The organism is Pseudomonas sp. SH10-3B, assembly GCF_019891415.1.
Lineage (GTDB): Bacteria > Pseudomonadota > Gammaproteobacteria > Pseudomonadales > Pseudomonadaceae > Aquipseudomonas.
The window spans coordinates 115344-172284 of sequence record NZ_JAFLXD010000003.1 but is presented as its reverse complement, the minus strand read 5'-3'; the positions used below and the strand labels follow the sequence as shown (position 1 = coordinate 172284).

General features: G+C 62.5%; 50 protein-coding genes and 2 pseudogenes (2 of these 52 only partly in view). 25 read left to right on the top strand and 27 right to left on the bottom strand.

Annotated features, from left to right (window positions below):
- The 6 genes from J1G35_RS03870 to J1G35_RS03845 all read right to left on the bottom strand — a co-directional run.
- A protein-coding gene (locus tag J1G35_RS03870; protein ID WP_223013597.1) for an ABC transporter substrate-binding protein crosses the window boundary here: on the bottom strand, window positions 1-158 show its beginning. Its footprint begins 1045 nt before the window's first position; the window shows 158 of its 1203 coding nt (coding positions 1-158); its start codon is at window positions 156-158; its stop codon lies off the left edge, out of view.
- Between the two features lie 123 nt (window positions 159-281).
- Complete coding sequence (locus J1G35_RS03865; protein ID WP_115487043.1) at window positions 282-1052, bottom strand: FCD domain-containing protein; 771 nt, start codon at window positions 1050-1052, stop codon at window positions 282-284.
- Window positions 1053-1165: 113 nt separating this feature from the next.
- Window positions 1166-1909, bottom strand: coding sequence for an alpha/beta fold hydrolase (locus tag J1G35_RS03860; RefSeq protein ID WP_223013595.1), 744 nt, complete (start codon window positions 1907-1909; stop codon window positions 1166-1168).
- A gap of 108 nt (window positions 1910-2017) precedes the next feature.
- Window positions 2018-3430, bottom strand: coding sequence for an efflux transporter outer membrane subunit (locus tag J1G35_RS03855; RefSeq protein WP_223013593.1), 1413 nt, complete (start codon window positions 3428-3430; stop codon window positions 2018-2020).
- Entirely contained in the window at window positions 3423-5393 is a 1971-nt protein-coding gene (locus J1G35_RS03850) for a MacB family efflux pump subunit (protein WP_053138663.1), read from the bottom strand. The genes J1G35_RS03855 and J1G35_RS03850 overlap by 8 nt, the downstream gene beginning before the upstream one ends.
- 1 nt (window position 5394) lies before the next feature.
- Entirely contained in the window at window positions 5395-6564 is a 1170-nt protein-coding gene (locus tag J1G35_RS03845; protein WP_223013591.1) for an efflux RND transporter periplasmic adaptor subunit, read from the bottom strand.
- Between the two features lie 241 nt (window positions 6565-6805).
- On the opposite strand from J1G35_RS03845, the gene J1G35_RS03840 reads away from it, so the two are divergent.
- The 4 genes from J1G35_RS03840 (at window position 6806) to J1G35_RS03825 (ending at window position 10862) form a co-directional block, all read left to right on the top strand.
- A complete protein-coding gene (locus J1G35_RS03840) occupies window positions 6806-7288 on the top strand; it encodes a sigma-70 family RNA polymerase sigma factor (protein ID WP_262417127.1) in 483 nt (160 codons plus the stop codon).
- Between the two features lie 119 nt (window positions 7289-7407).
- Window positions 7408-8745, top strand: a complete 1338-nt coding sequence (locus tag J1G35_RS03835) for a SidA/IucD/PvdA family monooxygenase (RefSeq protein ID WP_223013587.1) — start codon at window positions 7408-7410, stop codon at window positions 8743-8745.
- Window positions 8746-8811: 66 nt separating this feature from the next.
- Entirely contained in the window at window positions 8812-10032 is a 1221-nt protein-coding gene (locus tag J1G35_RS03830; protein WP_027606175.1) for a putative DNA modification/repair radical SAM protein, read from the top strand.
- Window positions 10029-10862: a TIGR03915 family putative DNA repair protein gene (locus J1G35_RS03825; protein WP_053138654.1), complete on the top strand. Its 834-nt coding sequence runs from the start codon at window positions 10029-10031 to the stop codon at window positions 10860-10862. The genes J1G35_RS03830 and J1G35_RS03825 overlap by 4 nt, the downstream gene beginning before the upstream one ends.
- 133 nt (window positions 10863-10995) lie before the next feature.
- Here J1G35_RS03825 and J1G35_RS03820 read toward each other — a convergent pair whose 3' ends face one another.
- From J1G35_RS03820 to J1G35_RS03790, 7 genes are all read right to left on the bottom strand, one after another.
- Window positions 10996-11493 (bottom strand): Lrp/AsnC family transcriptional regulator, encoded by a 498-nt coding sequence (locus J1G35_RS03820; RefSeq protein WP_053138651.1) that lies wholly within the window; start codon window positions 11491-11493, stop codon window positions 10996-10998.
- Between the two features lie 5 nt (window positions 11494-11498).
- The gene (locus J1G35_RS03815; RefSeq protein WP_053138648.1) at window positions 11499-12329 is read right to left on the bottom strand and encodes an ATP-binding cassette domain-containing protein; all 831 of its coding nucleotides are present in this window, start codon (window positions 12327-12329) and stop codon (window positions 11499-11501) included.
- A 3-nt stretch (window positions 12330-12332) separates the two neighbouring features.
- Window positions 12333-13046: an ABC transporter permease gene (locus J1G35_RS03810; protein WP_223013585.1), complete on the bottom strand. Its 714-nt coding sequence runs from the start codon at window positions 13044-13046 to the stop codon at window positions 12333-12335.
- Window positions 13043-13744 (bottom strand): ABC transporter permease, encoded by a 702-nt coding sequence (locus tag J1G35_RS03805; RefSeq protein WP_053138642.1) that lies wholly within the window; start codon window positions 13742-13744, stop codon window positions 13043-13045. The genes J1G35_RS03810 and J1G35_RS03805 overlap by 4 nt, the downstream gene beginning before the upstream one ends.
- Before the next feature lie 138 nt (window positions 13745-13882).
- Window positions 13883-14662 carry an ABC transporter substrate-binding protein gene (locus tag J1G35_RS03800; protein WP_053138639.1) on the bottom strand — a complete coding sequence of 260 codons (780 nt, stop codon included), beginning with the start codon at window positions 14660-14662 and terminating at the stop codon, window positions 13883-13885.
- Window positions 14663-14919: 257 nt separating this feature from the next.
- Window positions 14920-15966 carry an ornithine cyclodeaminase gene (locus J1G35_RS03795; protein WP_053138636.1) on the bottom strand — a complete coding sequence of 349 codons (1047 nt, stop codon included), beginning with the start codon at window positions 15964-15966 and terminating at the stop codon, window positions 14920-14922.
- Window positions 15967-15977: 11 nt separating this feature from the next.
- Window positions 15978-16904 carry an arginine deiminase-related protein gene (locus J1G35_RS03790; protein ID WP_053138634.1) on the bottom strand — a complete coding sequence of 309 codons (927 nt, stop codon included), beginning with the start codon at window positions 16902-16904 and terminating at the stop codon, window positions 15978-15980.
- A 225-nt stretch (window positions 16905-17129) separates the two neighbouring features.
- Between J1G35_RS03790 and J1G35_RS03785 the strand changes: the two genes are divergently transcribed.
- Complete coding sequence (locus J1G35_RS03785) at window positions 17130-18023, top strand: GNAT family acetyltransferase (RefSeq protein WP_082341043.1); 894 nt, start codon at window positions 17130-17132, stop codon at window positions 18021-18023.
- Between the two features lie 128 nt (window positions 18024-18151).
- Here J1G35_RS03785 and J1G35_RS03780 read toward each other — a convergent pair whose 3' ends face one another.
- The 5 genes from J1G35_RS03780 to J1G35_RS03760 all read right to left on the bottom strand — a co-directional run bounded on the left by J1G35_RS03780 (window position 18152) and on the right by J1G35_RS03760 (window position 24310).
- Window positions 18152-19171 (bottom strand): branched-chain amino acid aminotransferase, encoded by a 1020-nt coding sequence (locus J1G35_RS03780; protein WP_053138631.1) that lies wholly within the window; start codon window positions 19169-19171, stop codon window positions 18152-18154.
- Between the two features lie 202 nt (window positions 19172-19373).
- Window positions 19374-20753 carry a dihydrolipoyl dehydrogenase gene (gene lpdA / locus J1G35_RS03775; protein WP_223013583.1) on the bottom strand — a complete coding sequence of 460 codons (1380 nt, stop codon included), beginning with the start codon at window positions 20751-20753 and terminating at the stop codon, window positions 19374-19376.
- Between the two features lie 4 nt (window positions 20754-20757).
- Entirely contained in the window at window positions 20758-22014 is a 1257-nt protein-coding gene (locus tag J1G35_RS03770; RefSeq protein WP_053138625.1) for a dihydrolipoamide acetyltransferase family protein, read from the bottom strand.
- Window positions 22015-23073 carry an alpha-ketoacid dehydrogenase subunit beta gene (locus J1G35_RS03765; protein WP_207042733.1) on the bottom strand — a complete coding sequence of 353 codons (1059 nt, stop codon included), beginning with the start codon at window positions 23071-23073 and terminating at the stop codon, window positions 22015-22017.
- Between the two features lies 1 nt (window position 23074).
- A complete protein-coding gene (locus tag J1G35_RS03760) occupies window positions 23075-24310 on the bottom strand; it encodes a 3-methyl-2-oxobutanoate dehydrogenase (2-methylpropanoyl-transferring) subunit alpha (protein WP_053138620.1) in 1236 nt (411 codons plus the stop codon).
- A gap of 195 nt (window positions 24311-24505) precedes the next feature.
- On the opposite strand from J1G35_RS03760, the gene J1G35_RS03755 reads away from it, so the two are divergent.
- Together J1G35_RS03755 and J1G35_RS03750 are read left to right on the top strand one after the other, a co-directional pair.
- Window positions 24506-24988 carry an Lrp/AsnC family transcriptional regulator gene (locus tag J1G35_RS03755; RefSeq protein WP_223013581.1) on the top strand — a complete coding sequence of 161 codons (483 nt, stop codon included), beginning with the start codon at window positions 24506-24508 and terminating at the stop codon, window positions 24986-24988.
- 173 nt (window positions 24989-25161) lie between these two features.
- Window positions 25162-26787, top strand: coding sequence for a methyl-accepting chemotaxis protein (locus J1G35_RS03750; RefSeq protein ID WP_223013579.1), 1626 nt, complete (start codon window positions 25162-25164; stop codon window positions 26785-26787).
- Window positions 26788-26845: 58 nt separating this feature from the next.
- Here the strand turns inward: J1G35_RS03750 and J1G35_RS03745 are convergent, their stop codons facing one another.
- A complete protein-coding gene (locus J1G35_RS03745; protein ID WP_223013578.1) occupies window positions 26846-27709 on the bottom strand; it encodes an MBL fold metallo-hydrolase in 864 nt (287 codons plus the stop codon).
- A 94-nt stretch (window positions 27710-27803) separates the two neighbouring features.
- On the opposite strand from J1G35_RS03745, the gene J1G35_RS03740 reads away from it, so the two are divergent.
- The 5 genes and pseudogenes from J1G35_RS03740 to J1G35_RS03720 all read left to right on the top strand — a co-directional run.
- On the top strand, window positions 27804-28139 hold the full coding sequence (locus tag J1G35_RS03740) for a metalloregulator ArsR/SmtB family transcription factor (RefSeq protein WP_017527038.1): 336 nt from the start codon (window positions 27804-27806) through the stop codon (window positions 28137-28139).
- 51 nt (window positions 28140-28190) lie between these two features.
- On the top strand, window positions 28191-29435 hold the full coding sequence (locus tag J1G35_RS03735; protein WP_053138608.1) for an FAD/NAD(P)-binding oxidoreductase: 1245 nt from the start codon (window positions 28191-28193) through the stop codon (window positions 29433-29435).
- The gene (locus J1G35_RS03730; protein ID WP_223013576.1) at window positions 29436-30242 is read left to right on the top strand and encodes a sulfite exporter TauE/SafE family protein; all 807 of its coding nucleotides are present in this window, start codon (window positions 29436-29438) and stop codon (window positions 30240-30242) included. It abuts the gene before it with no gap.
- A 139-nt stretch (window positions 30243-30381) separates the two neighbouring features.
- Window positions 30382-31527, top strand: coding sequence for a nitric oxide-sensing protein NosP (nosP, locus tag J1G35_RS03725; RefSeq protein ID WP_053138602.1), 1146 nt, complete (start codon window positions 30382-30384; stop codon window positions 31525-31527).
- Between the two features lie 256 nt (window positions 31528-31783).
- Window positions 31784-33412 (top strand): annotated as a pseudogene (locus J1G35_RS03720) (PAS domain-containing hybrid sensor histidine kinase/response regulator); the annotation flags it as partial.
- A gap of 305 nt (window positions 33413-33717) precedes the next feature.
- On the opposite strand, the gene J1G35_RS03715 reads toward J1G35_RS03720, so the two are convergent.
- The 6 genes from J1G35_RS03715 to J1G35_RS03690 all read right to left on the bottom strand — a co-directional run bounded on the left by J1G35_RS03715 (window position 33718) and on the right by J1G35_RS03690 (window position 38742).
- Window positions 33718-34383, bottom strand: coding sequence for a response regulator transcription factor (locus J1G35_RS03715; protein ID WP_010209341.1), 666 nt, complete (start codon window positions 34381-34383; stop codon window positions 33718-33720).
- Window positions 34384-34398: 15 nt separating this feature from the next.
- Entirely contained in the window at window positions 34399-34947 is a 549-nt protein-coding gene (locus J1G35_RS03710) for a PQQ-dependent catabolism-associated CXXCW motif protein (protein WP_223013572.1), read from the bottom strand.
- Between the two features lie 107 nt (window positions 34948-35054).
- Window positions 35055-35846, bottom strand: coding sequence for an ABC transporter permease (locus tag J1G35_RS03705; protein WP_223013570.1), 792 nt, complete (start codon window positions 35844-35846; stop codon window positions 35055-35057).
- A complete protein-coding gene (locus tag J1G35_RS03700) occupies window positions 35843-36583 on the bottom strand; it encodes an ABC transporter ATP-binding protein (RefSeq protein ID WP_053138581.1) in 741 nt (246 codons plus the stop codon). Before J1G35_RS03700 ends, J1G35_RS03705 begins: the two co-directional genes overlap by 4 nt.
- On the bottom strand, window positions 36580-37539 hold the full coding sequence (locus tag J1G35_RS03695) for a YVTN family beta-propeller repeat protein (protein ID WP_223013569.1): 960 nt from the start codon (window positions 37537-37539) through the stop codon (window positions 36580-36582). The genes J1G35_RS03700 and J1G35_RS03695 overlap by 4 nt, the downstream gene beginning before the upstream one ends.
- 30 nt (window positions 37540-37569) lie before the next feature.
- The gene (locus J1G35_RS03690; protein ID WP_223013567.1) at window positions 37570-38742 is read right to left on the bottom strand and encodes an ABC transporter substrate-binding protein; all 1173 of its coding nucleotides are present in this window, start codon (window positions 38740-38742) and stop codon (window positions 37570-37572) included.
- A 186-nt stretch (window positions 38743-38928) separates the two neighbouring features.
- Between J1G35_RS03690 and J1G35_RS03685 the strand changes: the two genes are divergently transcribed.
- Window positions 38929-40191, top strand: coding sequence for a sensor histidine kinase (locus tag J1G35_RS03685; RefSeq protein WP_223013698.1), 1263 nt, complete (start codon window positions 38929-38931; stop codon window positions 40189-40191).
- Entirely contained in the window at window positions 40188-40814 is a 627-nt protein-coding gene (locus J1G35_RS03680; protein WP_053138574.1) for a response regulator transcription factor, read from the top strand. Before J1G35_RS03685 ends, J1G35_RS03680 begins: the two co-directional genes overlap by 4 nt.
- Window positions 40815-40848: 34 nt before the next feature.
- Here J1G35_RS03680 and J1G35_RS03675 read toward each other — a convergent pair whose 3' ends face one another.
- Window positions 40849-41496 carry a pentapeptide repeat-containing protein gene (locus J1G35_RS03675; protein WP_223013565.1) on the bottom strand — a complete coding sequence of 216 codons (648 nt, stop codon included), beginning with the start codon at window positions 41494-41496 and terminating at the stop codon, window positions 40849-40851.
- 88 nt (window positions 41497-41584) lie between these two features.
- Complete coding sequence (gene exaA, locus J1G35_RS03670; protein ID WP_223013563.1) at window positions 41585-43477, bottom strand: quinoprotein ethanol dehydrogenase; 1893 nt, start codon at window positions 43475-43477, stop codon at window positions 41585-41587.
- Window positions 43478-43732: 255 nt separating this feature from the next.
- Here exaA and pedF point away from each other — a divergent pair, with 255 nt between their 5' ends.
- The 11 genes and pseudogenes from pedF to J1G35_RS03615 all read left to right on the top strand — a co-directional run.
- Window positions 43733-44194, top strand: a complete 462-nt coding sequence (gene pedF / locus J1G35_RS03665; RefSeq protein ID WP_027606205.1) for a cytochrome c-550 PedF — start codon at window positions 43733-43735, stop codon at window positions 44192-44194.
- 3 nt (window positions 44195-44197) lie between these two features.
- Entirely contained in the window at window positions 44198-45073 is an 876-nt protein-coding gene (locus J1G35_RS03660) for a transporter substrate-binding domain-containing protein (RefSeq protein WP_223013561.1), read from the top strand.
- A 9-nt stretch (window positions 45074-45082) separates the two neighbouring features.
- Complete coding sequence (locus J1G35_RS03655) at window positions 45083-45832, top strand: quinoprotein dehydrogenase-associated SoxYZ-like carrier (protein ID WP_092490238.1); 750 nt, start codon at window positions 45083-45085, stop codon at window positions 45830-45832.
- A pseudogene (locus tag J1G35_RS03650) lies at window positions 45831-46121 on the top strand (MBL fold metallo-hydrolase); the annotation flags it as partial. The gene J1G35_RS03655 and the pseudogene J1G35_RS03650, both read left to right, overlap by 2 nt.
- A 126-nt stretch (window positions 46122-46247) precedes the next feature.
- Complete coding sequence (locus J1G35_RS03645; RefSeq protein ID WP_065926993.1) at window positions 46248-48023, top strand: PQQ-dependent methanol/ethanol family dehydrogenase; 1776 nt, start codon at window positions 46248-46250, stop codon at window positions 48021-48023.
- Between the two features lie 121 nt (window positions 48024-48144).
- A complete protein-coding gene (locus J1G35_RS03640) occupies window positions 48145-49665 on the top strand; it encodes an aldehyde dehydrogenase family protein (protein ID WP_223013559.1) in 1521 nt (506 codons plus the stop codon).
- A 239-nt stretch (window positions 49666-49904) separates the two neighbouring features.
- Window positions 49905-49976 (top strand): pyrroloquinoline quinone precursor peptide PqqA, encoded by a 72-nt coding sequence (gene pqqA, locus J1G35_RS03635; protein ID WP_010209364.1) that lies wholly within the window; start codon window positions 49905-49907, stop codon window positions 49974-49976.
- 141 nt (window positions 49977-50117) lie between these two features.
- Window positions 50118-54434 carry an RHS repeat-associated core domain-containing protein gene (locus J1G35_RS03630; RefSeq protein WP_223013557.1) on the top strand — a complete coding sequence of 1439 codons (4317 nt, stop codon included), beginning with the start codon at window positions 50118-50120 and terminating at the stop codon, window positions 54432-54434.
- A gap of 22 nt (window positions 54435-54456) precedes the next feature.
- On the top strand, window positions 54457-54903 hold the full coding sequence (locus tag J1G35_RS03625; protein WP_223013555.1) for a hypothetical protein: 447 nt from the start codon (window positions 54457-54459) through the stop codon (window positions 54901-54903).
- 383 nt (window positions 54904-55286) lie between these two features.
- Window positions 55287-56450, top strand: a complete 1164-nt coding sequence (gene ercA, locus J1G35_RS03620; protein WP_053138554.1) for an alcohol dehydrogenase-like regulatory protein ErcA — start codon at window positions 55287-55289, stop codon at window positions 56448-56450.
- Window positions 56434-56941, top strand: partial view of a hybrid sensor histidine kinase/response regulator gene (locus J1G35_RS03615; protein WP_223013553.1) — the 5' portion only. It continues 863 nt past the right edge of the window; the window shows 508 of its 1371 coding nt (coding positions 1-508); it begins with the start codon at window positions 56434-56436; its stop codon lies beyond the right edge, outside the window. The genes ercA and J1G35_RS03615 overlap by 17 nt, the downstream gene beginning before the upstream one ends.

Sequence of the window (56941 nt, the reverse complement as noted above, 5' to 3'; positions counted from 1 at the left end):
ATGTCGGCAAACTTGCCATAGCTGGCAAAGGCGCCGGACATGGACTTGAGGCCGTAAAAGGTAAAGGGCTCGGCGGCGAATGCGGACCGTACGCCCAGCGGAAGACTGAGGGCGGCTGCGGCGGTAAGACTGGCTTTCAATAACGTACGACGCTGCATGGGGTGACTCCCTGGTTTAGTTATTGGCAGGAGTGGCAAGGGCGATACGGTGGAGCAAGGGCCTGTGGGCAGGCCTGTTATTGGGATAACGCAGTGAATGCAGTCAACTGTGGGAGGGGGGGGTCAGTGGTTGTGGTCGAACTCCAGTAGAAAGTGCGGGCTGACCTGGCCTTCCAGCGCCGTCATATGGTGTTCGGCGTCGCACATATGTTCATGCATCAGGCTGCGTACCGCGCCTTCATCCCCGGCGCGAAAGGCGCTCAGCAGCTGTTTGTGATAATCCAGGTTGGCCGCGTCGAACTGCTTGCGCTTGGGCTTGTAAGCTTTTTTCAGCACCACCAGGTCGCGCAGCAGGTCGTTGAGAAACTGCGCCATAAAGCTCAACAACGGATTGGGGCAGGCCTTGGCCAGCAGGTTGTGGAACTCCAGTTCCGCCAAGCGTTGCTCACGCTGGCCGGCTTCGCTGTCTTCGGGGGCGCTGCAGAAATCCACGTTGTCCTGCAATGCCCGGTAGTCGTCTTCACTCAGGCGCCCGAGCACTGACACCGCCAGCTCCACTTCGATGACCTTGCGCAATTGGTACACCTGCTCGCCATCCAGATGCTGGAAGTGCAGGTAGTTACGCAGGGCACGGCTGGCCGGTTCAGTGCCGGCCTGGTTCAGGTAGGCACCGCCGCTGGGGCCCGTGCGCGTACTCACCAGCCCCTCGACCTCCAGGGCCTTGAGCGCTTCACGGGCCGAGCCCTTGGAGCACTGGAAGCTTTCCATCAGCTCACGCTCGGTGGGCAGGCGGTCGCCGGGCTTCAACGCGTCGGTGACGATGGAGCGCTTGACCGACTCGACAATTACATCGGACAGCTTCTGGCGTTTGCGGCGTAGCGGGCGGGTCAGCATGGGTTCGATTTATCTTATTAATGCGGATAAATAGCACTTAATAACGATTGGACCGGAGCGTCAACGCAGGGTGTCGTTTTCGGCGGCAACAGGTCGTAAACGACGCACTGCGGCTAATCACCCGAATCAAGGCAGCGGGTAGACGGGGGCGGTTGCTTGCCGTAGGCCAGGAAGTCGCCCACCCATCGGTTGATACACCCGCCGGCGTCGGGGCTGGCGGGCTCCTTGAGGCGCAGTTGGGCGACCTCGACGGTGTCGGTCGTCCCGGGTTGCGCGTTGACCAGCACCATGCGCGCGACCCGTTCGGGGAACAGCGCAGCGTAGCGGCTGCCCAGGCGCGTAGCGTGGGTGTTACCCAGGTAATGCAGTTGTGCGTCGCCCAGTTGGGCGCGGACATATTCCATATCCCGTACCGCCTGCTCGACGCCCTCTTCCTGGGTGAGGTCGCGGGCGCTGAGTTCGATAACGTCGTAGCGGTTGAGCAGCGTGCGATAGGCCTGTGTGGAATAGCTGTTCCAGCGGCTGGCGAGGTCAATGGCGAGGGTGTTTTCGGTGTTCTCTTGCGCAGCATCGCCGGCCTGGACGAAGACGATCCCCTCGCGGCTCAGCGGCTCGCGGGCGCCGACACGGGTCAGGTAGAGGCGCTGCTCGCCTTCCCGAGGGACGGCATGGTTGCGCGGGACGTTCACGACGCCGCATTGGGTACGCGCCAGTACCTCAGGGTCGAGCCGTTCGGCGGCGGGCAGGGGGCAATCGAGCAGCCAATCGATGGTGGTGGGCTTGATCAGTGGCTGTGCCTGGCCAAGGTGGGCCAGCAGCCAGAAACAGCCGCCGGCGAGGTATTTTGCAACATTCATCCAGAGGTCCCTGGCAGCCGTGTGATAGCGGCTTTTTTTACCAAGGAACCTGGGGAGAAGAATGTAGGGGCGGTAGACGACTTGCGTACGAAACTGGAGTTTCGTTTTTCAGAAGTTGGTTTTCCAACCGCCGCCCAATGCCTTGTACAGGGCGATGCTGGCCTGCAGGCGTGACAGTCGCAATTGCACGTTCAAGTCCTGGGCGGCGTACAAGGTGCGCTGGGTTTCCAATACCGTGAGCAGGTCTTCGGCGCCCGCCTGGTAGCGGCTTTCGGCGATCTGGAAGGCGGTCCGGGCCTGTTGCAGTTCTTCGGTTTGCCATTGGCGCTGCTGGTCCAGGCGGGTGATGGTGCTGAGGGCTTTTTCCACATCGGCAAAGCCGTTGATGATCGCACCTCGGTAGGTTTGCAGCAGCTCGTCCTGGCGGGCGCTGACCTTGTCACGCTCGGCACTTAAACGGCCGTTGTTGAAGATCGGCGCGACCAGGCCGGCCGTCAACGTGTAGTAGGGGCTGCGCAGGATGTCCAGGGCCTTGTAGGCGTCGGAGCCGAGTGTGGCGCCGAGGGTCAGGGCAGGCAGCATGGCGGCGCGGGCCACGCTGACGTCCGCTTGCGCCGCCGCCAATTCGGCCTCGGCCTTGGCGATGTCCGGGCGGCGGCTGAGCAACTGGCTGGGCATGCCGGCGTCGATGGTTGGCCAGGTCAGGTCCTGGAAGGGTTCGGTGCCCAACTCCAGGGCCTGGACCGGCTGGCCGAGGAGGGCGGCGAGGGTGATCTGGGATTCTTCGGCCAGTTGTTCAATCAACGGCAGTTGGCGTTGCTGGCTGGCCACCAGGCTTTTCTGCTGGGCCAGTTCGAGGGCCGTGGCGGAGCCTGCGTCGTAGCGGGTCTGTACCAGGTCGAGCACGTTACGTGCATTGGCCAGGTTCAACGCGGCGATCTGCTGGCGTTGGCGCGCGGCCAGGGTCTGCGCGTAACGGTCGGCCACGTTGCTGAGCAAGGTCAGTTCCACGGTGGCCTGGTCGAACTCGCTGGCGCGCAGGCTGTGCAGGGCGCTGTCGCGGGCAGCGGCGCGGCCGCCCCAGAAGTCGACTTCATAACTGGCGGTCAGGTTGGCGCCGAAATTGTCCACGGCGTCATCGCTTTGCGAGGCGTCCAGGTCCGGTCCGCCTTTGCCGCGCAGGAGTTTCTGGTGGCTGGTGGAGAGGTTGAACTTCACCTCGGGCAACAGCGGTGCTCCAGCGATCACCGCACTGGCCTGGGCCTGGCGCACGCGGGCCATGGCGGCGGCGACGTCGACACTGTCACGGCGGGCCTGCTCGACCAGGCGGTTCAATTGCGGGCTGCCGAACTGCGTCCACCAGCGCTGGTTGGTGGCCTGGGCCGCGTCGCGCTCGGCGAACTGCCAGGCGGCCGGCGGCGCAATACCGCTGTCCACAGCGGGAGGGTCACCGGCGCAGGCGGTGAGCAGCAGGCACAGGCCAAGTGCGGGCAGGGGTGAGGGGATGGATCGTTTATTCACTGGTCAACGCCTTAACCGGATCGAGCCGGGCAGCTTTACGGGCCGGCATAAAGCCGAATACGACGCCGGTGACCAGCGCGCAACCAAATGCGCCAAGCACCGCCACCAGGGAAAACTGCACCGCCACCTGGGCCAGCACCAGCACGCCGCCCACCAGCAGGGCCAGGGCAATGCCGCAGAGGCCGCCGACCACCGACAGCATCACCGCCTCGGTCAGGAACTGGCGCAGGATGTCGCGCTGGCGTGCGCCGGTGGCCATGCGGATGCCGATCTCACGGGTCCGCTCGCGCACGGTCATCAGCATGATGTTCATCACGCCGATACCGCCCACCAGCAGGGAGATCGCGGCAATCGAGCCGAGCATCAGCGACAGGGTGTTCTGGGTCCGCGCCTCGGCCTGGATCATCGCCGCGTTGTTGGTCAGTTCGTAGTCGCGCTTGCCGTTGTGCAGTTTTTGCATCAGTTGGTCGATGGCCACCTCGGCCTCGCGGACCTTGCGCGCATCGGCGGCGGCAATCACCACGTATTCGGGGTCGTAGCTGCCGAACAGCCGCACGCTGGCGGCGGTGTAGGGGATGGCGATACGGTCATCGCTGTCTTTGTTACCGGAGCTGGCGCCTTTTTCCGCCAGCACGCCGATCACCTGGAACGGGACGTTCTCGATCAGAATGTACTGGCCGATGGGGTCGACCTCACCCTTGAACAGCTTTTCACGCACACGGTGTCCGATTACCGCCACGGTGGCGGCTGCACGTTCGTCGGCCGCCGTGAAGTAACTGCCCTCGACCACCGGCCAATTGAAAATCACCGGGAAGTTGGTGTCGTTGCCACCCACATAGGCCATGTAGTCGACGTTGCCGAAGCGCACCCCGGCCTCGCTGCCATTGACCGGCATGATGCGCTGGACCTGCGGTAATGCCGCCAGGGCGTGAACATCGTCGAGGGTCACAATCCCCTGCGGCGTGCGCGGGTTGGGCGAGGATCCACTGAGGTAAATAATGTTGGAACCGAACGCCCCCATCTGCGCCATGACCTGGCGCTTGCTGCCTTCCCCGACCGCCAGCATCACCACCACTGAAGCCACGCCGATGATGATCCCCAGCAAGGTCAGTGCGGTGCGGAAACGGTTGATCCACATCACCCGCCAGGCGGCTTGCACCGCGTCGAGCAATTCGGCTTTCCACGCGCCATTGTGTTCGGCGCCGTCAGCCAGGCGCTGGCGCAGGTCCACGGCTTGCAACGCGCCGCGGGTGGCCGGCGGCGGCGCTGCGCCGTCATCGGCCGAGTCACTGATGATCAGGCCGTCGCGAATCTCGATCATGCGGTTGGCCCGCGCTGCCACCTCACGGTCGTGGGTGATGAGGATGACCACGTGGCCCTGGTTGGCCAGTTCGTCGAGCAGGGTCATCACCTCGGCGCCGCTGTGGCTGTCGAGGGCGCCGGTGGGTTCATCGGCGAGGATGATGTGGCCGCCGTTCATCAGCGCCCGAGCGATCGAGACGCGCTGCTGCTGCCCGCCGGACAACTGGTGCGGCCGGTTGCCGGTGCGTTCGGCCAGGCCCAGCCGCGTGAGCAGGGCGTTGGCGCGGGCATGGCGCTCGGCAGCGCTGATGCCGGCATAGATCGCCGGCATCTCGACGTTCTCCTGGGCCGAGCCCGAGGGGATCAGGTGATAGCCCTGGAATACAAAGCCAAAGGCCTCGCGGCGTAGCCAGGCGAGTTCGTCGCTGTCCAGGTGGGCGACGTTCTCACCCGCGAACAGGTACTCGCCTGTGCTTGGGCGGTCGAGGCAACCGAGGATATTCATCAGCGTGGACTTGCCGGAGCCGGAAGCCCCGACGATGGCGACGAATTCCCCGGCATGGATCGACAGGTCGATGCCGCGCAACACGTCGACCTGCGGGCTGTCGCCGCCGCCGTAGGATTTGCGGATGTTCTTGAGTTCGATCAGCGGCGTGGTCACCTCAACCCCCGTTGCCGTCGGCCGGGCCGATCAGCAGGTGATCGCCTTCGTGCAGGCCGTCGAGCACTTCGACCCGCAGGCGATCGCTGATGCCCAGGCGCACTTCACGTTCTTCGATGCGGCCGTTGGTGGCGACCACACGGGCGATCTGCTTGTCGGCACTTGAGGTGCCCAGCAGCGCGGCGACCGGTGCGGTGAGGGCGTTCTTGACGGCACTGGCGACGAAAAACACCTGGGTGGTCATTTCGGCCATCAGCGCGTTGTCGCTGTTGTCCACGTCCAGCAGCACGGTGTACAGCACCACGCGGCCGCTGCCGCTCTTGCTGGCGCTGTTGGGGCTGCCGCTGCCTTGGGTTTGATTGAGGGGCTTGGGTGGGATGGGCAGGATCTGCCGCACGGTGCTGGTCCAGCGCCGGTTACCACCGCTGAGGGTGGTGAAGTAGGCGGTCATGCCGGGTCTGACGTGGCCGATGTCGGCTTCCGAAACCTCGGCCCACACGGTCATCGGCGACAGCTTGGCGATCCGCAGGATCAGCGGGGTCTGCTGCTGGGCGTTGAGGGTCTGGCCGACCCGCGCGTCCACCGCGACCACGGTGCCGGTCATCGGCGCGTAGATGCGCGTATAGCCCAACTCCGCCTCATCGCTGCGCAGGCTGGCCTGGGCCTGGAGAATCTGCGCCTGGAACATATCGACCCGGGCCTGTGTGGCGCTCAGTTCGGCCTTGGCGGTTTGCACATCTTCCTCGCGGGTGGCGTTGCCGGCGGCCAGGCGCTGCTGGCGCTGGTACTTCTGGCGCGCCAGTGCGTGCTGGGCCTTTTGCTCCTGCAACTGCGCCTTGAGGTTTTCGATGGCATAGCGGCTGGCGTCGAGCTTGGCTTTTTGCGTCGAGGGGTCGATTTCCACCAGCAATTGGCCTTCCTGCACCTGGTCGCCGGCCTCGACATGAATCTTGCGAATCTGCCCTGACGCCTGCGCGCCGACGTCGACATATCGGCGCGGTTGCAGGGTGCCCAAGGCCGTGACGCTGTTTTCGATATTGCCGCGGGTGACGGTGACGGTGGTCAGGTTCTCACGCCCCGGCGGCAATACCTGCCAGGCGGCGACGGCGATGATGGGTATCAGGCACGCGATAGCTAGCAAGGCGCGTCGGGCAGGGCGAGGGCGTTTCATGCTTAGGTTCCAGCCAGGAAAGTTCGGAGCGCAGTTGCGCAGAGCTGACAGTTAAACGAGAGAATTGCCCGAGGATTTAGGCCGCTGGGTAAGCGGTGACCGCGCTGAGGGATAAAAAATACGCGGGTAAATGTAAGTCTGGGTTAAAAGTAGATGAGAATTACTATAAATTGCACCTACCCAAACTGCCATTACTGAATGGCCTACAGGACCTAATGCCGCCACCCGGCGATCGGGAGTCATGTTGGAAAACTACTATCGCGAGCTGGTGTGTTTCCTCAACGCCAAGCTGGGCAACCGTCAGGTGGCCGAGGATGTGGTGCATGACGCTTATGTGCGGGTGCTGGAGCGTTCCAGTGCGACCCCGATCCACCAGCCTCGTGCGTTTTTGTACCGCACCGCGCTCAATCTGGTGATCGACGGCCATCGACGCAACGCCTTGCGCCATGTCGAGCCCCTGGAGGTGCTGGACAGCGAAGGACGCTTCGCGGCCTGCACCCCCCATACCACTCACGATCACGGCCTGCGCCTGGAGATGCTCGAACGTGCCCTGGCCGAGTTGCCGGCGGCCTGTCGCGACAGCTTCCTGCTGCGCAAACTCGATGGCCTGAGCCACCTGCAAATCGCCGCACACCTGGGCATTTCCCGCAGCCTGGTGGAAAAACATATCGTCAACGCCATGAAGCATTGCCGGGTGCGGATGCGCGAGTGGGACGCGCACTGATCACTGATCAGGTAAATTTTATTTCACTGTCCTCGTTTCCTATCAACACATGACCTGTTGTGCAGGTCTTGAAGGTATTCCCGCCCCACCGCCAAGGGGCTTATCCAGAGGACACTGGAATGACACAGGCAATTGCTTCGCCCGCGGTTCACGACCTGATCGGTATCGGTTTTGGCCCTTCGAACCTGGCGCTGGCCATCGCCCTGCAGGAGCGTGAAAAGGCGCAGGGCAAACTGGACGTGCTGTTTCTCGACAAACAGGCCGACTATCGCTGGCACGGCAATACCCTGGTGACCCAGAGCGAATTGCAGATTTCGTTCCTCAAGGACCTGGTGACCCTGCGCAACCCCACCAGCCCGTATTCCTTCGTCAATTACCTGAAAGCCCACGGTCGTCTGGTGGACTTCATCAACCTGGGCACCTTTTACCCGTGCCGCATGGAGTACAACGACTACCTGCGCTGGGTTGCGGGGCAGTTCCAGACCCAGGCCCGCTACGGCGAGGAAGTGCTGGCCATCGAGCCGATCCTGCACCAGCAGCAGATCGAGGCGCTGCGCGTGATCTCCCGCGATGCGCTGGGCGAGCAGCATGTGCGCACCACCCGTTCGGTGGTGGTCAGCGCCGGTGGCACGCCGCGTATTCCCGAAGCGTTCAAGGCCCTCAAGGACGACGGCCGCGTGTTCCACCATTCCCAATACCTGGAACGCATGGCCACCCAGCCGTGCGTGGACGGCAAGGCGATGCGCATCGCGATCATCGGCGGTGGCCAGAGCGCAGCGGAAGCCTTTATCGACCTCAATGACAGCTTCCCGTCGGTGCAGGTCGACATGATCCTGCGCGGTTCGGCGCTCAAGCCGGCCGATGACAGCCCGTTCGTCAACGAAGTGTTCTCGCCAGCGTTTACCGACCTGGTGTTCCAGCAAGTCGGTGCCGAGCGCGAGCGCCTGGTCGCCGAGTACCAGAACACCAACTATTCGGTGGTCGACCTGGACCTGATCGAGCGCATCTACGGGATTTTCTACCGCCAGAAAGTCTCCGGCATCGCCCGCCAGGCCTTCCGCACCATGACCGTGGTCGAGAAGGCTACCCCTGGGCCCCTGGGCATCGAACTGGCCCTGCGCAACAACGCCAACGGCGAAACCAGCGTCAACCATTACGACGCGGTGATCCTTGCCACCGGTTACGAGCGCGAGACGCACCGCGCACTGTTGGCGCCACTGGAGGAGTATCTGGGTGATTTTGAAGTCGCCCGCGACTACCGCATCGTCACCGATGAGCGCTGCAAGGCCGGCATCTACATCCAGGGCTTCAGCCAGGCCAGCCATGGCCTGAGCGATACGTTGCTGTCGGTACTGCCGATTCGTGCGGACGAGATTGCGGCGTCGCTGTTTGAAAACGACCGTAGCCGTGGCAAGGGGCGTTCGGTGCAGGATCTGCTCCTGGCCACCGCCAGCTGACAGGCTGCACTTGTGACACGGGGGGCTGGCTGATACTGTACAAAAAACCAGTATCGGTAGCCCCCCATGCAGTTGATCGAAAAACTCAGCATCCTCGCCGATGCCGCCAAGTACGACGCTTCCTGCGCCAGCAGTGGCGCGCCCAAGCGCAGTTCGGAGGGCAAGGCGGGGCTGGGGTCCACCGATGGCATGGGCATCTGTCATAGCTACACGCCGGACGGTCGTTGCGTGTCGCTGCTCAAGGTGCTGCTCACCAACTTCTGTCTCTACGACTGCCAATATTGCGTCAACCGCCGCTCCAGCGACGTGCCTCGTGCACGCTTCAGCCCGGAGGAGGTGGTCACGCTGACCCTGGATTTCTACAAGCGCAACTGCGTCAGTGGGTTGTTTCTCAGCTCCGGCATCATTCGTTCGGCCGACTACACCATGGAGCAATTGGTGCGGGTGGCCAAGCTGCTGCGCGAAGAGCATGACTTTCGCGGTTACATCCACCTCAAGACCATCCCCGAAGCCGACCCGGCACTGATTGCCGAGGCCGGGCGCTACGCCGACCGCCTCAGTGTCAACATCGAACTGCCCACCGATGCCAGCCTGCAAACCCTGGCGCCGGAAAAACAGATCGTCTCGATCAAGCAGGCCATGCAGACCATCTACACCGGCGAGCAGACGGTCCTGAACGAACCCCGCGCGCCGCGTTTCGCCCCGGCCGGGCAGAGCACCCAGATGATCGTTGGCGCCGACGAGACCGACGACAGCACCATCCTCCACAGTGCCGAGGCGCTGTATGGCAACTTCAAACTGCGCCGCGTGTACTACTCGGCCTTCAGTCCCATCCCCAACAGCCCGAAAAGCGTACCCCTGGCCGCGCCGCCGTTGATGCGCGAGCACCGTTTGTATCAGGCCGACTTCCTGCTGCGCAGCTACGGCTTCAGCGCCAACGAACTGTTCGAAGGCCCTGGCCACCTGGCATTGGATATCGACCCCAAGCTGGCCTGGGCCCTGGAACACCGCGAGGTGTTCCCGCTGGACCTGAATCGCGCCGAGCCCACCCTGATCGCCCGCATCCCAGGGATCGGCCTGCGCACCACCCAACGCCTGGTGGACCTGCGCCGCGAACGCAAGATCCGCTTTGAAGACCTGGCCCGCATGCGTTGTGTGCTGGCCAAGGCCAAGCCGTTTTTCATCACCAGTGACTACCATCCGCAGCAGGCGGACAGCACCAGCGTGCTGCTGCGCGAGCAACTGCGCGACCGCCCGCAGCCGCAGCAGATGGGGCTGTGGGGATGATCAGCCTGGAATGCGACAACCTCTTCAGCACCTGGCGCGAACAGGCGCGTTGGCTGCTCAGCCATCAGGTCGACCCCAGCCAGGTGAGCTGGGGCGAGGTACAGGCGGCGGACCTGTTTGCCACCGATGAGCCGATTCCCGAAGGCTTGGGGCCGTTCCAGGCGCGGATTCCCAAGGCGCTGCTGGAGTTGCTGGAGTCGGCCGCCTGCTACCAAGGTGATCAGCGTTGGAGTCTGTTGTATGAGGTGTTGTGGCGCGTCAGCCATGGGGATCGTACGGCGATGTTGGCTGGGGACAAGCTCGGCAGTGAGCTGCAGCGGCGCATCAAGCAGGTCAGCCGTGAGGCCCATCATCTGCATGCGTTTGTGCGCTTTATCGCCTTGCCGGCAGGGGCGGGGCCTGAGTTGCCGGAATACGTGGCGTGGCACGAGCCGGCCCATGACATCCTCAAATCGGCCAGCCAGCATTTTGTCGGGCGCATGGGGCGCCATCGCTGGATGATCGCCACGCCGTTGGACGGGGTGTATTACGACGGCGAGCAGTTGATCCACCAGCGTGAGTGCCCCGAGGCGTGGCGGCAGCTGGCGCAGAATGTCGAGGATCCCCACAGCGCGATGTGGCTGACCTACTACAGCCACATTTTCAACCCGGCGCGGTTGAACCCCAAGGTGATGGAAGGGCACTTGCCGAGTCGGTTCTGGAAGAATCTGCCGGAGGGCAAGTTGATCCCGGGGTTGATCAGCGAGGCGCGTACGGGGAAGCAGAAGGATGGGCAGGCGAAGCTGGTTGGGGCGCGCCAAGGTAAGAAAATCTTAAGCGGGCATGGTTAAAAATGTGGGAGGGGGCTCCCGATAGCAGTGTGTCAGTCAGCTCATCTTTCACTGACCCACCGCTATCGGGAGCAAGTCGAATCGTCGCACCGCCCCTCCCACATTCGATCCTCATTGGCTTGGCGAGTGGGGCTCAGGCCAGTTCGATGGCGGTATTTTTCACCACCGCCAACTCCGGATGCGCCACCAACTTATCGATGTGCAACTCATCATTGTTCAGCCAGATCTCCGATACCACCCGGTAGTGCTCCATATCCCGGCAACGCATGCGCAGGCTGTAGTCGAACGGACCGCTGATCAACTGGCATTCGAACACCTGGGGGCAGGCCTTCATACACGCTTCGAAGGCCTTTTGCGCCGAGCGCCCGCTCTGGTTGGACAAGGCCACCAGCACCAGCAGCGACAACCCTGGCGAGACCATCTGTACATCGATGATTGCCCCATACCCACGAATCACCCCGCGTCGCTCCAGCTTGCGCACCCGTTCCAGGCAGGGCCTGGGAGTGAGGTGTACCAGTGACGAGAGCTTTTCGTAGGTGATACGGCCCTGGTGGCGCAGCACTTCGATGATCGCCTCATCGATGCGATCCAGCGCAGGGGAGGTATGGGGTCCGTTGGCCTTGGTATCCATGGGGTTCACTTCAAACGGTTGGAAAGAAATTGCTGCAAGCGCTCGCTGTTGGGGTGGTCGAGGATCTCGGCGCCGCCTTGTTCCTCGACTCGGCCCTGATGCAAGAACAGCACTTGGCTGGACACCTGGCGGGCAAAGCCCATTTCGTGGGTGACCATCAGCATGGTACGACCTTCCTCAGCCAACGTCTGTATGACTTTGAGGACTTCTCCTACAAGTTCGGGGTCGAGGGCGGAGGTGGGTTCATCGAACAGAATGATTTCCGGCTCCATCGCCAGGGCCCGCGCAATGGCCACGCGCTGTTGCTGGCCGCCGGACAGGAACGCCGGGTACTGATCGGCCACGCGGCCCGGCAGGCCGACCTTGTCGAGGTACATACGCGCGCGTTTTTCCGCGTCGGCCGCACTGACGCCCAGCACCCGGCGCGGGGCCATGGTGATGTTTTCCAGCACGGTCATGTGGCTCCACAGGTTGAAGTGCTGGAACACCATGGCCAGGCGCGTGCGCAGGTTCTGCAATTGTTGCTGGTGCGGCGCGCGGGTGCCGGCGCGGCCCTGGCGCATTTCGATGCTGATGCCGTCCAGGGTGATCACGCCGGCGTCCGGCTGTTCGAGAAAATTGATGCAGCGCAGCAGGGTGCTTTTGCCCGAGCCGCTGGCACCGATCAGGCTGATCACATCGCCGTTGCGGGCGTTGAGGGACACGCCCTTGAGCACTTCGTGTTCGCCGTAGCGTTTATGGATGCCTTCGACTTGCAGCTTGATGGCAGCAGTTGCAGCCTTGGGAACGGGGACATCGACAGGATAAGTGGCCAGGGCCTGCGCGGACTGATTCATGGGTTAGCCTCGGGTAGGAACAAGAAAACGCATCCAGCGACGTTCGGCCAGTCGGAACAGGCCCACCAGTGCAAAGGACAGCAGCATGTAGAGCAGGGCAGCGATGCCGAAGGCCTGGAACGTCAGGAACGTCTCGGCATTTGCATCGCGCGCCACCTTGAGGATGTCGGCGACGGTGGCGGTAAACGCCAGCGACGTGGCGTGCAGCATCAGGATCATTTCATTGCTGTAGGCCGGCAGCGCCCGGCGCAGTGCGGCAGGCACCACCACAAACAGGTTGAGGCGCCAGCCATGCAGGCCATAGGCGCGGGCCGCTTCGAGTTCGCCGTGGGGAATGTTGCGGATGGCCCCGGCGAAGATTTCCACGGTGTAGGCGCAGGTGTTGAGCACAAAGGCCAGCAGGGTGCAGTTGAGGGCATTGCGGAAAAACTGGTTGAGCAGGGCGTTGTCCTGCACCACCTCCAGGCTGTACAGCCCGGTGTAGCAAATCAGCAGTTGGATATACAGCGGCGTGCCGCGAAACAGGTAGGTGTAGACCTCCACCGGCCAGCGCAGCCAGAAGTGCTCCGACACGCGGGCCAGCGCCAGGGGGATCGACAGGAAAAACCCAAGCGCCACCGAGATAATGAACAGCCACAAGGTCATGGCAACGCCGGACAACCCGGCGCCGTCGCTGAACAGGTAAGCCAGGCCGTATTGCTGGAACAGTTCGATCATCGCGCCATCCCCTTGATGCCGAGGTTATAGCGCCGTTCGAGGCGCTTGAAGATGCGGTTGGAGAGGGTGGTGATCACCAGGTACACCAGGCCCGCGAGGATCAGGAAGTACAACGGCTCGTTGGTGGTCTTGCCGGCGTTCTGCGCGGCCTTGACCAGGTCCGACAGGCCGATGATCGACACCAGCGCCGTGGACTTGAGCAGCACCAGCCAGTTATTGCCCAGGCCCGGCAGGGCAAAGCGCATCAACTGCGGGAACAGCACCAGGTGAAAACGCTGCCAGCGGCTCAGGCCGTAGGCGGTGGCGGCTTCGAGTTGGCCGACCGGCACACTGAGAATCGCGCCACGGAAGTTCTCGGTGAAATACGCGCCGTAGATAAACCCCAGGGTGATGACCCCGGCGGTAAATGGGTCGATTTCAAAGTAGTCCCAGCCGAACACTTCGCTCAGGTCGTTGAGCCACAGTTGCAGGCTGTAGAAAATCAGCAGGATCAGCACCAGGTCCGGCACGCTGCGGATCAGCGTGGTGTACAGCGTGGCCGGCACCCGCAGCCATCGGGCGCTGGAGAGTTTGGCACCGGCAGCGATCAGGCCCAGGGTGAGGCTCAGGGTCAGCGCGAGGAACGCCAGCTTGACCGTCATCCAGGCACCCTGGGCCAGCATCGGGCCGTAGCCTTGCAGGTTGAAGAGTTCGTTCATGGGGAGCATCTCTAAAGGGCGCAGACATCCCGCTGAGGAAGGGGGCTTGCTTCCGATGAGGGCGTGCCAGTCGACACCTGTATTGACTGACCCACCGCTATCGGGAGCAAGCCCCCTCCCACGGGGGATTGTGTTGGCTTATTCGTTGTAGATGTCTTGATCGCCGAAGTATTTCTTCTGGATCTGCGCGTAGGTGCCATCGGCCTGGACGGCGGCGATGCCCTTGTTGATCAGCGCACGCAAGTCCTGGTCGTTCTTGCGCAGGCCCATGGCGATGTCCAGGGGCAGGGTTGGGTCCTTGAAGGCCGGGCCGGTCTTGAAGTCGGCGCCTTCAGGCTTGGACAGGAAGTTGAGCTGGGCTTCGAGCTTGTCGGTCAGGGTGGCATCGAGGCGGCCGTTCTGCAGGTCGGCGTAGTTCTGCTCCTGGGACTGGTACGCCTTGATCTGTGCGCCGAGCTTGGCCAGGTGCGCGCGGGCATAGGCTTCCTGCAACGAGCCTTGCAGCACACCGACTTGTTTGCCTTTCAACGATTCCGGGGTGTCGCCGAAGTCGGCGTTTTTGCGGGTGATCACGGAGGTGGGGCTGAGGAACAGGCGGTCGGTGAAGTCGATGACCTTCTCGCGCGCCGGGGTCACGGCCATGGACGACATGATCGCGTCGAACTTGCGCGCGCGCAGGGCCGGGATCATGCCGTCGAATTCGTTGTGCACCCAGGTGCATTTGACGTCGAGCTTGGCGCAGATCGCGTTGCCCAACTCGATATCGAAGCCCTGCAGGCTGCCGTCGGCGGCCACGGATTCAAACGGGGGGTACTCGGGGAAGACGCCGAAGCGGATTTCTTTCCAATCCTGGGCGTGGGCGGCGCTGGCGCACAGTGGCAACAGCAGTGCAGCGAAGAGTGTTCGCAGTGGAATCATGTGTCAGTCCCTATATTTTGTAATTGATGTCAGGGCAGTAAAAAGGGTGCAGCTTGGATTCAGTCCGTGACTCTTTGGTCGGGCTCAGAATGCTTCATGATGGTGCGTTTTTTGTGTCGTTTACCCCGTGCGCAAAGCGCAAATTGCGCTGTTAAAACAGCCAATGCAGCGGAAACGGCTGTCGTACCCGCTGAATCGGCTTTTCGGTACTGGAAATCAGGCCTGCCCTTGCCGCAAAGGGGCAGGCCAGAGCGGTCTCAGGCGCGCTTTTTGTGCTGTGCGCTTGGCTGTTGGGCCAGGCGTGCAAACAGGTCTTTCGGGTCGGCCAGGTCCGGAACCAGTTCCAGTTCGCTGCCCACATCCAATGCCTTGGCTACGTCGAGCACGTAGCGCAGGGCTGAGTAGTCTTCGATGGCAAAGCCCACCGAGTCGAACAGGGTGACCTGGCGCTCATTCTCGCGGCCGGCGGCCTGGCCGTTGATCACTTGCCACAGTTCGGTCACCGGCGAGTCCTCTGGCATGTGCTGGATTTCACCTTCGATGCGGCTTTGCGGTTCGTACTCGACGATCACACGGGCGCGCTCGACGATGCGGCGGTCCAGCTCGGTCTTGCCCGGGCAGTCGCCGCCCACGGCATTGAGGTGCATGCCCGGTTCAATCATCTCGTCGGTGAGGATGGTCGCGTAGGCCTTGTCGGCGGTGACGGTGGTGACGATGTCCGCACCTTTGACCGCCTCGGCCACGCTGCCCGCCAGGATCACCTTGATCGCCGGGAACGCCCTGAGGTTGGTCGCCAGCTTGGCCATGGCCTTGGCGTCGATATCGAACAGGCGGATCTCGTTGATGCCGAGCATGGCGTGGAAGGCCAGGGCCTGGAATTCGCTCTGGGAACCGTTGCCGATCAACGCCATGCTGCGGCTGTTTGGTCGGGCCAGGTAGCGGGCCACCAGGGCCGAGGTGGCAGCGGTGCGGATCGCGGTGGTCAGGGTCATTTCCGCGAGCAGCACCGGTTTGCCGGTGTCCACGTCACCGAGGGCACCAAAGGCCATCACGGTGAGCATGCCGGCCAGGGTGTTCTTCGGGTGGCCGTTGACGTATTTGAAGGCGTACAGCGAGGCGTCGGACACCGGCATCAACTCGATCACGCCGTCCGGCGAGTGGTTGGCCAGACGTGCGCATTTTTCGAAATCCTGCCAGCGCAGGTAGTCGGCGCGGATGTACTCGGCCATCTCGGTGATGCAGGTTTGCAGGCCTTTTTGCGAGACCAGGTAGCTGAGGTCGTTGACGTCGATGTAGCGGGTCATGGCAAGACTCCTTATTGAAATGAGGGACGGGCAGGCAGATGCACTTCTGCCAGCATGCAGCGGGCACTGCCGCCGCCGATGCGTTCGATGTTGTCGATGTTCACCACCACCGGCCGTGTATGGCGCTCCACCTGCTGGCGCTGGGCGGGTTTCAGGGCGCCCCAGGCACTGGCGGACATCACCAGCAGCGGCTGGCCGTCGCGGTCGTGGACTTCGAGCATGTTGCCGGCGAACGCTTCGAGCTGGTCGAAGTCGAGGCCGAGGATGTCCTTGCCGGTGTCGCGCAACGAGCGCTCCAGGGCCTGGCGTTCATCGGCGTCGGGCAACGCTTGCAGGCACACCACCGAGAGGTCGCGGCCGACGCTCATCATCACGTTGCTGTGATAGATCGGTGCGTGGTGGCGGTCGACGGCGTGGAATACGCAGAGCTGGTAGTCGAGGCGTTCGGCAAATTGGCGCAGCGCGTCGTGGTGGGTGCGCCCGGAGTGGCAGGCGTAGCTGATGCGGTGCTGGCGGTCGAGCACCATGCTGCCGGTGCCTTCGAGGAAGATGTTCTGTTGTTCGAGATGGCTGAGGTCAATGGTTTCGCTGATCGCGAAACGTTGCTCCAGCACTTGCAGCACGCCTTTGTTGCGCTCCAGTCGGCGGTTCTGGCCTTCCATCGGGTACAGCACCAGGCTGCCGTCGGCGTGGCTGCTCCACCAGTTGTTGGGGAAGATCGAGTCGGGTGTGTGGGGCGCCGGGGTGTCTTGCACCACCAGCACTTCCACGCCATGCCGGCGCAGGGTGTCGACATAGCCGTCGAACTCTTCCAGCGCTTTCTGCTGTGCGCTGAGCGGGTCGAGAGGCGGGCGTTGGAATCGGTTGTTGATTGCGGTGTCCGGGTTGAAGGCAAAGCGCGCCGGGCGAATCATCAAGACGGTGTTGGTGGTTTGCATGGGGGCACGAATCCATGGGGTTGAGCAGTGAGGCTATTTTGTGGCTTGTGCGGGATGTATCCCGGCTGAAACAACGGGGCGGCCCAGCCGGGAAAGCTGAAAAGGGGGGCGATGCAGCCGAATCGGCTGTTGGAGCTGGAGCGGGGTCAAAATGTGGGAGGGGGCAAGCCCCCTCCCACATTGATACAGTGGGGACTGTAATAGCGCCGTCAGCCAGGAGGAGTCATGTCTACCGTCGTACGTCTTGCCCAATCCGAGGATGCCGAAGGGATCAGCCAGGTCATCCTGGCAGCCTTGCACAGCAGCAATGCGCGGGATTATCCGGCGGATGTGATTGCTCGGGTGGCCAGCAACTTCACGCCAGACGCGGTGCTGGAGTTGCTCAAGCGCCGGGTGGTGCTGGTGGCGGTCCAGGATCAGGTGATCGTCGCCACGGCTGCGCTGGATGCCAGTGTGGTGCGCTCGGTGTTCGTCAACCCGGCGCGGCAAGGGCAGGGCATTGGCCGGTTGCTGATGATCGAAATCGAAGCGCGGGCCCGGGAAGCCGGGGTGACGGTGTTGAGTGTGCCGTCCTCGCTGACCGCCGAGCCGTTCTACACCAAGCTGGGCTTTCACACGGTGCGCGATGTCTACCACGGCAATGAACGCACGTTGGTGATGGAAAAAGCGCTGCTGTCGCGCCATCCCATCGGGGCATACCGCGACCGCCAGCACCGGGCGCAAGTGGTTGCCTTATGGCAGCAGGCTTTTGGGTACGACACGGCGCATAACCTGCCAACGCTGGCGATTGATAAAAAGCTTGCCGTCAACGATGGGCTGTTTTTCGTGGCGACGGACAAGAAAACCGTGATCGGCACGATTCTGGCCGGCTATGACGGTCATCGCGGCTGGCTGTATTCGGTGGCGGTGCACGCCGACTATCGGCGTCATGGCCTCGGTTCCTCGCTGGTGCGGCATGCGGAACAGGCACTGACGGCCCTGGGCTGCATGAAGATCAATCTGCAGATCACCAGTGGCAATGAGGCGGTGGCGGGGTTTTACGAGGCGTTGGGGTATGGGGTGGAGGCGAGGGTCAGCATGGGCAAGAAGATTGCCGAGAATATCCCGGCTCAATCCTGAGGACACCGGAGAGCAAATGTGGGAGGGGGCTTGCTCCCGATGCCGGTGTATCAGTCAACAGATTCATTGACTGACCCACTGCCATCGGGGGCAAGCCCCCTCCCACAGGGTTTTGCGGTGTTACTGGCTTAGACTTTTACGATCCAACCTGCTGGTGCTTCGATGTCGCCGGTCTGCACACCGGTCAGCTCTTTGTAGAGCTTCTGGGTGATCGGGCCGACTTCGGTCTCGCTGTGGAACACATGCAGCTGGCCGTTGTACTGGATACCGCCGATCGGCGAGATCACTGCCGCAGTCCCGCAGGCGCCGGCTTCCTTGAACTGATCCAGCTTGTCGATGAACACTTCGCCCTCGACCACTTCCAGGCCCAGGCGGGTCTGGGCCAGTTCGATCAGCGACAGGCGGGTGATGCCTGGCAGCACCGAAGGCGACTTCGGTGTGATGAACTTGTTGTCGTGGGTGATCCCGAAAAAGTTGGCCGAGCCGACTTCTTCGATTTTCGAGTGGGTCATCGGATCCAGGTAGATCGCATCGGCGAAACCGGATTTCTTCGCTTCCGAGCCCGGCATCAGGCTGGCGGCGTAGTTGCCACCGACCTTGGCGGCACCGGTGCCCTGTGGCGCGGCGCGGTCGAAGGTGGAGATCTGGAAGTTGTGGGGCACCAGGCCGCCCTTGAAGTAGGCGCCGACCGGGATGCAGAACACTGAGAAGATGAACTCCGGTGCGGTACGCACGCCGATGTTGTCACCGGTACCGATCACGAACGGGCGCAGGTACAGCGCGCCGCCGCTGCCATACGGCGGGATGAAGCGCTCGTTGGCCTTGACCACTTGTTTGCAGGCTTCAATGAAGTCTTCAGTCGACACATGCGGCATCAGCAGGCGCGCGCAGCTGCGTTGCATGCGGGCGGCGTTCTGGTCCGGACGGAACAGGTTGATCGAGCCGTCCTTGCAGCGGTAGGCCTTGAGGCCTTCGAAGCACTGCTGGCCGTAGTGCAGGGCGGTAGAGCCCTCGCTGATATGCAGCTGGTTGTCGTCGGTCAGGGTGCCGGCCTGCCATTCGCCGTTTTTCCAGACCTGGAGAAACCGCTTGTCGGTCTTGATGTAGTCAAAACCCAGCTTGTCCCAATTGATGCTCTCGTTACCCATGACACCCTCTATCTCTGGTCAAGTCGGTTTTTTTCTGAATGGGCGCAACAATACTTCATTCGCAGGCCCGTTCGCATCCCCCGCGTCCCTTGTAGGCGCGAGCTTGCCCGCGAAAATCGTCAACGATAACGCGTGAAACCAGAATGAACGCGGCGCCCTCAGGTTCTTCGCGAGCAAGCTCGCTCCTACAGGGGGTGTTTATTTACAGGTGCAAGGCGTGGCCCAGCGCCCGCAGCGCAGCTTCCTGCACCGCTTCGCCAAGCGTCGGGTGGGCGTGGATGGTGCCCGCCACGTCCTCCAGGCGCGCGCCCATTTCCAGGCTCAGGCCGAAGGCGGTGGACAGCTCGGACACGCCGGCGCCGACCGCTTGCCAGCCGACGATCAGATGATTGTCGCGGCGCGCCACCACCCGTACGAAGCCGGTTTTCGACTCCAGGGTCATCGCGCGGCCGTTGGCGGCAAACGGGAAACTCGACACGATGCAGTCCAGGCCGGCGGCCTTGGCTTCGTCGGGCGTCTTGCCGACCACCACCAGTTCCGGGTCGGTAAAGCACACCGCCGGGATCGCGGCCGGGTTGAATTCGCGGTGTTGCCCACTGATCAGTTCGGCCACCATCTCACCCTGGGCCATGGCCCGGTGCGCCAGCATCGGCTCGCCGCTCAGGTCGCCGATGGCATACACATTGCGCATACTGGTCTGGCAGCGGCTGTCGATCTTGATCGCCGCGCCGTTCATCTCCAGGTTCAGCGCTTCGAGGTTCCAGCCCTGGGTGTTGGGTTTGCGACCCACGGCCACCAACACCTGATCGGTCTCCAGCGACAACGTGTCACCATTCGGATCGCGTACTTGCAGGCTGTTGTGCTCGAAACCGGTGACGCTGTGCTTGAGGTACAGCTTCACGCCCAACTGCTTGAGCGATTCGTGCACCGGTTGCGTCAGCTCGGCGTCGTAGGCCGGCAGGATACGGTCCTGGGCCTCGACCACACTGACCTCGGCGCCGAGCTTGCGATAGGCAATCCCCAGCTCCAGGCCGATGTAACCGCCGCCCACCACGATCAGGCGCTTGGGCACGCGGGTTGGCGCCAGGGCTTCGGTAGAGGAGATGATCGGCCCACCAATCGGCAGCATCGGCAGGTTGACGCTTTTCGAGCCGGTGGCCAGCAGCAGGTGTTCGCACTGGAAGCGCTGGTCGCCGACGTCGACGGTCTTGCCGTCTACCACCTTGGCCCAGCCATGGATCACCTGCACTTTGTGCTTTTTAAGCAGTGCAGCGACGCCGGTGGTCAGGCGGTCGACGATGCCGTCTTTCCATTCCACGCTTTTGCGGATGTCCAGGGTTGGCACATCCACCTCGATTCCCAACTGGGAACCCTGGCTGTGGTGCACGGTTTGCTGAAACTGCTCGGCCACGTGAATCAAGGCCTTGGACGGAATGCAGCCGATGTTCAAGCAGGTGCCGCCCAATGCCTGGCCTTCCACCAGGATGGTCGGGATGCCCAACTGGCCGGCACGAATGGCGGCCACATAACCGCCAGGACCGCCGCCGATAATCAGCAGGGTGGTATGCACTATCTGAGTCATGCCCTTACTCCAGGAACAGGCTGGCGGGTTGTTCGAGCAGGCCGCGAATGGCCTGGATGAATTGCGCCGCGTCCATGCCATCGACCACGCGGTGATCGAAGGAGCTGGAGAGGTTCATCATCTTGCGAATCACGATCTGGCCCTTGATCACCATCGGCCGCTCAACGATACGGTTGACGCCCACAATGGCCACCTCCGGCAGGTTCAGCACCGGGGTGCTGACGATACCGCCCAAGGCGCCCAGGCTGGTCAGGGTAATGGTCGAACCCGACAGCTCATCGCGACTGGCTTTGCCATTGCGCGCGGCGCTGGCCAGACGCGCGATTTCCTCGGCGTTGCCCCACAGGCTGCGCGCCTCGGCGTGACGCACCACCGGCACCATCAGGCCGACGTCGCTTTGGGTGGCGACGCCCACATGCACCGCGCCGAGGCGGGTGATGACCTGGGCTTCGTCGTCGTAACGCGCGTTGATCTGCGGGAACTCCCGCAGCGCCACGACCATGGCGCGCACGATAAACGGCAGCAACGTCAGCTTGCCGCGCGTGGCGCCGTGCTTCTCGTTGAGGTGCACGCGCAGCTCGTCGAGGGCGGTGACGTCGATCTCTTCCACATAGCTGAAATGCGCGGCACGCCGGGTGGCGTCCTGCATGCGCTGGGCGATCTTGCGGCGCATGCCGATCACCGGGATCTGTTCTTCGTCGTTGCGCTCGGCGTAAGGGTTGGCTGCCGTCGAAGCTTTTGACGCGCCTTGTTGCAGATAGGCGTCGAGGTCTTCGTGCAGGATCCGCCCGGCGGGGCCGGAGCCCTGGACCAGGCGCAGTTGGATACCGGCATCCAGCGCGTGCTTGCGTACAGCGGGGGAGGCCAGGGGGCGTTCGTCGGCTTCGCGAGCCACGGGGGCCTGTGCGGTCACGACGGGCGCGGGCTTGCTCTCAACCACCGGTGCCGGTTTGGCCTCGACGACGGGCGCAGCCTTGGGCGCTTCTTTCGCCACCGGCACGTCTTTGGCGTTACCCGCACCTTCCACTTCAATGCTGATCAGAATACTGCCCACCGCCATGACTTCACCCGGCTCGCCGCCGAGGGCAATCACCTTGCCGTGGACCGGCGAGGGAATGTCCACCATCGCCTTGTCGGTCATCACATCCGCCAGCACCTGGTCTTCGACGACCATGTCGCCGACCTTCACATGCCAGACCGACAGTTCAACTTCCGCGATGCCTTCGCCAATGTCCGGCATCTTGATAACGTGCGTGCCCATTCAGACCTCCATGACCCGTTTCAACGCCGCGCCCACTCGAGACGGGCCTGGGAAATACGCCCACTCCTGCGCGTGCGGGTAGGGAGTGTCCCAACCGGTAACACGTTCGATCGGCGCTTCCAGGTGGTGGAAGCAATGCTCTTGCACCAGCGCCACCAGCTCGGCGCCAAAGCCGCAGGTGCGGGTGGCTTCGTGCACCACCACGCAACGGCCGGTCTTCTTCACGGATTTGACGATGGTTTCCAGGTCCAGCGGCCACAGGCTGCGCAGGTCGATGACTTCGGCGTCGATGCCGGTTTCTTCGGCGGCGACCTGCGAGACATACACGGTGGTGCCGTAGGTCAGCACAGTGACGGCCGAGCCCGGACGCACGATGGCGGCGACGTCCAGCGGCACGGTGTAGTAACCGTCCGGCACTTGCGCTTGCGGGTGTTTCGACCACGGTGTTACCGGGCGGTCGTGGTGGCCGTCGAACGGGCCGTTGTACAGGCGTTTAGGCTCAAGGAAGATCACCGGGTCGTCGTTTTCGATCGAGGCGATCAGCAGGCCCTTGGCGTCATAGGGGTTGGACGGCATCACCGTGCGCAGGCCGCAGACCTGGGTGAACACCGCTTCGATGCTCTGGCTGTGGGTCTGGCCGCCGTAGATGCCGCCGCCGCAGGGCATGCGCATGGTCAGCGGTGCAGTGAACTGGCCGGCCGAGCGATAACGCAGGCGCGCCGCTTCGGAGATGATCTGGTCGGTGGCGGGGTAGACGTAGTCGGCGAACTGGATTTCGGCCACCGGGCGCAGGCCATAGGCACCCATGCCCACGGCCACGCCGATAATGCCGCTCTCGGAGATCGGTGCGTCGAACACCCGCGAGCTGCCGTACTTGGTCTGCAAGCCCTCGGTGCAGCGGAATACACCGCCGAAGTAACCGACGTCCTGGCCGAACACCACCACGTTGTCATCACGTTCAAGCATCACATCCATGGCCGAGCGCAGGGCCTGGATCATGGTCATGGTGGTGGTGGTCATCGCGGTTTCCACTTCAATACTGTTGTTGTGATCGTTCATGTCAGACCCCCAACGCTTGACGCTGGCGCTTCAAGTGCTCCGGCATCTCTTTATAGACGTCTTCGAACATGGTCGCGGCGCTTGGAATCTGGCCACCGGCCAGGGTGCCGTACTGTTCGGCTTCTTTCTGCGCGGCGATCACCTCGGCTTCCAGTTCGGCACTGACCGCCGCGTGTTCCTCTTCGGACCACTGGCCAATCCTGATCAGGTGCTGCTTGAGGCGGGCAATCGGGTCGCCCAGCGGGAAGTGGCTCCAGTCGTCGGCGGGGCGGTACTTGGACGGATCGTCCGAGGTGGAGTGCGGGCCGGCGCGGTAGGTGACCCATTCGATCAGGGTTGGGCCGAGGTTGCGGCGCGCACGCTCGGCAGCCCAGGCGGAGGCGGCATACACCGCGATAAAGTCGTTGCCGTCCACGCGCAGGGAGGCGATGCCGCAACCGACGCCGCGTCCGGCGAAGGTGGTGGCTTCACCACCGGCAATGGCCTGGAAGGTGGAAATCGCCCACTGGTTGTTGACCACGTTGAGAATCACCGGGGCGCGGTACACGTGGGCAAAGGTGAGGGCGGTGTGGAAGTCGGATTCGGCGGTGGCGCCGTCGCCGATCCAGGCCGAGGCGATCTTGGTATCGCCCTTGATCGCCGAGGCCATGCCCCAGCCCACACCTTGTACGAATTGAGTGGCGAGGTTGCCGGAGATGGTGAAGAAACCGGCGTCTTTTACCGAGTACATGATCGGCAACTGGCGGCCCTTGAGCGGGTCGCGCTCGTTGGACAGCAACTGGCAGATCAGGTCCACCAACGGCACGTCGCGGGCCATCAGGATGCTTTGCTGGCGGTAGGTGGGGAAGCACATGTCGTCGATGTTCAAGGCCAGGGCCTGGGCGCTGCCGATGGCTTCTTCGCCGAGGCTTTGCATGTAGAACGACATTTTCTTCTGACGCTGGGCGACCACCATGCGGTTGTCGAAGATCCGCGTCTTGAGCATGGCACGCATGCCTTTGCGCAGAATCTCCACGGGAACCCCTTCGGCCCACGGACCCAGGGCCTGGCCCTGGTCGTCGAGCACGCGGATGAGGCCCTTGGCCAGGTCGGCGGTCTCGGCGGGTTCTACGTCGATAGCGGGTTTGCGCACCAGGCCGGCGTCGGTCAGGCGCAGGTAGGTAAAGTCGGTCTTGCAGCCGGGACGGCCCGAGGGTTCGGGAACGTGCAGGCGCAGTGGGGCATATGGCTGATTCATGGCTTTCTACGCTCGATCTTGTGAATTTCTTGTAGTGGGCGCGCTAGCTGACAGTCAGTCTTCGGGTAGAAGAAATCTTGTCCTACAACAATCATAGGCGTGGCGTAGAAGAATATTTATCTGTGTTTCGTTGCGCCCGCGCTCATTTGCGGATAAAAAAACTGCATAAACATAATAAACAGGTGATTTTGTCTCATGCGCAAACTGGACCGTACCGATATCGGCATTCTCAACGCCCTGCAGGAGAATGCGCGGATCACCAACGCCGACCTCGCCCGCTCGGTCAACCTTTCACCCACGCCGTGTTTCAACCGGGTCAAGGCGATGGAAGAACTGGGCCTGATTCGCGAGCAAGTCACGCTGCTCGACGCCGATTTGCTGGGGCTGCACGTCAACGTGTTTATCCATGTGAGCCTGGAAAAGCAGAACGAGCTGGCGTTGCAGCAGTTCGAAAGCGCGATTTCCGATCGGCCCGAGGTGATGGAGTGCTATTTGATGGCCGGCGATCCCGACTACTTGATCCGCGTGCTGGTGCCGACGATCCAGTCGCTGGAGCGGTTCATGATGGACTTTCTGACCAAGGTGCCGGGGGTCGCCAACATCCGCTCAAGCTTTGCTCTCAAGCAAGTGCGCTATAAGACCGCACTGCCGTTGCCGCCGGGTGGGTTAATGGTTTGAGCCCAATACGGCTGCACCATAATCCTGATAGCTAGCTACGTAATAATCAGTGTGACGTTTTTATTTTTAGTTAATGAAAAATTGCATAAGCGGTCACGTATTTTTCACGCTCATGTCAACACATTGGCCCCATAGGCCGTGAAGTTCGCGGCCCAGGAAAGGGGTGAGCTGCGATGTCCATGAGAGCCTTGAAGTTAAACTTTCGTACCACGCTTTGTTTTGGTGTGGTGTGCCTTCTGCTGTTGATACAAGGAGCAATGACGCTGATAAAAGTCGATAAAGTCTATGCGTCGACGGTTGAAATCGAAACTAACTGGCTCCCCAGTATTCGTTTGGCGGGTGAGATAGATTCAGCTTTTTACAAACTTCGTCTTGATCTGCGTCGTTATGCCATGGATATCGGCCGCCAGGATCCGGCCTCCCTGGAAAAACTCAAAGCGACGCGTACGGAAGCCCTTGATGTTGCCGCGCGTTATGCGCCTTTAGTCTCGGGCCCCGAGGAGCAAGCCAAGTACAACGACGCACTAAACGGCATAAAAAACTACAGCCAGAAGATGGACGAATTTCTTGCGCAAGCCTCTACCTTGTCCGTTGAACAGATGTCGACCTACTTGCGTGACGTCAACGGGCCGATTGCCCTGGAGGTGCAGCGTTCCATCAGCGAGTTGATCGCATTAAATGAGCGGGGCTCCAAGACGGCGGTGCAAGTGGCCTCCAGCGAATATGACGCGGCGCGCTTGTTCACCTGGATATTGATGGGCGTGTCATTGCTGCTCACTGTCTTGGTCGCGCATCTGTTTACCCGCAGCATCATTACTCCGGTCCGTGAATTGTTGGTATCGACCGGCAAGATTGCCGACGGCGATTTGCGCGTGGCCATTGCCATCAATGGCAATGACGAGTTGACCGCGTTGCAACGCTCAACCGCGTCCATGCAAATGAACCTGAAAAGTACCTTGCAGCACATCTCGGAAGCGTCCGGGCAATTGGCGGCGGCGGCGGAGGAGATGAGCGCCATCACCCGCGAGTCCAGTGCCGGTATTGAACGTCAAAGCATGGAAACCGATCAGGCCGCCACGGCGGTTAACGAAATGACGGCGGCCGTGGAAGAAGTGGCGCGCAATGCGGTGTCGGCTTCCCAGTCCACGCAGGACTCCCAACGCTCGGCCAAAGTGGGCCAGGAGCGTGTGACGCAAACCATCGCCTCCATCGAGAAGCTCAGCGCCACGGTGCAGCAGACCGGCGTCGAAGTCGAAGGGCTCGCCAAGCAGGCCCAGGATATTGCGCGGGTGGTTGAAGTGATCCGCTCGATTGCCGAGCAAACCAACCTGCTGGCCTTGAACGCCGCCATTGAAGCCGCCAGAGCAGGGGAGCAGGGCCGGGGCTTTGCGGTGGTGGCCGACGAAGTGCGGGCACTGGCCCATAGAACCCAGACCTCGACCCAGGAAATCGAGCAGATGATCGCGAAAATCCAGACGTGCTCCAGCGAAGCGGTGTCGTCCATGGCCCTCAACCGCAACGAAGCGGTGGATTCACTGAAGATCGCCCATGAAGCAGGCCTGGCGATTACTCAGATCACCGAGGCCATCGCCGACATCAATGACCGCAACCTGTTGATCGCCACAGCCTCCGAGGAACAGGCCCATGTGGCCCGCTCGGTGGACCAGAACCTGATCAGCATCCGTGATCTTTCCATCCAGAGTTCTTCAGCGGCCGGCCAGACGTCGATTGCCAGTCAAGAACTGTCGAGGCTGGCGGTGGACCTCAAGCAGATCGTGTCGAAATTTGCCGTAGCCTGATCACACCTGCGCAACACCCCAGGAGCATGGAACGGCATGGACGCCATGCAGGGCGGCTTTACAACCGGTTCAACGGAATCTTCAAGTACACCACTCCGTTGTCCTCCGCTGGCGGCATATTCCCCGCCCGCACATTCACCTGGATCGCCGGCAACAACAGCGTGGGCATCCCCAGCCCGGCATCGCGTTGGGTGCGCATCGCCACGAACGCCGCTTCATCCACTCCGTCATGCACATGAATATTGCCCGCGCGCTGTTCCGCGACGCTGGTCAGGCATTTGGCCTCGCGACCTTCGGGCGGGTAGTCATGGCACACGTACAGTTGGGTATCGGGGGCAAAGGCCAAGAGCTTGCGCATCGACGCATACAACTGGCGTGCATCGCCGCCGGGGAAGTCGCAGCGGGCGGTGCCGACGTCGGGCATGAACAGGGTGTCGCCGACCAGGATGAGGCGGTCGTCGATCAGGTAGGCCATGTCTGCCGGGGTATGCCCGGGCACGTGCAGGGCCTGGGCCTTGATGTTGCCGATGTGGAAGATTTCATCCGGCGCAAACAGGTGATCGAACTGCGAGCCGTCGACGCGAAATTCCGGCTCCAGGTTAAACAGGTGCTTGAACACGTCCTGCACCTTGCTGATGCTCTGGCCGATGGCGATCTTGCCGCCCAGGGTCCGGCGCAGGTACGGCGCGGCCGACAGGTGGTCGGCATGGGCGTGGGTTTCCAGCAGCCATTGCACCTGCAGGCGGTGCTCACGCACAAAGGCAATGACCTTGTCGGCCTGGGCAGTGTCGGTGCGCCCGGAGGCCGGGTCGTAGTTGAGCACCGAATCGACGATGGCACAGGGGCCGCCGTCCGTTTCATAGACGACGTAGGTGTAGGTCGACGACGCCTCGTCCAGAAAGGAATGAATCAACGCTGACATGACGGCTGCCCCTGATGCTGAAAAAAGTGATTACAATCACTTTACATTTACACATAATGTTTTGAGCTTAAGTGACGCAAAGGACCCGAGGCAAATGGAATCTACTCTGAGTGAAGGCGAAGTCGCCCAGTTGCGCGCGTCGGCGTCCAAGGCCTGTGCCTTGCTCAAGGCCCTGGCCAATGAGGATCGTTTGTTGATTCTGTGCCAGTTGACCCAGGGCGAACGCAATGTCGGCGAGCTGGAAACCATGACCGGCGTACGCCAGCCCACGCTGTCACAGCAGTTGGGCATCCTGCGTGACGAAGGGCTGGTCGCCACCCGTCGCGAAGGCAAGTACATCTTCTACGGGCTGGCCAGCCATGAAGTGATCCAAGTTATGAAGACACTGTCCGGTCTTTACTGCGGCGCGGTGATAAAAAGCTGGGCGTGACGCCATACGGCAGCGACCCTTGTGTGCATTGACGATAAAAGGCAATAGACCATGACCGACCAACACTGGGGGCCAACCATCAGTGGCGATATCGTCGTCATCGGCGGCGGTTCGGCAGGCATCGGCCTGCTGGCCAGCCTGCTCAAGCGCGACCCCGACCTGAACATCACCCTCATCGAACCCAGCGACCATCACTGCTACCAGCCGGCCTGGACCCTGGTCGGCGGCGGTGCCTACGACCTGAAAAAGACCCGACGGCCCCTGGCCGATGTGCTGCCCAATGGCGTCACCTGGGTGCAGGCCGCGGTCACCGAACTGTTGCCGGACGAGCACACCCTGGTGCTCGACAGCGGCCAGCGCGTCACTTGGAACAACCTGATCGTCTGCCCCGGCCTGCGCCTGGCCTGGGAGAAAGTCGAGGGCCTGGAAGCGACCCTGGGCCAGCACGGCGTCACCTCCAATTACAGCTACGAAAGCGCCGCCTACACCTGGCAACTGGTGCAGCAACTCAAGGGCGGCAAGGCGATCTTTACCCAGCCGGCCATGCCGATCAAATGCGCGGGTGCGCCGCAAAAGGCCATGTACCTGTCCTGCGATCACTGGCTCAGGCAGGGCGACCTCAAACACATCGACGTCGAATTCAACCTGGCCGGCGCGGCGCTGTTCGGTGTGGCGACCTTTGTGCCGCCGTTGATGAAATACGTGGAGAAATACCACGCACGCCTGGCGTTCAACGCCAACCTGGTCAAGGTCGACGGCCCGGCGCGCAAGGCCTGGTTCGAGGTGAAGGATGCCGAGGGCAACGTCACCGTCGAGGAAAAATCCTTCGACCTGCTGCACGTGGTGCCGCCGCAAGTTGCCCCGGACTTTATCCGCCAAAGCCCGCTGGCCGATGCTGCCGGCTGGTGCGAGGTGAACCCCCACAGCCTGCAGCACCAGCGCTACCCGCAGATCTTCGGCCTGGGCGATGTGTGCGGCACCAGCAATGCCAAGACCGCCGCCGCCGTGCGCAAGCAAATCGTGGTGGTCGCCGAAAACCTGCTGGCCTTGCGCAAACAGGCGCCGCTGCCGCTCAAATACGACGGCTATGGCTCGTGCCCGCTGACGGTGGAGAAGGGCAAGGTGGTGCTGGCCGAGTTCGGCTACGGCGGCAAGTTGCTGCCGACCTTTCCCCTCGACCCGACCCGGGCACGCCGTTCGATGTGGTTTCTCAAGGCGACGTTGCTGCCGTGGTTCTACTGGAACGGCATGCTCAAGGGCCGCGAGTGGCTGACCCGTCTGAGCAAGGTGGATTAAATGCTGCTGGCCAGTGTGTTGGGGATGTTGATGGGCCTGGTCATGGGCCTGACCGGCGCGGGCGGCGGCATCCTCGGGGTGCCGGCGTTGGTGTTGGGGTTAGGCTTGACGATGACCCAGGCCGCGCCGGTGTCGTTGCTTGCGGTGGGGGCGGCAGCGGCCGTCGGGGCGATTGACGGGTTACGCCACGGCCTGGTGCGTTACCGCGCCGCGCTGTTGATCGCCTTGCTCGGCGCGCTGTTTTCGCCGCTGGGGGTGTTTCTCGCCCACCAGTTGCCGGAGCCGGTGCTGATGGGCCTGTTCAGTGCGCTGATGGTGCTCGTGGCCTGGCGCATGTTGCAGCGCGAAAAGCTCGAGGCCGGGCCGAGTGACCATGGCGCGGCGTCCTGGGGCCAGAAGAACTGCATGCTCAATCAACAGACCGGGCGCCTGGCCTGGACCGCCAAATGCAGTGCCACCCTGGCCGCACTGGGCGCCGTGACGGGGGCCGTCTCGGGGTTGCTCGGGGTGGGTGGCGGCTTTCTGATCGTACCGGCGTTCAAGCAACTCACCGACGTGCAGATGCGCGGCATCGTCGCCACGTCGCTGATGGTGATCAGCCTGATTTCGCTGATCGGCGTGGCCGGCGCGTTCCATGCCGGTGTGCGCATCGAACCCGTGGGCTGGGTGTTTATCGTGGCGAGCATCGTCGGCATGCTGATCGGCCGGCGCCTGTGCTCGGTGATTGCCGCACGCACTTTGCAGGTGGGGTTTGCCAGCCTGTGTGTAGTGGTTGCAGCTGGAATGCTTGTGAACGCTTTGCTGTGAATTTGAAATGCAGTCCAACATTTGAATCTCCCTTGTTTTTGAGCGATTCATCCCATCGCATCCCCCCACCCAGTACCCAAGTAGCATAGGTCCCACCCTCCGCCCTTCGTACACTCATGCCTCAGAGGGGGAGGCAACGATGCATAACAGCGAAGGCGTAGTCAGCGCGATGTCCCAGGCGAGCGATGCCGGGCAGGCCGCCGAGGAGTTGGCGCAGCAACTGTTGCATCCATACCTGGGCTTCGTGCTGTTTTTCTGCTCGGCGTCCTACGATTTGCAGGCCCTGGGCCAAGCGTTGCAAGAGTGCCTGGGCAATGTGCGCGTGGTGGGCTGCACCAGCGCCGGCGAGATCACGCCCCAAGGCTATGGCCGCAATTGCATTACGGCGATGGGCTTTAACCACGCGCACTTTTCCATCGCCACCGAGCTGATCGACCAGGTGGAACACTTCAGCCTGATCGACGCCCAGCAGATGGTCGAACGTCTGGTCGGCGGTTGCCGCAGCAACACCCTGGCGCCGATCAAGGGCAACACCTTCGCCCTGACGCTGCTCGATGGCCTGTCCAGTCGCGAAGAAATGGTGCTCGCCGCCCTCAGCGCGGCGCTCGGCGACATTCCGCATTTCGGCGGTTCGGCCGGCGACGACAACTTCCTCACCCACACCCATGTGTACTTCAACGGCGCCTTCCACAGCGGCGCAGCGGTGGTGGTGCTGGTCAATACCTGGCTGGATTTCGAGGTGTTCACCACCCACCACATCCTGCCGCGCAGCGAAAAACTGGTGGTGACCGGCGCCGACAGCCCGTCGCGCCGGGTCTTCGAACTCAACGCCGAACCCGCCGCCGAAGAGTACGCGCGGCATATCGGCGTGGCCGTGGCCGACCTCGATCACCGCGTCTTCGCGGCGCACCCGTTGGCAGTGCGCATCCACGACCAGTACTACGTGCGGGCGATCCAGCAAGTGCACGACGACCTCAGCCTGAGTTTCTACTGCGCGGTGGAAAACGGCATCGTCCTCACCGTGATGAAGCCCGGACCGATCCTGCCCAACCTGCAAACCCTGTTCGACGGCCTGCAAGCGCGCCTTGGCGATCTGCTGTTGACCATCGGCTGCGACTGCTTCCTGCGCCGCCTGGAGTTGGAAGACTCAGGCAATCTGGAACAGATCGGCGGTTTCCTGCGTGACCAGCGGGTGATGGGTTTCAACACCTACGGAGAACAGTTCAATGGCATGCATATCAACCAGACTTTCACCGGGGTCGCCATTGCCCGAGGCCGGCGCTGAACTGCTCGCCCAGGTTGCCCAGCTGCAACAGGACAACCACAAGCTGGCACGGATCAACGCGGCGCTGATCGAGCGCATCGAGTCCGGCATGGCCCAGGGTAATAACCCGTACACCACCTTTCAGCATTCGGTGGTGCTGGCCGAGCAGGTGCGCGAACGCACCGACGCGCTGAACCAGGCGATGGCCGAACTCAAGGCCAGCAACCACTTGCTGATCAACGCCCGGCTGCGCGCCGAAACCCTGCGCGGCGAACAGGCGGCGGCGCAAAAGGCCCAGGAAAGCGAACGCTGGATTCGCCTGATCACCGATAACGTCCCGGCCCTGATCGGCTACCTGAATGCCGACCTGGTCTACGAGTTCACCAATAAAGTCTATGAAGAATGGTATTGCTGGCCGCGCGGCATGATGCTCGGCCAGAGCCTGCGCGAAGTCCACAGCGAGCAGCACTGCCAGCGCCTGGATGCCTACGTCGCCCGCGCCCTGGCGGGGGAGAGCGTGACCTTTGAATTCGCCGAGACCAACATCAATAACCAGGAGCGCTACATGCTGCGCTCCTATGTGCCGAATATGCTGGCCAGCGGCGAGGTGGTGGGGATCTTTGTGCTGATCCGCGACATCACCGAACGCCGCCGTACCGCCGAAGCCCTGCACCAGGCCTATCAGCACCTGGAACAACGCGTCGCCCAGCGCACCTCGGAACTGACCGCGCTCAACGACCAGTTATTGCAGGAGATTGACGAGCGTCGGCGTGTGGAGTCGCGCCTGCGTGAAGCCAAACTGGAGGCGGAACAGGCCAACCTGTCGAAAACCAAATTCCTCGCCGCCGTCAGCCATGATCTGCTGCAACCTTTGAACGCGGCGCGCCTGTTTACCAGCGCACTGCTGGAGCGGCCCAGCGAAACCCTGGTGCGCAACGTGAGCAATTCCCTGGAAGACGTGGAAAACCTGTTGGGCACACTGGTGGATATTTCCAAGCTGGATGCCGGGGTGATCAAGGCTGATATCGCGCCGTTTGCCCTGAGTGAGTTGCTCGACAACCTGGCCGCCGAGTACACCGAAATGGCCCGCAGCGAGGGCCTGGCGTTGCATTTTGTCGGCTGCTCGGCGCTGGTGCGCAGCGATATTCAGTTGCTGGCGCGGATTCTGCGCAACCTGCTGAGCAATGCGATTCGCTACACCTACAAGGGGCGTGTGGTGCTGGGCTGTCGCCGCCAGCAGCAGCGTTTGTTGATCCAGGTGTGGGACAGCGGCATGGGCATCGCCGAGGAGCGGTTGGAGGAGATTTTCCAGGAGTTCAAGCGTGGCGATGTGCAGCGGCCCGACCAGGACCGGGGGTTGGGCCTGGGGCTGGCGATTGTGGAAAAGATCGCTGGGATCCTGGGGCATCGCATCAGCGTCAAATCCTGGCCGGGCAAGGGCTCGATGTTCTCGGTGGAGGTGCCGTTGAGCGCCACGGCGCCCAAGTCGCTGCCAATGCTGGCCATGAGCGAACCGATGCTCGAACGCCTGCAAGGCGCACGGGTGTGGGTGCTGGATAACGACGCGGCGATCTGCGCGGGCATGCGCACCTTACTGGAAGGCTGGGGCTGCCAGGTGATCACGGCGTTGTCGGAGCAAGACCTGGCACGGCAGGTGGACAACTACCATGCCGAAGCCGACCTGCTGATCGCCGACTACCACCTCGACGACGACCAAAACGGCGTCGACGCCGTCGCCCGCATCAATGGACGCCGCGGCCGCGCGATCCCGGCGCTGATGATCACCGCCAACTACAGCAATGAACTCAAGCTGCAAATTCGCGAGTTGGGGCACACGCTGATGCACAAGCCGGTACGCCCGATGAAACTCAAGACCGCCATGAGCCACCTGCTCGGCCCGCCCTAATGCCAGTCAGTTAAGGCTTTTTGTAGGAGCGAGCTTGCTCGCGAAAAACTCACAGGCGCCGCGTTCATTCAGGAAGCACGCGTTATCGTTGACGTTTTTCGCGAGCAAGCTCGCTCCTACAGGAGGCGATGTACGCTTGACTGACTGTCATGAGCCACATACTCAGTCGGCCGTGACAAACGGAGATCAAGTGTGGGAGGGGGCTTGCTCCCGATGGCGGTGGTTCAGCCAAGAAGGTGTTGACTGGTCCACAGCTATCGGGAGCAAGCCCCCTCCCACCTTTGATTTGTGTTGTGTCAGAGGGGTCAGCGGCGCAGGTACGAGCCGAAGTCGATATCCCCGGCACTGAGGATTGCCTGCACTCGGTTATGCACATTCAACTTGCGCAGGATCGCCGACACGTGGGCCTTTACCGTGGTCTCGGCAATTTCCAGGGTGTAGGCGATCTGCTTGTTCGACTCGCCCTTGGTCATGCGTTCCAGCACCAGCAATTGCTTGCGTGTCAGGGCTTGCAGCAGTTCGGGGGCGAAGCCGGGGTTTTCGTTGAGGCGTCGGTGGGTGCCGGGCTTCTGGGTGCGGATGATGTCCGGCGGCAGGTACACGTTGCCGTTGAGAATCTGCTGGATCGCCTCGGTCATTTGCAGGCGCGGCGAGGACTTGGTGATAAAGCCCACGGCGCCATAGGTGATGGCTTGCAGCACGACCTGCTTGTCCTGCTCGGCCGAGACGATCACCACCGGAATGGTCGGCGCCTCGTTGCGCAGGTTGATCAGGCCATTGAGGCCGTGCATGCCGGGCATGTTCAGGTCGAGCAGGATCAGGTCGAGGTCGTCGTGTTCCTGGGTCAGCGCCAGGGCGCTGTCGAGGTCGGCGGTTTCCATCACTTCGCTGCCGGGAAAGCCGTCGCTGATGACGTTATGGATCGCTTCGCGAAACAGTGGGTGATCGTCGGCAATCAGGATTTTGTACATGGCCGTTCACCTTTCTTATTGTGATGTTTGAAATGGCTCGGGTTGGGCGACCGTCACCGGCAGCTTCGCCGCTTCCCAGGCATCCAGACCGTCGCGATACCAGTACACAGAGGTATAGCCGAGGTTGGCGGCCCGTTTTACCGCGTTCCAACTCAGCCAGCAATCGGAGCGGCAATAGAAGACCAGCGGTCGCTTGAGGTCGCCGCCGCTGTAGGCATACAGGTGGCGCACGAAATAGCTTTGCCACTCCGGCGTCAGGTCGCCGTCGCCGGTATTGGCCAGCCAGTGGCTACCGGGCAGGTTGGCGTGGGGCTGGTCTTCGATGAAGCGGCCTTGCAGCCACTGGCGGCGGTACACATCGATCAGCACCGGCGCGGGTGTTTGGCTGAGCACGGTTTGCAGGGCCGCGGTGTCGACAATCGTGGCGCCTGGCAGGTGGTCGGGCGTGGGGCTGCGGTACAGGCTGATGCGGTAGCCATCGGCGGAAAACAGTGGGGCGTCAGCCTGAACGTTAGCGACGAACAGGCACAGCAGTGCCAACAGAGGCAGTCGAGCGTACAGCATGGCAGGGCAATCCTTATCGTTATGCGCGCATTACACGTGAGTCTCGAGCCCTTGGGAATGCGACGATAGACAGGAAAACCAGTACCAAAGTAGTAGTTTTGCCGCCTTCAGCCCTTTTTGCGCAACGCCGCATGCTGGGGATTGAAGGTCAGCACCGCCAACACCGAGAACAGCAGGGTCAAGCCCAGGCACACCGCCAGGGCCAGGCCGGCGAAGCGTTCGTACAGGGCGAAGCGCACCAGCTCCACGGCGTGGGTAAACGGGTTGACCGCGCACAGCCAGTACAGCCATTCACTGGAGTCGCGCATTTTCCACAACGGGTACAGCGCCGACGAGAGGAAAAACAGCGGGAAGATCACGAAGTTCATCACCCCGGCAAAGTTCTCCAGTTGGCGAATCGCGTTCGACAGCAACAGGCCCAGGGCGCTCAACATCAAGGCCACCAGCAGCAACGCCGGCAGGGCGATCAACAGCCCCATGGCCGGCGGTTGCACGCCATACACCCAGGCGATCGCCAGGAACCCATACACCTGCAACAGCGAAATCAGCGCAGTGGCCAACAGCTTGCTGCACAGCAAAAACGTGCGCGGCAACGGGCTGGTCAGCAGCACGCGCATGCTGCCCATCTCGCGGTCGTAGACCATCGAGAGCGAGCCTTGCATGCCGTTGAACAGCAGGATCATGCAGGCCAGCCCCGGGATGATGTACACCTCGTAAGGGATGTAGGTGTCGTAGGGCTCGATTACCGAGATGCCCAACGCGGCGCGGAACCCGGCGGCGAACACCAGTAGCCACAGCAATGGGCGCACCAGCGCACTGAGAAACCGCGTGCGCTGCAACACAAAGCGCAGCCACTCGCGCAGGACGATGCCGCGCAGGCACTGCCAGTAAGCGTTCATGCCGCCGCTCCCGTCGTGGTGGGGCGCGTCAAGCGCGCGAACACGCTGCCCAGGTCGCCGCCTTGTTGCGCGATCAAGGCATCGACTTGCCCACTGGCCACCAGGCGCCCCTGATGCAGGATCATCAACGCATCGTCGGCCTGAACTTCATCGAGCAGGTGGGTGGTCCACAGCACGCTGATGCCGTGTTCGAGGCACAGGCTGCGCACGTGCTGGTTCAGCGCCAGGCGGCTGGCCGGGTCGAGGCCGACGCTGGCTTCATCCAACAGCAGCAATCGCGGCTCATGCAGCAACGCCCGGGCGATTTCCACCCGGCGCCGATGCCCGCCGTTGAGCTCGCGGACTTTTTCGCGGCGCCGTTCGGTGAGGGCCTGGCGTGCCAGTTCGGCGGCTACGCGCAGGTCGGTCTGGCGCCGCGATAAACCATGCAGTGCGGCGTGGTAGCGCAGGTTCTGTTCCACGCTTAAATCCAGGTCCAGGGTGCTTTGCTGGAACACCACACCCAATTGTGTAAGGGCCGCACGCGGCGCCTCACGCAAGGAATGACCACCCACGCGAATGTCGCCGCTTTGCAGGTCATACAGCCGCGTGAGCAGGGCGATCAAGGTGGATTTGCCGGCGCCATTGGGCCCCAGCAGCGCCGCAAAGCGCCCTGGCGCCAGGCTGAAACTCACCTCGCACAAGGCCTGCCGTGCGCCGTAGGCGAAGCTCAGGTCGCGCACCTCCAGGGCGTTCATGGCGTGACCACCACGCCCCACGGATAACGCCCGACCTTCACCGACTTGATCACCTTGAGGCTGTCCACATCGATCACCGACACATCACCGCTCACGCCGTTGGTGGCCAGCAACTGTTTCTCGTCCGGGGTAAATGCCATCTGCCACACGCGGCGGCCCACCAACAGGTAGTCGAGGACCTCGAAGGTCTTGGCGTCGATCACCGCCACATGGTTGGCCGGGCCGAGGGCGACAAAGCCGTACTTGCCGTCGGCGCTGAGCTTGATGCCGACCGGCTGGACTTTGTCCGGGTGCACGCCCTTGATCTTGAAGGTCAGGGTCTTGAGGATCGCGCGGCTGGCCACGTCGAGGATGGTCACGGTGCCGCCGATTTCCGCCGAGGCCCACAGCTGCGAGCCATCGTGGTTGAACTCGACGAAGCGCGGGCGCTGGTCCACCAGGGTGCTGTCGGCCAGGGTCTGGGTGCTGGTGTCGATCCAGTGCAGCATGTTGGTGGTTTCGCTGGTGTTCACCGCCCACTTGCCATCCGGGCTCACGGCCATGCCTTCGGGCTCGACGCCGACGTTGATCTGGCCGAGCACTTTGGAGGTCTCGGTGTCGATCACGGTGACCAGCGCGTCGTCTTCGTTGGACACGTACAGCCAGCGGTTATTGGGGTGCAGGGCGAACTGCTCGGGGTCTTTGCCGGAGGGCAGTTCCTTGATGATCTTGCGCGTGGCCACGTCCATCACCTGCACGCGGTCCGAGTCGCTGGCGCAGATGTACAGCAGCTTGTTGTCATGGGACAGCAGCAAGCCTCGCGGACGCTGGCCGACCTTGAGGGTGTCGGTGACTTGCAGGGTCTGCATGTCGATCAGGCTCAGGCTGTTGTCTTTCTCGTTGGAGACCCAGGCGGTACTGGCCACGGCGTGCCCGGCGGCAAGCAGCAGGGCGCATGAGAGCAGGGTGCGGCGCATGGCGGATTCCTTATTATTGTGGGTAGGTGATCAAGGGAAGCGGCAGGTCACCTCGGGTTTGTCATAGCCCAGGCTGTCCATTTCGTTGGTGGGGTGCAGGAAACCATCCTGGGGCGAGGTGCTGACCAGCGCGCGGGGCTGCACGATGGGAATCGGTTGGCGCAGTTGGCCGTTCCAGGGGCGGTAGCTGAGCTTGCGGCCCTTGAAACCATCCAGGGGCAGTTGCTCGCTGATGTCCAGTTGGCGGATCGCCATGGGCTCGACCTGGCGCAACTTGCTCACTGCACTGGCGACGCTGCGCACGGCCATCCAGGCGGCGAAGTCGCGGTCGTTCATCCAGCGCCCGGCCAGGGCCTCGAAGCGTTTCTGCAATTGGGCGGCGCCGTAGGTCTCGACGGTTTTGTGCCAGCCGGTGGGCGTCAGGCCCTGGGTGCCGGCGACGGGGCGCGGGTACCAGGTCTGGTAGGGCACGTACTCGCCGAAGTCGCCGCGCTCGTCGGCCACCAGCACCACGTCGTATTCGGCGGTCTGGGTGAACAGCGGCATATCTGCCTGGGCGCTGCGGCGTTGGTCGTTATCGAAACGCCAGGCCTTTTCCGCCACCAGCTGCACGCCGAAGCGTTTGGCGGCGCGACGCAGGGCGGCGGCGTAGGCCTGGTCATCCTCGGTGGGGCCGACGATCAACAGCGCTTTGTGCCATTTGCGCACAACCAGGAACTGCGCCAGCGCATCGGCGAGCATCGCGCGGCTGGGCAGCGTATGCAGCACGTTGCCCAGGCAGTCGGTGCTGCGCAGGCTGTCATCCGGGCTGCCGGCATTGAACAGCAGGCTGTCGGGCAACGCCGCGCTGAGTTGGCGCAGGCTGGCGGCGGGCGCGTTCACCACGAACAGGCGCAGGCCCTGGGCATGCTGGGCGTGGGCGGCGGCGAGCAGCGCGTCCGGGGTGTCCACCGTGGCGCTGGTCAGGCTGTAGCGCTGGTTGAGAAAGGCGCCGGTGCTGTTGCTGTCGATGATCGCCAGTTCAGCGCCGCGCTGCCCGGCATCGGCGGGCTCGGCAATCACATTCGACAGCAGCGGGCCTGGATCGGGCCGATAGCCCAGGTAGCCGATCTGCACCTGCAGGGGCGCTTCAGCGGCCTGGCCGGTGGCGGCCCAGGCGATTGCCAGCAGGCAGATCACGGCGTAGGGGGCGAGCTGGCGCATAAGGCACTCCATGACAGGTAGCGCCAGCATAGGAACCCTGAACGTCGCTGCAAATATGCAGAAAGTAGCGCTGGGGCAGTACCAAGGTAGTAGCCCCGCGCAGCGGGTGCGGTCTTAGCATGGATCCCTACCGGTCTTCTTCACAGGAGTGACACGAGCATGCGCGTCTTCACCACCCGGCCCGGCCTGTCGGCCCTGTGGCGTATCAACCTGTGGGTGTGCGGCTTCTTCGCCCTGGTGACCTGCGCCTGCACCGCGCTGTTGCTGCACCAGGCCCTGGCCGATGTGGAGCGCGAGCTGCAATCGGCCGAAGCGGTGGTGCACTACCTGAGCGAAACCGCCGAGCGCGACCCGGCCAGCCTGCAACCCCACCTCACCGCGAGTTTGCGCCATGTACGTGTGCGCTGGCTGGCGAGCGGCGACACCACGCAAGCGCCGGCCCCGGACGGGCTGGACGCCTGGCTCGGGCGCCTGCTGTTTGCCGAGGCGCGCCGCAGTGCCCAGGTGCTGGACTTGCCGGACGGTCGGCGCGTGTCCATCGCCGTTGACCCACGGGATGAAATCGACGAGGTCTGGGACTCCCTGCAACAACTGCTGGGCCTGTGCGCCCTGGCTTTGGCGCTGAGCCTGTTGACCATCCGTTGGGCGGTGCGCCATGGCATGGGCGTGCTGGATGAATTGCTGCGCGCGCTGCAACAGGTGTGCGCCGGCCAGCTCAACGTGCGCCTGCGCAGTCAAGGCGCGCCGGAAGCACGCCAGTTGGCGCTGCACTTCAACCGCATGACCGACGCCCTGGAGCAGGCGCGCACCGATAACACTCTACTCACCCAGAGCCTGCTGGCGGTGCAGGAGCAGGAGCGCACCCACCTGGCCCAGACCCTGCACGATGACCTCGGCCAATACCTGGCCGGCATTCGCGCCCAGGCCTGCCTGTTGCGTCTGGTCACCGATCAGCCGCATCTGCTGGCGTCCACCGTGGCGCAATTGGAGGATCACTGCGAGCACTTGCAGCAAGGCTTCAGGGCGCTGGTCCACGATCTCTATCCGGTAGCCCTGCAACACCTGCCGATGGCCGAGGCGTTTTCGATGCTGGTCACGCAGTGGCAGGCCAGCCACGGCATTCCCTGCCACCTGCAAGTCAGTACGAACCTGCCGCTGTTGCCCGGCGCCAGCAAGACCCATCTGTACCGCCTGCTCCAGGAAGCCCTGACCAACATCCTGCGACATGCCGACGCCAGCCAGGTGCACGTGCGCCTGCAACATCGCGGTTCGCGCCTGCGCCTGTGGGTGCGCGATAACGGTCGCGGTGCACAAACGCCCCAGCGGCCGGGTGTGGGCCTGCATTCGATGGCCGAACGCGCCCGCTGCCTGGGCGGCGAATTGAAGATCATCAGCCAGCCCGGCGCCGGCTGGGCGTTGGCGTTGAACATGCCGTTGGAGGCTTCATGAATATTCTGTTGGTGGATGACCACGCCGTGGTGCGCCAGGGCTATGCCAGCCTGCTGCGTGCGCTGCTGCCGGCTGTTGAAGTGCGCGAGGCGGCCAGCGGTGAAGAAGCGTTGAGCCGGGTCCAGGAAGCACTGCCGCACCTGGTGATCATGGACTTCGGCCTGCCGGGCATCAGCGGCCTGGAAACTACCCGGCGCCTGCGCCAGCGCCTGCCGCAACTGCGCGTGCTGTTTTTCAGCATGCACGACGAGTTGCCCCTGGTGCGCCAGGCTTTGGAGGCGGGCGCCTCGGGATACCTGACCAAAAGCTCGGCGCCCGAGGTGCTGATCGAAGCGGTGCGGCGCATCCTCGACGGCCACGCCTACATCGAACAGGCGCTGGCCACAGAATTGGCCTACACGCCCCGCGACCAGCGCATGCAGGGCATGACCCCGCGCGAGCTGGAAATCTTCCTGATGCTGGTCAAGGGCACGCCCACCCGAGCGATTGCCGACCAGCTGAATATCAGCAGCAAGACCGTGTCCAATCACCTGACCTTGCTCAAGAGCAAATTGCAGGTGAGTTCCCATGCCGAGCTGGTGCACTTGGGGATCGACATGGGGGTGGTGCGGGTGGTTGGATAAGCGGGTGTGCGCACATCCACTGAGGGAGGGGGGGCTAGCGATCCCAGGTGGTGGGGCAGTCGATGCAGCCTTCCATATTGGCATCCTGGAAGTTCGCGTAGTGCTGGCGGCTGCCGGTGAGGGTGGCCTGTTCCAGGTTGCTTTCGCCAAACTTGGCTTCCTGCAGATTGGCATCGCTGAGGTCGGCACCTTGCAGGTCGGCCTTGCTCAACCAGGTCATTTCCAGGTCGGCCGCGCGCAGGTTGGCCTTGTGCATTTTTGCCCCGGACAACCGCGCAAATTGCAGGTAGGCCGCGCTGAGGTTGGCGTTTTCGAACTGCGCGCCTTGGGCGAACAGCCCCCAACCCTGGATCGCCATCAGCGTGGCGCCGCTGAAGTTGGCCAGGCGCAGGTTGGCCTGTTGCAGGCTGGCGCGGGTCAGGTTGGCGCCTTGCAGCTGGGCCTTTTCCAGGTTGGCCAGGTCGAGGTTGGCATGGCGCAGATCCGCCTCGCGCAGGTCGGCGCCGGCCAGGTTCATCTTGCTCAAGTCCTGGTTGCGCAGGTTGGCGCCCTTGAGGTTGGCGCCGGGGCATTGGCTGTGTTCGGCGATGGTGCAGCCGTTGATGATCAGCGGCGTGTCGTCGCCGTCGTCGGCGTGCGCCATGGGCAGGGAGAGCAAGAGTAACAAGGGTAGGTAATTCATCATGCAACCTCTGGGGATCCTGTGGTGAGCGGGCTCGCCACAGGGGAACCCGCTTGCCACAAAAGGCGGCCCGGCATTCTCGCTGGGGTTATTTTTGCGCGGTCTTGTTATCCCAACTCGGGATCTTGAACACCCAGAACGACCCGCCTTGCGCCACCGGCTTGGTCAGTTCAGCCATGTCGCCGCCCCACAACGGCACCGCGCCGCCATAGCCGACGGTCACGCCGACATACTGCTCGCCATCCTGCTCCCAGGTGATCGGCGGCGAGACGATGCCGCTGCCGGTCTGGAACTTCCACAGCTCTTTGCCGGTTTTTGCGTCAAAGGCTTTGAAGAAACCGTCGCCCGTACCGGTGAACACCAGGTTGCCCTTGGTGGCCAACACGCCGGCCCACAGCGGCAGGGCTTCCTTGTGCTCCCACACCACTTTGCCGGTGGTTGGGTTCATCGCGCGCAGGGTGCCGACGTGGTCGTCATACATGCGCTTGATGCGAAAGCCCATGCCCAGGTACGCCGAGCCCTTCTTGTAGTTGACCTCTTCGGTCCAGTATTCCTCTTTCCATTGGTTGCCCGGGATGTAGAACAGGCCGGTGTCCTGGCTGTAGGCCATGGGGTTCCAGTTCTTGCCACCCAGGAACGGCGGCGAGACTTCCACCGGTTTGCCTTTGGTTTCACCCGGCAATGGCTTGGCCGGGCGCTGGCCTTCGTTCTCCACCGGACGTCCGGTCTTCAGGTCGATATGGCTGGCCCAGGTGATGTTGTCGACAAACGGGAAGGCGTTCTGCAGCTTGCCGTTGTTGCGGTCCACCACGTAGAAGAAACCGTTGCGGTCGGCGTGACCGGTGGCCTTGACCACTTTGTCGTCCTTGTCCTTGTAGTCGAACAGCACCAGCTCGTTGTTGCCGGAGAAGTCCCAGGCGTCGTTCGGGGTGTGCTGGTAGAACCACTTCACTTCGCCGGTGCTTGGATCGACGCCGACCTGACCCGAGGTGTAGAGGCTATCGAAGTCGTGGGGGTTGCCGTCCTTGGCGGTGCGCGCCCAGGTGTTCCACGGGCCAGGGTTGCCGGCGCCGACGATGATCGTGTTGGTCTCGGCATCGAAGCTCGCGCTCTGCCAAGGGGCGCCACCGCCGTGGCTCCAGGCCTCGACCTTGCCGGTTTCGGTGGTCGGGTCATCCGGCCACGAAGGGGCCTTGACGTTGCCGGTGGTGGTGCTGTCCTTGCCGTTGAGGCGGCCCATATGGCCTTCCACGAACGGACGCATCCACACTTCTTCACCGGTGTCGGGGTCGCGGGCAAACAGCTGGCCGACCACACCGAATTCATCGCCGGAGCTGCCGTGGATCAGCAGCACCTTGCCGCTGACCTTGTCTTTGATCAGCACCGGGGCGCCGGTCATGGTGTAGCCGGCGGCGTGGTCGCCGAACTTCTTGTTCCACACCACTTTGCCGGTGTTTTTGTCGAGGGCGATCAGGCGTGCGTCGAGGGTGCCGAAGTAGATCTTGTCGCCGAAGATCGCCGCACCACGGTTGACCACGTCACAGCACGGGCGAATGTTGTCGGGCAGGCGGTGGTTGTAGGTCCACAGGCGCTTGCCGGTCTTGGCGTCGAGGGCGAACACCCGGGAATAGGAGCCGGTGACGTAGACCACGCCGTCGCTGACGATGGCCTGGGATTCCTGGCCGCGTTGCTTCTCATCGCCGAACGAGTAGGACCAGGCCGGGGTGAGCTTGAACACGTTCTTGTCGTTGACCTGGGCCAGCGGGCTCCAGCGCTGGGCGTTGGTGCCCATGCCGTATTGCAGCACGTCTTTGGTGGTCAGGTGGTCGTTGGCGATGTCTTCCCAGGTGACATTGCGCGTCGGCTTGGCAGGTTCGGCGGCCGCGAACGTTACGGCACTGAGGGACAGGCTGCCCACCAGCAAAAAGGCTTGCACGGCAAGGCTTAAAGGTGAGCGGGCGGGTAGCGATCTTATTGTCATGGTTGCAGTTCCCAGTGGAGGTTTTGGCCTGCACAGGGTGGAACGCCGGGGCGCCGGGCGGATACGGAAAAAGTCCCGCTGTGGCCGGGAAGACTTCCCGAGGCGCCACTGTTTTAGGCGTGCCCCACAAGCCCTACTACCAAGGGAGGAGAGGGCGGCCACCAAAGCAGCATACGGCCCATGCCCCGGGGTTTCTAAGATGGTTGCCATAGCCTCTGCAATGAGGTTTTGCGTGCAATCCTGAGGGCAAAAATAATGACAACAAAACACAATGCCTTGCTCGTCGCCGGGCTGTTGGTCGGTGTGATCGCCGGGGGCTCCGCCTGGGCCCATGGCAACGTGGTCCCGCAAGCGGTGGAAACCAAGGGCCTGACCTCGATCAAGGACGCCGGCGTGCCGGTCAACGAAGACGGCTGGGCGGCGGTCAATCCGTACCGCACCTCGCCTGAACACGATCGGGCCGTGGAGATTGGTTCGTCCGCCTATAACCAGAACTGCGCCGCCTGCCATGGCCTGGAAGCCAAGTCCGGCGGTATCGCCCCCGACCTGCGCATGCTCGATGTGGGCGAAGCCGGTGATGAGTGGTTCGTCGAGCGCGTGCGCCATGGCGCAGTGCGTGACGGTCGCGTGTACATGCCGAAAATGGCCGACTACCTGAGCCAGGAAGCCTTGTGGGCCGTGCGCACCTACCTGGACAGCGTGCACGTCGAGGAGTAAGCCATGCGTCTGTTCGCTTATGTGCTTGGCCTGGCCCTGCTGTGTTGCCAGCCGGCACAGGCGCAGGTGCGCAGCTATGACCAGATGATCGCTGCCGGCGAAATCAAGGTGGCGGTGTACAAGGACTTTGCCCCCTACAGTTTCGAAGACGGCGCCACCGCGCGCGGGGTCGACGTGGAACTGGCCCAGGCCCTGGCCACAGCGCTGGGGGTACGGCTCACGTTGATCTGGGCGCCGGCCGGCGAGAAGCTCGACGACGACCTGCGCGACTACATCTGGCGTGGCAGCCAGTTGCACAACCAGCAACTGGCCGACCTGATGATGCGCGCGCCCTACGATCGCGATTACGCGCAAAAGCGCAACGACCAGGGCGAACTGGAAAACGGCCATGTGGTGATGTTCGGGCCGTACCAGAACGAACAATGGCAGGTGGCCTACGACCGTCGGCGCCTGGACACGGTTGCCAGCGTGGCGGTGTTCGAGCAGCACCCGATTGGCGTCGAAGTCGACAGCGTGCCGTCGTTCTACCTCACCTCGGTGTTCAACGGCATGCTCGCCGCCAAGACCCATCACTACCCCGACGTCCCCCAGGCCTTTGCGGCGATGAAAGCCGGTGAGGTCGATGCGGTGATGGCGATGCGCGGCGAAGTCGATTGGCAGGTGCACGAGGCCCACGACCCGCAACTGGCCCTGGCCGAAAACGCCTACCCGAACATGGGCAAGCAACGCTGGGAGATCGGCATGGCGGTGCACGAGAGCAATCGCCAGTTGGCCTACGCGGTGGAAGAGGCGCTGGAAGGCCTGATCCGTGACGGCGCGGTGCAAGCCATCTATGCCCGTTACGGCCTGCAGTACGAAGTGCCCGAGATGTATCAATAGGAGCAGGCGATGAACTGGCGACTGAGCTGCATCCTGGCGTGCTGGCTGCCGCTGGCGGCGCACGCCGTGGAGGTCGACCCGGTGCCGTCGGTGATGTGGGCCTTCTATCACAAGCAGTTCCTGGCCGAGGCGCCGTTCGTGTTCGACGACCGAGTCAAGCTGCTCGCGCCGCCGTTCGCCGAAGATGCGCGCCAGGTGCCGCTGGAAATCGACGCCCGCGCCTTCAACGGCCATGTGGTGAAAATCCTCGCCTGGGCCGAGCTCAACCCATTACCGAAAATCGTCGACTTCCAGCCCAAGGCCGGCGTGCTGCCGTGGCTGTCGCTGCGGATTCGTATCGAGCAGGCCACGCCGTTGCGTGCGGCGGTGCTCACCGATGACGGCCTGTGGCATGTGGGCTCGACCCTGATCGACGCGGCCGGTGGCGGCTGCACCGCGCCCAGCGTGGTCCGCACCCAGCCGGGCTGGGAAGAGCATATCGGCGAAGTGCTCGGTGGCCGTTACCCGCGTGGCGAGTTCAGCCGCGTACGTGTGCAGGTGGCGCACCCGATGGACAACGGCATGGTCAGCGGCATCCCCGAGTTTTTTATCAACCACGCGCAACTGCGCGGCCAGGACGGCCAGGTGCTGGCTGATCTTGAGCTGTTCCCGGCGGTCAGCGAGAACCCCAACCTGGCCTTCGACATCGACGCGCCGGGGCCCACCCGCCTGGTGTTGCGCGACAACAGCGGCAATGAGTTCGACGCGGCCATCCCCTGACCTCGGCACCCTGCAAGGCTTGCCCTGGACCCTGATCGTGCCCGGCCATGGCCCGGTGGCCAGCGACGCGCAGCCCTTCACACAGATGCGCGACTACCTGACCTGGCTCGATCAACTTTTGCGTGACGGCGCGGCCCAGGGCAGCGACATGGCCGAGATGATCCGCAGCCCCATCCCCGAACGCTTCGCCGCGATCAGCCTGAGCCGCTATGAGCTGATCCGCAGCGTCAGCCACCTGTACCCGCGATACGAGCGCGAACAGATGCAACGCGTGGATTCGGCGCGCTGACCCGCTACTAAGGAACTAGCAAACTCGATACTGCGGTCAATTGTGACAACTGCCCCTGCGCCCAAGAATCTGCACCAGACCGGGAAAATTTCCCGGGTATAACAAAAAACCGCAGAGGTAGCCGTCATGACCCAACCCGCACGTCGCCAACCCTTCGCCTTGAGTGTGTTGCTCGGTGCCATCCTGTTATCCGGCCAGGCCATGGCCTCGGTCACCGATGAGGACATCCTCCAGGACCCGAAAAACCCCGGGCAGATCGTCACCAACGGCCTCGGCGTGCAGGGCCAGCGCTACAGCCCCCTCGACACCCTGAACGTCGACAACGTCAAGGAACTGCGCCCGGTCTGGGCGTTTTCCTTTGGCGGCGAGAAGCAGCGTGGGCAACAGGCGCAGCCGATGATCAAGGACGGGGTGATGTACCTCACCGGTTCCTACTCGCGGGTGTTCGCGGTGGATGCGCGCACCGGCAAGAAGCTCTGGCAGTACGATGCGCGTCTGCCCGATGACATCCGCCCGTGCTGTGACGTGATCAACCGTGGCGTGGCGCTGTACGGCGACCTAGTGTTCTTCGGCACCCTCGACGCCAAGCTGGTGGCGCTGAACAAAGACACCGGCAAAGTGGTGTGGAGCAAGCAGGTCGCCGACCACAAGGAAGGTTACTCGATCAGTGCCGCGCCCCTGGTGGTCAACGGCAAGCTGATCACCGGCGTGGCCGGTGGCGAATTCGGCGTGGTCGGCAAGATCCAGGCCTATGACCCGAAAAACGGCGAGCTGCTGTGGAGCCGCCCGACGGTCGAAGGTCATATGGGTTATGTCTACAAGGACGGCAAAGCCGTGGAAAACGGCATCTCCGGCGGCGAGGCGGGCAAGACCTGGCCGGGGGATCTGTGGAAAACCGGCGGCGCGGCACCGTGGCTGGGCGGCTACTACGACCCAGAAACCAACCTGCTGCTGTTCGGCACCGGCAACCCGGCGCCGTGGAACTCGCACCTGCGCCCCGGCGACAACCTCTACTCGTCCTCGCGCCTGGCGCTGAACCCGGACGACGGCACCATCAAGTGGCACTTCCAGAGCACGCCCCACGACGGCTGGGACTATGACGGCGTCAACGAGCTGATCTCCTTCAACTACACCGAAGGCGGCAAGGAAATCAAAGCGGCAGCCACCGCCGACCGCAACGGCTTCTTCTACGTGCTCGACCGCACCAACGGCAAGTTCATCCGTGGCTTCCCGTTTGTCGACAAGATCACCTGGGCCACCGGCCTGGATAAGGACGGTCGGCCGATCTACAACGAAGCCAGCCGCCCAGGTGCGCCGGGCAGCGAAACCAAGGGCACCTCGGTGTTTGTCGCGCCGGCGTTCCTCGGTGCGAAGAACTGGATGCCGATGGCCTACAACCGCGACACCGGGCTGTTCTATGTGCCATCCAACGAGTGGGGCATGGACATCTGGAACGAAGGCATCGCCTACAAGAAGGGCGCGGCGTTCCTTGGCGCCGGCTTCACCATCAAGCCGCTGAACGAAGACTACATCGGCGTGCTGCGCGCCATCGACCCGAAGACCGGCAAGGAAGTCTGGCGCCACAAGAACTTCGCGCCGCTGTGGGGCGGGGTGCTGACCACCAAGGGCAACCTGGTGTTCACCGGCACGCCGGAAGGTTTCCTGCAAGCATTCAACGCCAAGACTGGCGAGAAGGTCTGGGAGTTCCAGACCGGCTCCGGCGTGCTCGGCTCGCCTGTGACCTGGGAAATGGACGGCGAACAGTACGTCTCGGTGCTCTCCGGCTGGGGCGGCGCCGTGCCGTTGTGGGGCGGTGAAGTGGCCAAGCGCATCAAGGACTTCAACCAGGGCGGCATGCTCTGGACCTTCAAGCTGCCCAAAGAGCTGGTCGCCAAACACTGAATCTACGACCAAATGACAAGCGCCCCCCTGCCAACGGCGCATTCGCCCGGCAACGGGGGCTCTTTACTATCGGGTCATCGCCTGTTGACCGACAGGCCCGGACCCAGACAGAGGCTTTAACATGATCTACGCACAACCTGGCACCCCTGGCGCCATCGTCAGCTTCAAGCAGCGCTACGGTAATTACATCGGCGGCGAGTTCGTCGCGCCGCTCAGCGGTGAGTACTTCACCAACACCTCGCCGGTGACCGGTGAAGTGATCGCCGAATTCCCGCGCTCCAACGCCGCCGATATCGAAAAGGCCCTCGACGCTGCCCATGCTGCCGCCGACGCCTGGGGTAAGACCTCGCCCCAGGATCGCTCGCTGGTGTTGCTGAAAATCGCCGACCGTATCGAGCAGCACCTCGACGTGCTGGCCGTGACCGAAAGCTGGGACAACGGCAAGGCCGTGCGCGAAACCCTCAACGCCGACGTGCCCCTGGCCGCTGACCACTTCCGCTACTTCGCCGGCTGCATTCGCGCCCAGGAAGGCGGCGCCGCCGAGATCAACGAACACACCGCGGCCTATCACTTCCATGAGCCATTGGGCGTGGTCGGGCAGATCATTCCGTGGAACTTCCCGCTGCTGATGGCCGCCTGGAAACTCGCCCCGGCCCTGGCCGCCGGTAACTGCATCGTGCTCAAGCCGGCCGAGCAGACGCCGCTGTCGATCATGGTGTTTGCCGAGTTGATCAATGACCTGCTGCCACCGGGCGTGCTGAATATCGTCCAGGGCTTTGGCCGCGAAGCCGGGGAGGCGCTGGCCACCAGCAAGCGCATCGCCAAGATTGCCTTTACCGGCTCGACCCCAATCGGTGCGCACATCATGCATGCGGCCGCCGAGAACCTCATTCCCTCCACCGTGGAACTGGGCGGCAAGTCGCCGAACATCTTCTTCGAAGACATCATGCAGGCCGAGCCGCAGTTCATCGAAAAAGCCGCCGAAGGCCTGGTGCTGGCGTTCTTCAACCAGGGCGAAGTGTGCACCTGCCCGTCGCGGGCGCTGGTGCAGGAGTCGATCTACGACGACTTCATGAAAGTGGTGATGAAGAAGATCGTCAAGATCAAGCGCGGCAACCCGCTGGACACCGAGACCATGGTCGGCGCCCAGGCGTCCGAACAGCAATACGACAAGATTCTGTCCTACCTCAAGATCGCCCAGGAAGAGGGCGCCGAGCTGCTCACCGGCGGCGCGGCCGAGCGCCTGGAGGGCGACCTGTCCAGCGGTTACTACATCCAGCCGACCCTGCTCAAGGGCCACAACAAGATGCGTGTGTTCCAGGAAGAAATCTTCGGCCCGGTGGTGGGTATCACCACCTTCAAGGACGAAGCCGAAGCCCTGGCGATTGCCAACGACAGCGAATTCGGCCTCGGCGCCGGGCTGTGGACCCGCGACATCAACCGCGCCTACCGCATGGGCCGGGCGATCAAGGCCGGCCGCGTGTGGACCAACTGTTATCACCTGTACCCGGCGCATGCGGCGTTTGGCGGCTACAAGAAATCGGGCGTGGGGCGTGAGAACCACAAGATGATGCTGGATCACTACCAGCAGACCAAGAATTTGCTGGTGAGCTACGACATCAATCCATTGGGTTTCTTCTGATTCCAACTTGAAATGCAATCAAGTGTGGGAGGGGGCTTGCTCCCGATAGCGGTATGTCAGTGGCATAAATGTTAACTGACCCACCGCCATCGGGAGCAAGCCCCCTCCCACATTTTGATCGGCATACACCCGCTACCAATGCAGGCGCCGCTTCGTTCGAAAGTAGCATTCGCACCCCCATCCCCCCATGCATTAATGCCCTTACCGGAATCTTCCGGCACAACAAGAGGACTCTCCCCATGTGGACCAAACCCGCCTTCACCGACCTGCGTATCGGCTTCGAAGTGACCATGTACTTCGCCAGCCGCTGATCCATCTCCGGCCAGCCTCGCGCTGGCCGGTGCTCAACTGGTCTTTGGGATCAGTCCTACAATTCCCTCGGAAAGTCTCACCTGAGCAAGGACACAATCGCGTGATTTGATCCTGGTCTTTTCAGACACGGATCGTTACGCATGACTGACACGCTGTGGGCCGCCCGCGAGGGTGACGCGCTTCTGCACAGTTCAATGCTCGCCGACGTGTTAGGCGGCGTCCTGGAGATTGCCGCCAACGTGGCCGTGACGGCCTTGGCGACAGCCGCTGTTGTTGCCGCAGCCGGCTTCACCGTGGCAACGGGCGGCCTTGGCTGCGTTGTACTGGGCGCCGTCGTGGGGGTGGTGGTCGGCGTCGGTATGAGTCAAACCGGCGCGGATAAAGGCCTCTCACGATTATGTGAGTACTTTGCCAATGCGCTGTTCCCTCCGGTCATCGACGCCTTCATCAGCAGCGGTTCGCCCAACGTCTTCATCAACGGGAAACCCGCTGCGCGGGCGGCCGGCAAACTCTCGGATGTCATCGCGGCGCCAAGTGGTGAGCCGTCTTATCTGGATATCGCCGAAGGCTTTTTCTCTCAGCTATGGTGCCCTACGGTGGCCGCCCCGGTGGCCGCCGCTGTGCCTTGTCCTGCCGATAAGGTCGACTGCAATAAACACCCGCCAATGCCGGAGCAATACCTGGCGGAGGGCTCCAGCCGGGTCTTTATCAATGGTCAGCCCGCCGTGCGCAGTGGGGATCGGAGCACCTGCGAAGCCAAGGTCGGAAACGTACAGATTTCGCCGAATGTGATCATCGGTGGCGCGCCCTTGGTGGTGCGTGAGATTCGCAGCGGCAAGACACCGGGCGTGGGGTTGGCGGTGACGGCGTTGCTGACGTTGCGCGGCGGTGGCGCGAAGTTCTTCAGCAAGTTGCCGTGCATGGCGGTGGGCGGGATGGTGTCGTGGGGCAGCAGCCAGGTAAGTAATGCGGTGACTGCGGCGGTCGCGGGTTCGCCCAACCCGGTGCACAGCGCCACGGGCGCGAAGATCCTCGACGGTGAAGACGACCTGGACTTTGCTTTGCCAGGACTGCTGCCGATCGAGTGGCAGCGCTATTACTGCAGTAGAGATGAACGTCGTGACGGTCTGTTCGGCGCCAGTTGGAGCGTGGTTTATGAAGCCCGCGTCGACATTGGCGTGCATCCCGAAGGTGGTGAACGATTGGTCTACACCGATGAGCAGGCTCGCCAGATCGACATGGGCATGATTCCGCTGGGTGGTGCGGTGTTCAGTGCCGGAGAGGGGTTGAGCGTGCGGCGCCATAGCAACGGCCAGTTGCTGATTGAAAGTGTCGACGGGCGCTATCGGTTGTTCGAACCAACGCCAGGCAATCCGTCGCACCTGCGTCTGAGCCAGTTGGGGGATCGCAATGACAACCGTATCCTCCTCGACTATGACGCCCAAGGCCGCCTGAGCCAGTTACGCGATCCCTTCACCGATGTGCGAATCGAACTGGGCTACAGCCAGCAATGGTCCGGTCGGGTCGAGCAGATTGAACGCCTGTTCCCTGATCACAGCCGCGAAATCCTTGCCAGCTATGGCTATGACGATGATGGCAACCTGGCTGAAGTTCGCGACGCTACCGGGCATGTACAGCGCCGTTTCGCCTACGACAACGGCCAGCGCATGGTCGAGCACCAACGGCCCACCGGGCTACGTTGTTTTTACCAATGGGCGTGTGTGGAGGGCGCGGAATGGCGCGTGGTCCGACACTGGACCGACGAGGGCGACGACTACCAGTTCGACTATGACCTACACGCCGGAACCACGCGGATTACCGATGGCTTGCAGCGGGTCAGCATCCGCAGATGGAACCCGCAGTATCAGATCACCGCGTATACCGACAGCCTCGGTCAAACCTGGCAGTTTGAATGGAATGACGAGCGCCAGTTGCTCGGTGCCACCGATCCTCAGGGCGGTCGGTGGACGTTGGGTTACGACGCCTCCGGCAACCTGTGCGAGACGCAAGATCCGTTGGGGCGCGTTGAATCCACGGTGTGGCTGGAGCATTGGTCGCTGCCGCTGGTGGAGACCGATGCCGCCGGCCAAGCCTGGCAGTATCAATACGACCCGCGTGGCAACTGTGTCAGCGAAACCGATCCGCTGGGGCAGGTCACCCGCTATCGCTATGACGGGGTTGGCCAAGTGGTAGAAATCATCGACGCCGCGGAAAAGCGCAAAACCCTGCGTTGGAACGAAACCGGGCAGTTGATTGAGTACGTCGATTGTTCGGGCTATCCCACGCGCTTCGAGTACGACCGTCGGGGCCACTTGCATGTCGTGATCGATGCGGCGGGTGAGCGGCAGCGCTATCAACACGACAGCCAGGGCCGCCTGCTGCAAACCGAAAGGCCCTATGGGCATATCGAGCATTATCTGCGCGACACCAGCGGCCAGTTGATCGCCTACACCGATGCAGCCGGCCAGATCACCCGCTACCAATACGACCGCCGTGGGCAGGTCCGCCAGCGCGTCGATGCCCAAGGCCGACAGATCGAATTGCGCCACGACACCTACGGCCGCCTGCAAACCCTGACCAATGAAAACGGTGAGCGCTACCGCTTTGCCTGGGACCACGGTGACCGCCTTGCGCAGCAGCAAGACCTCGATGGTAGTGGCCGACGTTATGCCTACGATGCGCTGGATAACCTGGTTGCTGTCGAATATGTGCCTTCGAATGATGCGCCTTCTATCGTGCATCGCCTGGAGCGCGATGCAGCCGGGCGCTTGCGGGCGAAAGTGACCGATGATGGTCGCACCGACTACACCTACGATTTAGTCGACCAACTCACCGCCGTCAGCTTCACCGGCAATGACCAGACCACCCAGACCTTGGCCTTCGCCTACGATCCACTTGGCCAACTGCTCACCGAACACAGCGCTGCCGGCAGCCTGAACCACCACTACGACGAACTCGGCAACTTGATCCAGACGCAACTGCCCGACGGCCGCTGGCTCAATCGCCTGTACTACGGCAGCGGCCACCTGCACCAGCTCAACCTCGACGGCCACGTCATCAGCGACTTCGAACGCGACCGCCTGCACCGCGAAGTGCTGCGCACTCAAGGGCAGATCACCACCCGCAGCGAGTTCGACCGCTGCGGCCGATTACGCTCGCGTAAACGTAGCCCAACAGGCCAACCCCGGCAGCTGCCACCCTCCCAACAAAAAACCTTCGAATACGACCCGGCCGACAACCTCATCGGCCGCCTGGAAGAGAGCCGACGCCAACTGCTGCACTACGATGCGACCGGTCGGATTATCGCTACTCAGGACAACACGCAAGGTCAGCAGGAAACCTTCGCCTACGATGCGGCCGCCAACTTGCTGGATGGGCCCCAGCCTGGCGCCGGATTAGTGAGGCACAACCAGTTGTTGACCTATCAGGACAAGCGCTACCGCTACGACGGCTTTGGTCGGCTGATCGAAAAACGTAGCACCCTCAGAGGCTTGCAACGCTTCGCCTACGACGCTGAACACCGCCTGATCGAAGTGCATAGCCAGAAAAGCGGGCGAGAAACGCGGGTAAAAATGCGCTATGACCCACTCGGCCGACGTATCAGTAAAACCGAATACGACAGCCACGGTTATCCGCAGGGCGAAACCCGCTTCGACTGGGACGGCCTGCGCCTGTTGCAGGAACATCGGTATAGCCAGACCAGCCTCTACCTCTATGAAGACGACGGCTACGCGCCGCTTGCCCGAGTCGACGGAAAGGGCGAACACCAGCGCGTGCGCTATTACCACAACGATCTGAATGGGCTGCCGGAACAGCTGACGGAAGCCGACGGAAACAACGTGTGGCACGCGACTTATCGGGTGTGGGGCAACACGCTGGAGGAGGTGCGCGAGCCTTACTACATTGAAGAACAGAACCTGCGGTTTCAGGGGCAGTATCTGGATCGGGAGACGGGGCTGCACTACAACACGTTCCGGTTTTATGACCCGGATGTGGGGCGGTTTACGACGCCGGATCCGGTTGGGTTAGCGGGGGGGCTGAACCTCTATCAATATGCGCCGAATCCGTTGGGCTGGATCGATCCCTGGGGCTGGAAATGTTGGGGCACCGCAAGAAAAGGTGTTTGGAAAGACGCTGCAGCCAAAGCTCCACCTGGAAAATATTCTTCTAGAAACCTAGCACGGATGTCGGAAGGTAAAGCGCCTAGAATGAGGGTCGAAGTTCGTTATCGTGACAGTGCGAGGAATAGGCGACTCGGCCGTGTCGGCAAGACCAAAGTGATTGATGTTCCGATGGAGCTGAATCATCAATACATTCCTCAACGAGCTCGATCAAACGTTGCTCACGAGGAGTGGAACCTGACCAAAGCTACGCCGTGGGAGCATGAGTCTATGGATAAATATCGCCATACCGGTTGGGACTTGGTGAGAGTGGTGAAAACCACAGGGCAATGGTAACGCACACTTGGAAGGAGGGGACATGAGTGAGTTGACTGATTTTCACGTTTTCTGGGGCGCGGCTATGGCTGTTGCTGAAAAGAAATCCGCCTCGATGGAGGCCGATGGAGCCGAGGATTTCGCCCAACGGCTTTACGATGAATACGTTGAGCAGGGCGCGCCAAAGAATAAAAAGAAATGGCTAGCTGAACGGTTGGAAAATGAATTTCTCTGTTTAAAAGAGAGCCCTGTATGGGTGGGGGAGCCGGCATGGTTGTACCATCAGGGTCAACCTATGGTTTTTTTACATCAATTTTCAGTTTTACTTTCAGCACAGCACATCAAAGAAAAAATCTCTCTTGGCGACACCGTTTACGTGTTTGGCGCAAAACATCGTCTCAAAAGGCCGGCAGAGGATACTTGGACTGATATATATCGCACCGCCGTTCAAACGTTTGACGGCGAAACTACAGTGGAAATTCTGGCGTAGGCTGTATTGAAAAGCGCTAGCCAAAGAAGACCAAGGGGAAGAATAATGGGGACAGCTTTTATTAAAATATTTTTAATTCAAATAGATCTGTCTCCTTTATGCCATGGGGCAACACGCTGGAGGAGGTGCGCGAGCCTTACTACATTGAAGAACAGAACCTGCGGTTTCAGGGGCAGTATCTGGATCGGAAGACGGGGCTGCACTACAACACGTTTCGGTTTTTATGTTCCGGATATGGGGCGGTTTACGAAGGCGACGTCTATGTTGGCGTTCGCACAAGCGCGATGGTCGTATTGGGAATGACCCTTTGGTCTGATTGCATTCGCTCCCGAATGGGTTAGTGTGAAGCGCATCTCCCAAAAATAATAACAACAGGCTTTCCAATGAGCCCCAATCTGAGCCTCCTGCGTAAATTCGTCTCGCCTGAAATCATCTTCGGTGCCGGCTGCCGGCACAACGTCGGTAACTACGCCAAGACCTTTGGTGCGCGCAAGGTGCTGGTGGTCAGCGACCCCGGGGTGATCGCCGCCGGTTGGGTCGCGGATGTGGAAGCCAGCCTGCAGGCCATCGGCATCGACTATTGCCTGTACAGCGCCGTATCGCCTAATCCGCGTGTCGAAGAAGTGATGCTCGGCGCCGAGGTGTACCGGGAAAACCATTGTGATGTGATCGTGGCCATCGGCGGCGGCAGCCCCATGGACTGCGGCAAGGCCATCGGCATTGTGGTCGCCCATGGGCGCAGCATTCTTGAGTTCGAGGGCGTGGACACCATCCGTGTGCCGAGCCCGCCGTTGATCCTGATCCCCACCACCGCCGGCACGTCGGCGGATGTCTCGCAGTTCGTGATCATTTCCAACCAGCAGGAACGCATGAAGTTCTCCATCGTCAGCAAAGCGGTGGTGCCAGACGTGTCGCTGATCGACCCGGAAACCACGGCGAGCATGGACCCGTTTCTGTCCGCCTGTACCGGCATTGACGCGCTGGTGCATGCCATCGAGGCGTTCGTGTCCACCGGCCACGGCCCGCTGACCGACCCCCATGCGCTGGAAGCCATGCGCCTGATCAACGGTAACCTGGTGCAGATGATCGCCAACCCCGGTGACATTGCCCTGCGCGAGAAGATCATGCTCGGCAGCATGCAGGCCGGCCTGGCGTTCTCCAATGCGATCCTCGGCGCGGTGCATGCCATGTCCCACAGCCTCGGCGGGTTTCTCGACCTGCCCCATGGTTTGTGCAACGCGGTGCTGGTGGAACACGTGGTGGCGTTCAACTACAACTCGGCGCCGGAGCGCTTCAAGGTGATTGCCGAGACCTTTGGCATTGACTGCCGGGGGCTCAACCATCGGCAGATTCGCGGGCGGCTGGTGGAGCATCTGATTGCGCTGAAGCACGCCATCGGCTTCCACGAAACCCTCGGCTTGCATGGGGTGCGCGTGGCGGATATTCCGTTCCTGTCCCAGCATGCGATGCACGACCCGTGCATCCTCACCAACCCGCGCGAGTCGAGCCAGCGTGATGTCGAGGTGGTGTATGGCGAAGCGCTCTGACGACCAGCAACAGGCCCTGGCCGGGCTGTTGGGCCTGGGCAATCATTCGGCGCGCAAGAGTCACTACCCGGAACTCACCGCGCGCCTTGATGAGCTGGAGGCCGAGCGCAACCGCTATATCCGTCTCAACGATGAGCTGGAGCAGCGGGTGGCGGCGCGCACCGATGAGCTGCTGGAAGCCAACCGCAACCTGCAACAACAGATCGCCCAGCGCGAGCAGGTCGAGCAGGAACTGCGCGATGCGCGCGACGCCGCCGAAGCTGCCAACCGCAGCAAGGACAAATACCTCGCCGCCGCCAGCCATGACCTGCTGCAACCGCTTAACGCGGCGCGGCTGCTGATCTCGACTCTGCGCGAACGCAACTTGCCCAGCGTCGAGCAGGTGCTGGTGGAACGTACGCACCAGGCCCTGGAAGGCGCCGAGGATTTGCTCACCGACCTGCTGGATATTTCGCGGCTCGACCAGGCGGCGGTCAAGCCCGATGTGGCGC

What these genes read in the sequence shown, in the direction of transcription:
- J1G35_RS03865 (WP_115487043.1), bottom strand. Translation starts at nt 1,052, where the DNA reads ATGCTGACCCGCCCGCTACGCCGCAAACGCCAGAAGCTGTCCGATGTA.
- J1G35_RS03860 (WP_223013595.1), bottom strand. Translation starts at nt 1,909, where the DNA reads ATGAATGTTGCAAAATACCTCGCCGGCGGCTGTTTCTGGCTGCTGGCC.
- J1G35_RS03845 (WP_223013591.1), bottom strand. Translation starts at nt 6,564, where the DNA reads ATGAAACGCCCTCGCCCTGCCCGACGCGCCTTGCTAGCTATCGCGTGC.
- J1G35_RS03840 (WP_262417127.1), top strand. Translation starts at nt 6,806, where the DNA reads ATGTTGGAAAACTACTATCGCGAGCTGGTGTGTTTCCTCAACGCCAAG.
- J1G35_RS03835 (WP_223013587.1), top strand. Translation starts at nt 7,408, where the DNA reads ATGACACAGGCAATTGCTTCGCCCGCGGTTCACGACCTGATCGGTATC.
- J1G35_RS03830 (WP_027606175.1), top strand. Translation starts at nt 8,812, where the DNA reads ATGCAGTTGATCGAAAAACTCAGCATCCTCGCCGATGCCGCCAAGTAC.
- J1G35_RS03825 (WP_053138654.1), top strand. Translation starts at nt 10,029, where the DNA reads ATGATCAGCCTGGAATGCGACAACCTCTTCAGCACCTGGCGCGAACAG.
- J1G35_RS03820 (WP_053138651.1), bottom strand. Translation starts at nt 11,493, where the DNA reads ATGGATACCAAGGCCAACGGACCCCATACCTCCCCTGCGCTGGATCGC.
- J1G35_RS03815 (WP_053138648.1), bottom strand. Translation starts at nt 12,329, where the DNA reads ATGAATCAGTCCGCGCAGGCCCTGGCCACTTATCCTGTCGATGTCCCC.
- J1G35_RS03810 (WP_223013585.1), bottom strand. Translation starts at nt 13,046, where the DNA reads ATGATCGAACTGTTCCAGCAATACGGCCTGGCTTACCTGTTCAGCGAC.
- J1G35_RS03805 (WP_053138642.1), bottom strand. Translation starts at nt 13,744, where the DNA reads ATGAACGAACTCTTCAACCTGCAAGGCTACGGCCCGATGCTGGCCCAG.
- J1G35_RS03800 (WP_053138639.1), bottom strand. Translation starts at nt 14,662, where the DNA reads ATGATTCCACTGCGAACACTCTTCGCTGCACTGCTGTTGCCACTGTGC.
- J1G35_RS03795 (WP_053138636.1), bottom strand. Translation starts at nt 15,966, where the DNA reads ATGACCCGCTACATCGACGTCAACGACCTCAGCTACCTGGTCTCGCAA.
- J1G35_RS03790 (WP_053138634.1), bottom strand. Translation starts at nt 16,904, where the DNA reads ATGCAAACCACCAACACCGTCTTGATGATTCGCCCGGCGCGCTTTGCC.
- J1G35_RS03785 (WP_082341043.1), top strand. Translation starts at nt 17,130, where the DNA reads ATGTCTACCGTCGTACGTCTTGCCCAATCCGAGGATGCCGAAGGGATC.
- J1G35_RS03780 (WP_053138631.1), bottom strand. Translation starts at nt 19,171, where the DNA reads ATGGGTAACGAGAGCATCAATTGGGACAAGCTGGGTTTTGACTACATC.
- lpdA (WP_223013583.1), bottom strand. Translation starts at nt 20,753, where the DNA reads ATGACTCAGATAGTGCATACCACCCTGCTGATTATCGGCGGCGGTCCT.
- J1G35_RS03770 (WP_053138625.1), bottom strand. Translation starts at nt 22,014, where the DNA reads ATGGGCACGCACGTTATCAAGATGCCGGACATTGGCGAAGGCATCGCG.
- J1G35_RS03765 (WP_207042733.1), bottom strand. Translation starts at nt 23,073, where the DNA reads ATGAACGATCACAACAACAGTATTGAAGTGGAAACCGCGATGACCACC.
- J1G35_RS03760 (WP_053138620.1), bottom strand. Translation starts at nt 24,310, where the DNA reads ATGAATCAGCCATATGCCCCACTGCGCCTGCACGTTCCCGAACCCTCG.
- J1G35_RS03755 (WP_223013581.1), top strand. Translation starts at nt 24,506, where the DNA reads ATGCGCAAACTGGACCGTACCGATATCGGCATTCTCAACGCCCTGCAG.
- J1G35_RS03750 (WP_223013579.1), top strand. Translation starts at nt 25,162, where the DNA reads ATGTCCATGAGAGCCTTGAAGTTAAACTTTCGTACCACGCTTTGTTTT.
- J1G35_RS03745 (WP_223013578.1), bottom strand. Translation starts at nt 27,709, where the DNA reads ATGTCAGCGTTGATTCATTCCTTTCTGGACGAGGCGTCGTCGACCTAC.
- J1G35_RS03740 (WP_017527038.1), top strand. Translation starts at nt 27,804, where the DNA reads ATGGAATCTACTCTGAGTGAAGGCGAAGTCGCCCAGTTGCGCGCGTCG.
- J1G35_RS03735 (WP_053138608.1), top strand. Translation starts at nt 28,191, where the DNA reads ATGACCGACCAACACTGGGGGCCAACCATCAGTGGCGATATCGTCGTC.
- J1G35_RS03730 (WP_223013576.1), top strand. Translation starts at nt 29,436, where the DNA reads ATGCTGCTGGCCAGTGTGTTGGGGATGTTGATGGGCCTGGTCATGGGC.
- nosP (WP_053138602.1), top strand. Translation starts at nt 30,382, where the DNA reads ATGCATAACAGCGAAGGCGTAGTCAGCGCGATGTCCCAGGCGAGCGAT.
- J1G35_RS03715 (WP_010209341.1), bottom strand. Translation starts at nt 34,383, where the DNA reads ATGTACAAAATCCTGATTGCCGACGATCACCCACTGTTTCGCGAAGCG.
- J1G35_RS03710 (WP_223013572.1), bottom strand. Translation starts at nt 34,947, where the DNA reads ATGCTGTACGCTCGACTGCCTCTGTTGGCACTGCTGTGCCTGTTCGTC.
- J1G35_RS03705 (WP_223013570.1), bottom strand. Translation starts at nt 35,846, where the DNA reads ATGAACGCTTACTGGCAGTGCCTGCGCGGCATCGTCCTGCGCGAGTGG.
- J1G35_RS03700 (WP_053138581.1), bottom strand. Translation starts at nt 36,583, where the DNA reads ATGAACGCCCTGGAGGTGCGCGACCTGAGCTTCGCCTACGGCGCACGG.
- J1G35_RS03695 (WP_223013569.1), bottom strand. Translation starts at nt 37,539, where the DNA reads ATGCGCCGCACCCTGCTCTCATGCGCCCTGCTGCTTGCCGCCGGGCAC.
- J1G35_RS03690 (WP_223013567.1), bottom strand. Translation starts at nt 38,742, where the DNA reads ATGCGCCAGCTCGCCCCCTACGCCGTGATCTGCCTGCTGGCAATCGCC.
- J1G35_RS03680 (WP_053138574.1), top strand. Translation starts at nt 40,188, where the DNA reads ATGAATATTCTGTTGGTGGATGACCACGCCGTGGTGCGCCAGGGCTAT.
- J1G35_RS03675 (WP_223013565.1), bottom strand. Translation starts at nt 41,496, where the DNA reads ATGAATTACCTACCCTTGTTACTCTTGCTCTCCCTGCCCATGGCGCAC.
- exaA (WP_223013563.1), bottom strand. Translation starts at nt 43,477, where the DNA reads ATGACAATAAGATCGCTACCCGCCCGCTCACCTTTAAGCCTTGCCGTG.
- pedF (WP_027606205.1), top strand. Translation starts at nt 43,733, where the DNA reads ATGACAACAAAACACAATGCCTTGCTCGTCGCCGGGCTGTTGGTCGGT.
- J1G35_RS03660 (WP_223013561.1), top strand. Translation starts at nt 44,198, where the DNA reads ATGCGTCTGTTCGCTTATGTGCTTGGCCTGGCCCTGCTGTGTTGCCAG.
- J1G35_RS03655 (WP_092490238.1), top strand. Translation starts at nt 45,083, where the DNA reads ATGAACTGGCGACTGAGCTGCATCCTGGCGTGCTGGCTGCCGCTGGCG.
- J1G35_RS03645 (WP_065926993.1), top strand. Translation starts at nt 46,248, where the DNA reads ATGACCCAACCCGCACGTCGCCAACCCTTCGCCTTGAGTGTGTTGCTC.
- J1G35_RS03640 (WP_223013559.1), top strand. Translation starts at nt 48,145, where the DNA reads ATGATCTACGCACAACCTGGCACCCCTGGCGCCATCGTCAGCTTCAAG.
- J1G35_RS03630 (WP_223013557.1), top strand. Translation starts at nt 50,118, where the DNA reads ATGACTGACACGCTGTGGGCCGCCCGCGAGGGTGACGCGCTTCTGCAC.
- J1G35_RS03625 (WP_223013555.1), top strand. Translation starts at nt 54,457, where the DNA reads ATGAGTGAGTTGACTGATTTTCACGTTTTCTGGGGCGCGGCTATGGCT.
- ercA (WP_053138554.1), top strand. Translation starts at nt 55,287, where the DNA reads ATGAGCCCCAATCTGAGCCTCCTGCGTAAATTCGTCTCGCCTGAAATC.